41 protein-coding genes, 1 tRNA gene and 1 rRNA gene are annotated in these 40,418 nt (G+C 39.0%); all 43 read left to right on the plus strand.

What is annotated here, in order from left to right:
- The first annotated feature begins 492 nt into the window (after positions 1–492).
- Positions 493–759, plus strand: coding sequence for a biofilm formation stimulator Veg (gene veg, locus AC1FXZ_RS20260; protein WP_480057042.1), 267 nt, complete (start codon positions 493–495; stop codon positions 757–759).
- Positions 760–895: 136 nt separating this feature from the next.
- Positions 896–1,078 (plus strand): small, acid-soluble spore protein, alpha/beta type, encoded by a 183-nt coding sequence (locus AC1FXZ_RS20265; RefSeq protein ID WP_480057044.1) that lies wholly within the window; start codon positions 896–898, stop codon positions 1,076–1,078.
- 255 nt (positions 1,079–1,333) lie between these two features.
- A complete protein-coding gene (ispE, locus tag AC1FXZ_RS20270) occupies positions 1,334–2,197 on the plus strand; it encodes a 4-(cytidine 5'-diphospho)-2-C-methyl-D-erythritol kinase (protein WP_480057046.1) in 864 nt (287 codons plus the stop codon).
- 58 nt (positions 2,198–2,255) lie between these two features.
- Positions 2,256–3,107 carry a pur operon repressor gene (gene purR, locus AC1FXZ_RS20275; protein ID WP_480057048.1) on the plus strand — a complete coding sequence of 284 codons (852 nt, stop codon included), beginning with the start codon at positions 2,256–2,258 and terminating at the stop codon, positions 3,105–3,107.
- Positions 3,104–3,478 (plus strand): RidA family protein, encoded by a 375-nt coding sequence (locus AC1FXZ_RS20280; protein WP_480057050.1) that lies wholly within the window; start codon positions 3,104–3,106, stop codon positions 3,476–3,478. The genes purR and AC1FXZ_RS20280 overlap by 4 nt, the downstream gene beginning before the upstream one ends.
- A 330-nt stretch (positions 3,479–3,808) precedes the next feature.
- Positions 3,809–4,102 carry a septation regulator SpoVG gene (spoVG, locus tag AC1FXZ_RS20285; protein WP_480057052.1) on the plus strand — a complete coding sequence of 98 codons (294 nt, stop codon included), beginning with the start codon at positions 3,809–3,811 and terminating at the stop codon, positions 4,100–4,102.
- A 234-nt stretch (positions 4,103–4,336) separates the two neighbouring features.
- Positions 4,337–5,698 carry a bifunctional UDP-N-acetylglucosamine diphosphorylase/glucosamine-1-phosphate N-acetyltransferase GlmU gene (gene glmU / locus AC1FXZ_RS20290; protein ID WP_480057054.1) on the plus strand — a complete coding sequence of 454 codons (1,362 nt, stop codon included), beginning with the start codon at positions 4,337–4,339 and terminating at the stop codon, positions 5,696–5,698.
- A gap of 58 nt (positions 5,699–5,756) precedes the next feature.
- A complete protein-coding gene (locus AC1FXZ_RS20295) occupies positions 5,757–6,707 on the plus strand; it encodes a ribose-phosphate diphosphokinase (protein ID WP_480057056.1) in 951 nt (316 codons plus the stop codon).
- A 111-nt stretch (positions 6,708–6,818) separates the two neighbouring features.
- The gene (locus AC1FXZ_RS20300; protein WP_480057057.1) at positions 6,819–7,451 is read left to right on the plus strand and encodes a 50S ribosomal protein L25/general stress protein Ctc; all 633 of its coding nucleotides are present in this window, start codon (positions 6,819–6,821) and stop codon (positions 7,449–7,451) included.
- A 223-nt stretch (positions 7,452–7,674) separates the two neighbouring features.
- Positions 7,675–8,232, plus strand: a complete 558-nt coding sequence (gene pth / locus AC1FXZ_RS20305; protein WP_480057059.1) for an aminoacyl-tRNA hydrolase — start codon at positions 7,675–7,677, stop codon at positions 8,230–8,232.
- A gap of 73 nt (positions 8,233–8,305) precedes the next feature.
- A complete protein-coding gene (gene fin, locus AC1FXZ_RS20310) occupies positions 8,306–8,533 on the plus strand; it encodes an anti-sigma-F factor Fin (RefSeq protein WP_480057061.1) in 228 nt (75 codons plus the stop codon).
- A 294-nt stretch (positions 8,534–8,827) separates the two neighbouring features.
- On the plus strand, positions 8,828–12,349 hold the full coding sequence (gene mfd / locus AC1FXZ_RS20315; RefSeq protein ID WP_480057062.1) for a transcription-repair coupling factor: 3,522 nt from the start codon (positions 8,828–8,830) through the stop codon (positions 12,347–12,349).
- 171 nt (positions 12,350–12,520) lie between these two features.
- On the plus strand, positions 12,521–13,060 hold the full coding sequence (gene spoVT / locus AC1FXZ_RS20320) for a stage V sporulation protein T (RefSeq protein WP_480057064.1): 540 nt from the start codon (positions 12,521–12,523) through the stop codon (positions 13,058–13,060).
- Positions 13,061–13,182: 122 nt separating this feature from the next.
- Positions 13,183–14,772, plus strand: coding sequence for a putative polysaccharide biosynthesis protein (locus tag AC1FXZ_RS20325; protein WP_480057066.1), 1,590 nt, complete (start codon positions 13,183–13,185; stop codon positions 14,770–14,772).
- Between the two features lie 4 nt (positions 14,773–14,776).
- Complete coding sequence (gene yabN / locus AC1FXZ_RS20330; RefSeq protein WP_480057068.1) at positions 14,777–16,240, plus strand: bifunctional methyltransferase/pyrophosphohydrolase YabN; 1,464 nt, start codon at positions 14,777–14,779, stop codon at positions 16,238–16,240.
- A gap of 12 nt (positions 16,241–16,252) precedes the next feature.
- Positions 16,253–16,510, plus strand: a complete 258-nt coding sequence (locus AC1FXZ_RS20335) for an RNA-binding S4 domain-containing protein (RefSeq protein WP_480057070.1) — start codon at positions 16,253–16,255, stop codon at positions 16,508–16,510.
- A gap of 82 nt (positions 16,511–16,592) precedes the next feature.
- Complete coding sequence (gene yabP / locus AC1FXZ_RS20340) at positions 16,593–16,904, plus strand: sporulation protein YabP (protein ID WP_480057072.1); 312 nt, start codon at positions 16,593–16,595, stop codon at positions 16,902–16,904.
- Complete coding sequence (yabQ, locus tag AC1FXZ_RS20345; protein ID WP_480057074.1) at positions 16,901–17,488, plus strand: spore cortex biosynthesis protein YabQ; 588 nt, start codon at positions 16,901–16,903, stop codon at positions 17,486–17,488. The genes yabP and yabQ overlap by 4 nt, the downstream gene beginning before the upstream one ends.
- 13 nt (positions 17,489–17,501) lie before the next feature.
- Positions 17,502–17,882, plus strand: a complete 381-nt coding sequence (locus tag AC1FXZ_RS20350) for an FtsB family cell division protein (protein ID WP_480057076.1) — start codon at positions 17,502–17,504, stop codon at positions 17,880–17,882.
- Positions 17,883–17,955: 73 nt separating this feature from the next.
- Positions 17,956–18,465 (plus strand): S1 domain-containing RNA-binding protein, encoded by a 510-nt coding sequence (locus AC1FXZ_RS20355; protein ID WP_480057078.1) that lies wholly within the window; start codon positions 17,956–17,958, stop codon positions 18,463–18,465.
- A gap of 201 nt (positions 18,466–18,666) precedes the next feature.
- A tRNA-Met gene (locus AC1FXZ_RS20360) sits at positions 18,667–18,743 on the plus strand.
- Between the two features lie 395 nt (positions 18,744–19,138).
- Complete coding sequence (gene spoIIE, locus AC1FXZ_RS20365) at positions 19,139–21,646, plus strand: stage II sporulation protein E (RefSeq protein ID WP_480057114.1); 2,508 nt, start codon at positions 19,139–19,141, stop codon at positions 21,644–21,646.
- Between the two features lie 69 nt (positions 21,647–21,715).
- Positions 21,716–22,456 carry a vWA domain-containing protein gene (locus AC1FXZ_RS20370; RefSeq protein ID WP_480057080.1) on the plus strand — a complete coding sequence of 247 codons (741 nt, stop codon included), beginning with the start codon at positions 21,716–21,718 and terminating at the stop codon, positions 22,454–22,456.
- Positions 22,422–23,408, plus strand: coding sequence for a serine/threonine protein kinase (locus tag AC1FXZ_RS20375; RefSeq protein WP_480057116.1), 987 nt, complete (start codon positions 22,422–22,424; stop codon positions 23,406–23,408). Before AC1FXZ_RS20370 ends, AC1FXZ_RS20375 begins: the two co-directional genes overlap by 35 nt.
- 42 nt (positions 23,409–23,450) lie before the next feature.
- Complete coding sequence (locus AC1FXZ_RS20380) at positions 23,451–24,203, plus strand: threonine/serine exporter family protein (RefSeq protein ID WP_480057082.1); 753 nt, start codon at positions 23,451–23,453, stop codon at positions 24,201–24,203.
- 9 nt (positions 24,204–24,212) lie between these two features.
- On the plus strand, positions 24,213–24,662 hold the full coding sequence (locus AC1FXZ_RS20385) for a threonine/serine exporter family protein (protein WP_480057084.1): 450 nt from the start codon (positions 24,213–24,215) through the stop codon (positions 24,660–24,662).
- Entirely contained in the window at positions 24,643–26,064 is a 1,422-nt protein-coding gene (tilS, locus tag AC1FXZ_RS20390; protein ID WP_480057086.1) for a tRNA lysidine(34) synthetase TilS, read from the plus strand. Before AC1FXZ_RS20385 ends, tilS begins: the two co-directional genes overlap by 20 nt.
- Positions 26,065–26,082: 18 nt before the next feature.
- Positions 26,083–26,622, plus strand: coding sequence for a hypoxanthine phosphoribosyltransferase (hpt, locus tag AC1FXZ_RS20395; protein WP_480057118.1), 540 nt, complete (start codon positions 26,083–26,085; stop codon positions 26,620–26,622).
- 68 nt (positions 26,623–26,690) lie between these two features.
- A complete protein-coding gene (gene ftsH, locus AC1FXZ_RS20400; protein ID WP_480057088.1) occupies positions 26,691–28,706 on the plus strand; it encodes an ATP-dependent zinc metalloprotease FtsH in 2,016 nt (671 codons plus the stop codon).
- Positions 28,707–29,007: 301 nt separating this feature from the next.
- Entirely contained in the window at positions 29,008–29,772 is a 765-nt protein-coding gene (locus tag AC1FXZ_RS20405; RefSeq protein ID WP_480057090.1) for a type III pantothenate kinase, read from the plus strand.
- A gap of 16 nt (positions 29,773–29,788) precedes the next feature.
- Positions 29,789–30,664: an Hsp33 family molecular chaperone HslO gene (hslO, locus tag AC1FXZ_RS20410; protein ID WP_480057120.1), complete on the plus strand. Its 876-nt coding sequence runs from the start codon at positions 29,789–29,791 to the stop codon at positions 30,662–30,664.
- Between the two features lie 115 nt (positions 30,665–30,779).
- Positions 30,780–31,706: a cysteine synthase A gene (gene cysK, locus AC1FXZ_RS20415; RefSeq protein ID WP_480057092.1), complete on the plus strand. Its 927-nt coding sequence runs from the start codon at positions 30,780–30,782 to the stop codon at positions 31,704–31,706.
- Between the two features lie 148 nt (positions 31,707–31,854).
- The gene (locus tag AC1FXZ_RS20420) at positions 31,855–32,523 is read left to right on the plus strand and encodes a DUF421 domain-containing protein (RefSeq protein ID WP_480057094.1); all 669 of its coding nucleotides are present in this window, start codon (positions 31,855–31,857) and stop codon (positions 32,521–32,523) included.
- A 73-nt stretch (positions 32,524–32,596) separates the two neighbouring features.
- Positions 32,597–34,030, plus strand: coding sequence for an aminodeoxychorismate synthase, component I (pabB, locus tag AC1FXZ_RS20425; protein ID WP_480057096.1), 1,434 nt, complete (start codon positions 32,597–32,599; stop codon positions 34,028–34,030).
- Positions 34,031–34,043: 13 nt separating this feature from the next.
- On the plus strand, positions 34,044–34,640 hold the full coding sequence (gene pabA / locus AC1FXZ_RS20430; protein WP_480057098.1) for an aminodeoxychorismate/anthranilate synthase component II: 597 nt from the start codon (positions 34,044–34,046) through the stop codon (positions 34,638–34,640).
- Complete coding sequence (gene pabC, locus AC1FXZ_RS20435; RefSeq protein ID WP_480057100.1) at positions 34,625–35,491, plus strand: aminodeoxychorismate lyase; 867 nt, start codon at positions 34,625–34,627, stop codon at positions 35,489–35,491. The genes pabA and pabC overlap by 16 nt, the downstream gene beginning before the upstream one ends.
- Complete coding sequence (gene folP / locus AC1FXZ_RS20440) at positions 35,491–36,297, plus strand: dihydropteroate synthase (protein ID WP_480057102.1); 807 nt, start codon at positions 35,491–35,493, stop codon at positions 36,295–36,297. The genes pabC and folP overlap by 1 nt, the downstream gene beginning before the upstream one ends.
- Complete coding sequence (folB, locus tag AC1FXZ_RS20445; protein ID WP_480057104.1) at positions 36,290–36,652, plus strand: dihydroneopterin aldolase; 363 nt, start codon at positions 36,290–36,292, stop codon at positions 36,650–36,652. Before folP ends, folB begins: the two co-directional genes overlap by 8 nt.
- The gene (gene folK / locus AC1FXZ_RS20450; protein WP_480057106.1) at positions 36,649–37,212 is read left to right on the plus strand and encodes a 2-amino-4-hydroxy-6-hydroxymethyldihydropteridine diphosphokinase; all 564 of its coding nucleotides are present in this window, start codon (positions 36,649–36,651) and stop codon (positions 37,210–37,212) included. Before folB ends, folK begins: the two co-directional genes overlap by 4 nt.
- On the plus strand, positions 37,128–37,325 hold the full coding sequence (locus AC1FXZ_RS20455; RefSeq protein ID WP_480057108.1) for a helix-turn-helix domain-containing protein: 198 nt from the start codon (positions 37,128–37,130) through the stop codon (positions 37,323–37,325). Before folK ends, AC1FXZ_RS20455 begins: the two co-directional genes overlap by 85 nt.
- A 60-nt stretch (positions 37,326–37,385) precedes the next feature.
- A complete protein-coding gene (gene dusB / locus AC1FXZ_RS20460) occupies positions 37,386–38,387 on the plus strand; it encodes a tRNA dihydrouridine synthase DusB (protein WP_480057110.1) in 1,002 nt (333 codons plus the stop codon).
- Positions 38,388–38,517: 130 nt separating this feature from the next.
- Positions 38,518–40,020: a lysine--tRNA ligase gene (gene lysS / locus AC1FXZ_RS20465; protein WP_480057112.1), complete on the plus strand. Its 1,503-nt coding sequence runs from the start codon at positions 38,518–38,520 to the stop codon at positions 40,018–40,020.
- Between the two features lie 337 nt (positions 40,021–40,357).
- Positions 40,358–40,418: ribosomal RNA gene (locus AC1FXZ_RS20470) — 16S ribosomal RNA — on the plus strand; the annotation flags it as partial.

Below are 40,418 nucleotides of genomic sequence, written 5' to 3' on the forward strand. Positions count from 1 at the left end.
TAGCAAGAAAAAGGGGAAGCGATCGCACAAGATCGAAAAGAGAGCGAACATGTAGGCAATGGCTTCGCACGGCGTGCGCATGTTGAGAAGGCCACTCAACCTGCTTAAAGGCAGACGCCGGTTGCGTTCATTGGGAAAGTAGCAAGAAAAAGGGGAAGCGATCGCACAAGATCGAAAAGAGAGCGAACATGTAGGCAATGGCTTCGCACGGCGTGCGCATGTTGAGAAGGCCACTCAACCTGCTTAAAGGCAGACGCCGGCTTCGCTCATTGCTAAAAGTACAGAAAAAAGGTAAAGATCGACCTTTTTTCTGTACTTTTACATAATTTAGTTTATTCGGGCCATACTAAGCTCGACATAGTAGTGCTCTTTTTATTGTTTTTCGTTATTTTTTGTTGACAAGAGCTTTGTCCGCTTGTTATAATTTTAAATTTGTTTGACGAAAAATGTAGAATGTGGTATACTACATATACAGTGAGGTGGGGTGTCGTAATGGCAAAAACGTTAATAGACATTAAGCGTGCGTTAGATGCTAACGTAGGAAAGAGAATTACGATTAAGGCAAATGGTGGTCGTCGAAAAACTTCTGAACGTTCTGGTCTTCTTGAAGAAACATACCCTTCAGTGTTTATCGTTAAATTAGATGAGAATCAAAATGCCTTTGAGCGAGTTTCTTATAGTTATGCTGATATTCTTACTGAAACAGTTGAACTGATGCTTTGTGAAGAAGGACTCGAATCGACTGTACTTAAAGCATAATCCTAGCCTAGATATAGACAAATATAACCCTCTGAGTTTTCTCTCAGAGGGTTATATTTGTTGAGATTAAGGCAAATACTAATTATGTCGCATTTAATGCGATGTTTTCTGACATCAGAAAAGGAGTTGTTGTGACATGAGTAGAAGAAGAGGGATCATGTCTGACCAATTCAAAGAAGAGCTAGCAAAGGAACTTGGATTTTACGAAACCGTTCAGAAAGAAGGCTGGGGTGGGATTCGTGCAAGGGATGCTGGTAATATGGTCAAAAGGGCAGTTGAAATAGCCGAACAACAACTTATTCAAAATCAGAACAAATAACACAGTGTAAAAAGGTGGCTGTCTCAAAAGCCGGAAACTAGGCGGGACTGTCTCAAAAGGTCAAATCAGATCTTTTGGGATAGTCCCTTTTTTAGAAACCAACGCTTTCGTTAAAAATAAATATGTTACGTCCTTTTTCTATCGACTGCTTTTGTTGTATGATAAAAGAACTTTACTAAAGAAAATACTACAGTGGTATGTTGGATAGACAAGTGGTAAAATAACGGAAGCATATGGATATAGAAGGTGACAAGTGTGAGATGTTCAATTAAAGCACCAGCAAAAATTAATTTGTCGCTAGATGCGCTCAGAAAACGGGATGATGGATTTCATGAAGTTGAAATGATCATGACCATGGTTGATCTAGCAGACAGAATTGATCTAACCGATACGGAAGATGGATTGATTAAAGTTGAAGTTTCTGAAGGCTTTGTTCCCAATGACCATCGTAACTTGGCTTATCAAGCAGCCAATTTATTAAAGATGCGTTATAACATTTCAAGAGGTGTTTCAATTTATATTACAAAGCGAATTCCTGTAGCTGCCGGGCTAGCTGGAGGTAGCAGTGATGCTGCAGCTACATTAAAAGGGTTAAATCAACTGTGGAATTTAGGATTGAGCCTGGATGATCTTGCTGATCTTGGGTCGGAAATTGGATCAGATGTATCGTTTTGTGTATACGGAGGAACGGCTCTTGCTACTGGACGTGGTGAAATTATTCAACCAATTGCAGCGCCACCACCATGTTGGGTGATTCTTGCAAAGCCTCCAATTGGTGTTTCAACGGCTGAAGTGTATAAGCGCTTAGACATTAATAAAGTCGAGCATGCCAATACTGAAGCAATGATTCAAGCAATTAACGAACAAAGTTTTGATGGGATTTGCAGGAATTTACATAATGTTCTCGAATCTGTAACACTTGATATGTATCCAGAAGTGAAGCATATAAAAGAACAGATGATTCGATTTGGAGCTGACGGTGTACTGATGAGTGGGAGTGGACCAACCGTTTTTGGTTTAGTTGAACACGAATCAAGGCTCCATCGCGTTTATAATGGGTTAAGAGGGTTTTGTCAGGATGTTTATGCTGTTCGATTGATTCGTTCAACTGACACTTGATAAAAACCGAACGAATGTGTTATATTAAAGGAAAATATTCGGTTTCGGTGGAGGTAGTATGAAAAAACTTAAACGTAGTGGTCGTCTAGTTGATATGACCTATTTTTTACTACAGCACCCACATGAAGTTATTTCATTGACTCATTTCTCCGAGCGCTACCAATCGGCTAAGTCATCGATCAGTGAGGACTTAGTGATCGTCAAGGAAATTTTTGAAGGAGAAGGATACGGATCGCTCCTTACGATATCAGGTGCTAGTGGTGGGGTGAAATTTATTCCACGTATTGATGCTCGACAAACTGAAGAGTTTGTAAACGAAGTGATTGAGCAATTGGCTGTACCTGAGAGAATCCTTCCGGGTGGGTACTTGTATATGATGGACTTGCTTGGTAACCCCAAGTTTATCCAACGTATGGGTCAAGTGTTTGCATCGTTATTAGCGAACCAAAAGATCGATGCTGTTTTAACAGTCGCAACAAAAGGGATACCTTTGGCCTATGCAGTAGGGCAATATTTAAATGTCCCTGTTAGTATCGTTAGACGTGATCATTTAGTAACAGAAGGTTCAATGGTTAGTATTAACTATGTATCAGGTTCTTCAAAAAGAATCCAAACGATGACCTTGGCGAGACGTAGTCTAGCACCTGGTTCACGTGTTTTCATTGTCGATGACTTTATGAAAGCTGGTGGAACGATTAGAGGAATGATGGATTTATTAGAGGAATTTCAAGCAGAGTTAGTTGGTATTGGTGTATTAGTTGAAACAGTCGGGGTTGAAGAACGCCTCGTAGATGAATACATGTCAATTACTAAATTGTCAGAAGTTGATGTAAGAAATAAAACAATTACCGTCGAACCAGGCAGCGTGTTAGATTTATTAAAAAACATGGAAGTGGAGGAGAGCAAATGAAGACAATTCATACGAACTTAGCCCCAGATGCAATAGGACCATATTCTCAAGGAGTAGTTGTAAACAATATGTTTTACAGCTCAGGTCAAATCCCATTAACGGCTGAAGGAGATTTAGTTCAAGGTACTGTTGAAGAACAAACGCATCAAGTTTTTAAAAACCTAAAGGCTGTATTAGATGAAGCCGGTGCCTCTTTGGAAACAGTTGTAAAAGCAACGGTATTTATCAAAGATATGAATGATTTTCCTCGTATTAATGATGTGTATGGCGAATATTTTAGCGCACATAAGCCAGCAAGGTCTTGTGTCGAAGTAGCTCGTCTTCCTAAAGATGTACTAGTTGAAATTGAAGTAATTGCATTAGTGAAGTAATCTAGAGGCTTTGGGGCTGGTAGGAAAGTGGATCATCACTCTATCAGCCTTTTTGGTGAAGAGTGCCTAGTTACATAATTTTCACAGTTTTTTCACTTTAAGTTTTTGTATGTAAGTGTTAAAAAGAATGCTGAATTTCAACAAAATGAAACCGCTTGCCTAGGGTGTGGCACCATTTTCCTTAAGATAAATATAGACGAGGAATGGTCCTTTTTAAATTGTCGAAAAAATTAATAAAAAATTGAAAAAACTTTTAGTGTTTTAGAAGGAATTACAGTAAAAAGAGAGAATTATGTTAGTAGAATAAACAAATATTAGGTGGTGGCCAACATGCAAGTAACAGATGTGAGATTACGACGAGTGAATACGGAAGGCCGGATGAGAGCAATAGCCTCTATTACGATTGACCATGAGTTTGTGGTACACGATATTCGCGTAATCGATGGCAATAATGGGTTATTTGTTGCAATGCCGAGCAAAAGAACCCCAGATGGCGAATTCCGTGACATTGCACACCCTATCTCTTCGCAAACAAGAGAAAAGATTCAAACAGCTGTTTTAACAGAATATGAAAAAGCAGGAGAGTACGACGAAGTTGAGTTTGAAGAAGCTGGAGCTTCCTAAGCACTAAAGAGTCCTATATAAAACAATAGGGCTCTTTTTTTGTTGAAAAAATAAGTCCTTCAAAAAGGTCATATGTAAGAGTTGTGTTCTAACCTAAGTCAAATAATGAAGGCCCTTTCACTAAGAAATGTAGGATAGAATTATTGACATTTATTGATGAATAGATATTTCCTTGAAAAGACCTCGATTTTAAGATATATTCGTAATGGAAAACGCTACACCTGGAGGGGAATTATGAGCAATCGTTATGCGGTTATTTTAGCAGCGGGTCAAGGCACAAGAATGAAGTCGAAATTATATAAAGTACTTCATCCAGTATGTGGGAAACCAATGGTTCAGCACGTTGTCGATCAAGTTTCTAGCCTAGGATTTGAAGAAAAGGTGACTGTTGTTGGATTTGGTGCTGAAGTGGTAAAAGAGCAATTAGGTGATGATGTCTCCTACGTTGTTCAAGAAGAACAGTTAGGCACTGGTCATGCTGTTATGCAAGCAGCCGACATTCTAGAAGGAAAAGAAGGTACAACGGTTGTACTTTGTGGTGATACACCGTTATTAACGTCTGAAACGATTGATCTTTTACTTACATGCCATACAAAAGAAAAGGCAAAGGCAACAATATTGACAGCTATGGCTGAAGATCCAACAGGATACGGGAGAGTGATTCGTAATAAAGAGGGTCTTGTTGAACGTATCGTCGAACATAAAGATGCTACAGAAGAAGAGCGCAACGTTCAGGAAATTAATACAGGAACCTACTGTTTTGATAACAGAGCTCTATTTGAAGCACTGAAAAAAGTTGGAAATGATAATGTTCAAGGAGAATACTATCTCCCTGACGTTATTGAGATACTAAAGAAAAGTGGAGAAATTATTTCTGCTTACCAAACACCTTCTTTTAACGAAACACTTGGTGTAAATGACAGAGTGGCATTGTCACAAGCTGAAACAATTATGAAGCGACGCACCAATGAACATTGGATGAGACAAGGAGTCACGATTATTGATCCTGATAATACTTATATTTCAGTTGATAGTAAGATTGGTCAGGATACAGTTCTTTATCCAGGAACGCATCTTCAAGGAGCCACAGTGATTGGAGATAATTGTACAATCGGTCCCAATACGGAAATAAAAGACAGTGAGATAGCAAATGATACGGTAATTCGCCAATCGGTTGTTTATAATAGTGTCGTTGGCAACAGTGTAACGATTGGTCCGTTTGCTCATATTCGCCCAGATTCTAAGATTTCGGATGATGTTCGTATTGGTAATTTTGTTGAAATTAAGAAATCTACGATGGAAAAAGGGAGCAAAGCATCCCATTTAAGTTATATTGGTGATGCAGAGGTTGGACGCAATGTCAACTTTAGCTGTGGAGCTGTAACGGTGAATTATGATGGTGTTAATAAATATAAAACAGTAATTGAAGACGGTGCTTTTATTGGTTGTAATGCAAATTTAATTGCTCCGGTAACAGTCGGGAAAGATGCGTTAGTAGCAGCTGGTTCGACGATTACTGATGATGTTCCAGGCGAATCGCTTTCAATTGCTCGAGCGAGACAAACGAATAAAAACGATTATTTAAAGAAAAAGTAAGTTTTTTACGATATGATAGTATTAAATAAGGTCAATTAGAATACCGGAGGGAAAAATTGTGGCTAAATATGGCGATCCTAGCTTAAAAGTTTTCACATTAAATTCAAATAAAGGGCTTGCTCACGAGATAACAGAACATATCGGTGTAACGATGGGGAAAAGTTCTGTTACTCGCTTTAGTGATGGAGAAGTGCAGATTAATATCGAAGAAAGTATTCGTGGTTGTGATGTTTATTTAATTCAATCTACGTCTGCACCTGCAAATGAACATATTATGGAATTGCTAATTATGATTGATGCATTGAAGCGTGCATCAGCACGTACAATTAATCTTGTTATTCCTTACTACGGCTATGCTCGTCAAGATCGTAAAGCACGCGCGCGAGAGCCAATTACGTCTAAGTTAGTTGCAAACTTATTTGAAACAGCTGGTGCAACAAGAGTTTTGACACTTGATTTACATGCTACTCAAATTCAAGGGTTTTTCGATATTCCTGTTGATCAGTTGATGGGTGTGCCGATCTTAGCAGATTATTTCGCTGAAAAACACTTAGATGATATCGTTATCGTTTCTCCTGACCATGGTGGTGTAGTACGTGCTCGTAAAATGGCTGATCGCCTAAAAGCACCAATTGCGATTATTGATAAACGCAGACCAAAGCCTAACGTTTCAGAAGTAATGAACATCGTCGGTAATATTGAAGGGAAAACAGCTATTATCATTGATGATATTATCGATACAGCAGGTACAATCACACTTGCAGCAAATGCTTTAGTAGAGCAAGGGGCAAAAGAGGTGTATGCATGCTGTACGCATCCGGTGTTATCAGGACCTGCAATGGAGCGTATTAACAACTCTAAAATTAAAGAACTTGTCGTAACCAATTCAATTGCTTTAGAAGATGAAAAGAAAAGTGAAAAGGTAACAGAGCTATCTGTTGCAGCTTTAATGGGTGAAGCAATTATTCGTGTTCACGAGCATCAATCTGTAAGTACATTGTTTGATTAAAATAAGTTGAATGCCAAGCTGAGCTTTAAAATGTAAAAATAAGGTTTAAATACTCTTATTAGGGGAACATATGATACAGAGTAGTAAAAACTAATTTTTGAGGTGATAGCTATGGCAACCGTTTTACAAGCAAATCCGAGAGATGACTTGAGAGGTTCAGCTACAAGAAAGATTCGCAAAGAAGGATATGTTCCTGCTATCTTGTACGGAAATAAAATTGATAGTCAACCTGTTGCAGTCGAGAGCGTTGAACTTCTTAAAACGGTAAGAGAAGTAGGGAAAAATGGTTTGTTTTCGCTTGAAGTCTCAGGCAAAAAGAAGCATCAAGTGTTAATTCATGATATGCAAATTGACCCTCTAAAAAATGAGTATTTACATATTGATTTCTTTGAGGTTGATATGACTTCTGAAATCGATGCTAATGTACCTGTACGTTTAACTGGTGAAGCACCAGGGGAGAAAGAAGGAGGTATGGTTTCACACTTATTGTATGAAATTAGTGTGAGATGTTTACCTGCAGATATCCCGGAAGAAATTACGGTTGACGTTTCTAACTTAACTATTGGCGACTCGATCCAAATTGCTGATATTCGTTCAACGGTTCCAGTTGAGATTACAAGTGAGGACGAGGAAACGATTGTAACGGTGCAGGTGCAAGCTGCTGAGCAAGAAAATGGTCAAGCTCCTGATGAGCAAGCTGAACAGGCAGAAGAAGCAGAAGAAGAGAAGTCTGAAGAAGAATAAGCGTAAGAGGGTGACTCAAAAATTAAGTGTCTAAGGCCTCCTTAGTAATTATAGATGAACGTAAGGTTCTATAATGGTGCTAGGGTTGGCAAGGCAACTTAGTGAGTCACTCTCTTTTTTAGAGCAATCTTAAATGCCTGACTTTCGTTGGTTGCATTCGTATGCTTGTGGGGAGCAGAACCTTTTGAGGAAGCTCTAACAATAAATTCAAGGGGATGTTCAAGTGAAATTAGTAGTAGGTCTTGGCAATCCAGGGCAAAAATATGCTGGTACCCGTCACAATGTAGGGTTTGATTGTATTGATTATTGTGCCGGCCAACTTGGAATAGAGCTAGATCAATCTAAGTTTAAAGGGGTTTATGGAAAAGGTGTGGTAAATGGAGAGAAGGTTATCCTTCTTAAACCACTTACATATATGAATTTATCAGGTGAAAGTGTTAGGCCACTAATGGACTATTTTGATATTGATGTGGAAGATATCGTAGTTATTTACGATGATATGGATTTACCGGTTGGAAAAATTCGTCTCCGTCAAAAAGGAAGTGCTGGTGGGCATAACGGAATTAAGTCACTTATTCAACATTTAGGAACTCAAGAATTTAAGAGAATACGGGTAGGGGTAGATCGGCCTCAAAATGGAGAATCAATTGTTAATTATGTTCTTAGTACATATCGTAAAGAGGAACGCGAACATGTTCAAGACTCAATTATCCAAACAGCAAAAGCAGTTGAAACGTGGATGTCTAAGTCTTTCCTTGAAGTTATGAATGAATTTAATTAAAATGATCGTATAGAGGACCTTTTTGCTGTAAATAATAATGAGTACTAACTTTAGCAAAAAGGGGGCTTCTGTCTTGGCCATTCATTATCAGTGCCGACATTGTAAGACAAGTCTTGGAGCAATTGAAAAAGAAATGAACTCAAAAGACTTAGGGTTTGATCATTTAACTAATTCAGAACGGACGGATTTGGTAACATATAGGGAGAATGGAGATGTCCATGTTCAAGCGATCTGCGAAGATTGTCACGAAGCTTTAACAAGAAACCCAGATCTTTATGAGCTAGAAAACCTTATTCAATAATTTAAGCAATAAAAGCTTTGGTTTATAACCAAAGCATTTTTCTATTAGCATGGCTTTAAGTTTCAACAACAATAAAGTGACATGAAAGAGAGACCTAAATGCATCTTTTTGATCACCCGCCTTTTTAGTGTAGAAGGTGGTTTTCCCTTTTTGAACAAACTCTCAAGCAGGAATCTAACCTTTTAGAAAGAATAGAGAAATGAGAGAGCGAATATGATTATAGAGAATATTGACGTATATAAGGGGTAAAAAGGTGAAGATGACAGAAGGTTATGAAAAAACAGGGGGAACATCATGTTAGGATTGCAACAATATTTTCGTGAAAGCGATGAGATAAAAGCGGTTTCAACTAGTTTAGATTCAAATATGAAAGAACAGCTGATTTCAGGGTTAACAGGCTCAGCTAGAACATTGTTTATGTCTTCACTCTATTTGGAGAAGAAAAGAACAATGCTTGTAGTGACACACAACCTTTATCAAGCACAAAAATTATATGATGATTTGGTTGGACTCTTAGATGAAAGCAGTGTCTTGTTATATCCTGTTAATGAGCTGATTTCAGCGGAAATAGCGATAGCAAGTCCAGAGATGAAGGCGCAACGAATTGATGTATTAAACAAACTTGTCCAGTCATTTCATGGGATCATTATTGCTCCACTAGCAGGGGTTAGACGTCAGCTTCCACCGACTCATATCTGGAAGGATTGCCAAATTGATATCGAAATAGGTAAGGATATCGGTGATATTTCGACATTTTTAGAGAAGTTAATAATGATGGGATTTCAGCGGGTCGATATGGTTTCATCACCTGGTGAAGTAAGTGTGCGTGGAGGAATTATTGATCTTTATCCATTGACTGAATCAGACCCGATTCGGATTGAATTGTTTGATACAGAAATCGATTCGATTCGAACGTTTGAGGTTGATAATCAAAGGTCAAAAGAAGAACGAAAAAAAGCTGTGATCGGTCCAGCGCAAGAAGTTCTGTTATACAAAGAGAATTATAAAAAGGCTGCAGAGCGATTACAAGAAGGATTAACAGCTTCACTTAAAAAAGTGAGAAAAAAAGAAACGAAAGAGAAATTGTCGCAAAACATTTCTTATGAAGTTAGTCAGCTAAAGCAACAAACAACCTTCCAAGGCATGTATAAATACATGTCGCTTTATTTTGAAGGTGAGCATTCCTTGTTCTCTTACTTACCAACGAACACAGTCATTGTAATGGATGAAGTTTCGAGAGTAAAAGAAATAGCCGATAACTTAGATAAGGAAGAAGCGGAGTGGAATACAGCATTATTGGAGCAAGGAGAAATCGTTCACGATGTGTCGATGTCGGTTCCAGTTTTTGAAGTTCTTAAAAGATCTGATTATCCGATTCTTTATTTATCACTTTTTTTGAAGCATGTAGCTGCGACAAATCCAGAAAATGTTGTAACGGTTGCGTGTAAATCGATGCAACAATTTCATGGACAATTAGAGTTACTTCAATCAGAAGTGAAAAGATGGGTTAAAGGCGGTCAAGCGCTTGTCTTTATTGCTGCTTCAAAGGATCGTGCAAACCGATTGTCATTAAATTTAGAAGATGAAGGAATTGATACGAGAGTCATTGAACAAGCAACGGAACTCGTTACAGGCCAAGTTCAGATTATGGTCGGCAATTTGCAATCTGGATTTGAACTTCCTTCAAGTAAGCTTGTTGTTATAACAGAGGAAGAAGTATTTGCAAAAAAACAACCGAAAAGGCCACAACGAAAGCAAGCAATTTCAAATGCAGAAAGAATTAAAAGTTATTCAGAGCTTAAAGTCGGGGACTTAATTGTTCACACGAATCATGGTGTTGGGAAATATTTAGGAGTAGAAACACTTGAGATTAATGGACTTCATAAAGACTATCTGCACCTGCGTTATGCTGGTAATGACAAGCTCTATGTCCCGGTTGAGCAAATTGATCAGGTGCAAAAGTATGTAGGATCTGAAGAAAAGGATCCGAAAATTTACGCGCTCGGTGGGAATGATTGGAAAAAGGTTAAAAAGAAGGTACAATCCTCTGTTGAGGATATTGCCGATGATTTAATCAAGCTTTATGCAGAACGTGAAGCGAGCGTTGGGTTTGCCTTTTCTGAGGACGGAAATGAGCAGAGCGAGTTTGAAGCATCATTTCCTTATGAAGAAACAGAAGATCAATTACGGGCGATTGCAGAAATTAAAGAGGATATGGAAAAGACTCGTCCAATGGACCGACTGTTGTGTGGCGATGTTGGGTATGGAAAAACAGAAGTCGCAATACGTGCTGCATTCAAAGCAATCATGGATGGGAAGCAAGTGGCGATACTCGTACCAACCACGATTTTAGCTCAGCAACATTATGAGACCATCAAAGAAAGATTTTCTGATTTTCCAATAAACATTGGAGTTTTAAGTAGATTCCGTTCTAGAAAGGAACAAAATGAAACATTAAAAGGTGTTAAGGCTGGTTCGGTTGATCTGGTTGTGGGTACCCATCGGTTGCTATCAAAAGATCTTGTTTTTAAAGACTTAGGGTTACTTATCGTCGATGAAGAGCAACGATTTGGTGTAACACATAAAGAGAAGATTAAACGTTTAAAGGCAAATATTGATGTTCTTACATTGACAGCAACGCCGATTCCAAGGACGTTGCATATGTCAATGCTTGGCGTGCGTGATTTGTCGGTTATTGAGACTCCTCCTGAAAATCGTTTTCCTGTTCAAACCTATGTGGTTGAATACAATGCAGCCTTAATTCGTGAGGCTATTGAGCGGGAGATGAGCCGTGGTGGACAAATATATTTCCTATATAATCGGGTAGAAGATATCGAACGAATGACAGAACAACTATCGATGCTTGTTCCAGATGCGCGTATTAGCTATGCACATGGTCAAATGAACGAGCGAGAGTTAGAAACAATTATGCTTGATTTCCTGGAAGGAAATAGCGATGTTTTAGTTACAACAACCATTATTGAGACTGGTGTGGACATTCCAAATGTAAATACATTAATTATTTATGGTGCCGACCGAATGGGACTTTCACAGTTATACCAAATTCGAGGCCGTGTTGGAAGGTCAAATCGTGTAGCTTATGCATATTTTACCTATCAACGCGATAAAGTATTAACGGAAGTTGCTGAAAAACGCCTGCAAGCGATAAAAGAATTTACTGAGCTTGGCTCAGGGTTTAAAATAGCGATGCGTGATTTAACAATTCGGGGTGCAGGTAATTTATTAGGCGCTCAGCAACATGGATTTATTGAGTCAGTTGGGTTTGATCTATACTCCCAAATGTTAAAAGAAGCGATTGAGGAAAGAAAAGGAGATAAGCCAAAGGAACCTCCTTTCCAAGTAGATCTAGATGTGAAAATTGATGCATATATTCCTGAGTCTTACATTGGAGATGCAAAGCAAAAGATTGAAATGTATAAAAGATTTAAAGGTTCTGAAGCTGTTAGTGATTTAACCGACCTAAGAGATGAAATGTTTGATCGTTTCGGTGAATATCCAAAACAAGTAGACTTCTTATTGCGATTAACTCATATTAAGTTAGTTGCTAATCAGGAGAAGGTTGAACAAATTACAGAAGTAAAGGATCAAATTGAAATGATCCTTTCAGAAGAGACATCCCAGAGACTAGACGGGGCAAAATTGTTTGAAGTAGCCCATAATCTTGGTCGGGAAGTGATTTTAGGAACTTCAGGCGAGAAAATTAAATTTGTCATTAAAACAAAATCATTAAGTGATGAACAAGTTTTATTATTCATTGAGAAGATCATTCATAGCCTTCAAGACGCAAAAAAATAAGTCTTTCTTCTAATTATTGGGATAGCTGGAAGTATTGTACTGCCAAACAAATTCATGGATTGGTGAATAGTTCTTTTTTTACGAAAGATACTATAGTCAAGAAAAGAAATGGTTATTTTCTTACCACTTACCATCAAGTGAATACATCATTAGAAAGTGAGGCAATACAGTATGAAAGCTACAGGAATCGTACGTCGTATTGATGATTTAGGACGGGTTGTTATCCCGAAAGAAATCAGGAGAACACTTCGCATCCGAGAAGGAGATCCTCTCGAGATTTTCGTAGATCGTGATGGCGAAGTGATTTTAAAGAAATACTCACCTATTTCTGAACTAGGTGATTTCGCTAAGGAATATGCAGAAGCACTTTATGATAGTCTAAATCATAATGTTTTGATTGCTGATCGTGATACATTTATTGCGGTTGCGGGAGCTTCAAAAAAAGAGTTCTCTAATAAAGGTATTGGTGAAATTGTTGAAAAAGTAATGGATGAGAGAAAAACGAAAGTAGAAACAAGTCCTGGCGAGTATAATCTTGTTGGTGATCATGCTGAAGACCTTAAAGGGTATGTAATCACACCTATTATTGCAAACGGTGACCCAATCGGTGCCGTAGCAATCTTCAGTAAAGAGGAAGAGTTATCAGGTACCATTGAACAAAAACTAGCTGAAACTGCTGCAAGCTTTTTAGCTAGACAAATGGAACAATAGAATAGATTGGAATAAAGCTCGTCTCCTTATTTAAGGTGGCGAGCTTTATTTTGTAACTGTGCTTGTTTCTACAACATTACAAATGGATATGATAAGATGATGGAAAGAAAGGTGAGAATCATGTGAAGAATCAAGATATCTTGAAAGGGGTAGCATTATTATCTGTTGCAGCATTGCTTGCAAAGGTACTAAGTGCAGCGTATCGTATCCCTTATCAAAACTTAGCCGGTGATCTCGGGTATTATGTGTATCAGCAAGTTTACCCTCTCTATGGAATTGTGATGGTGCTTGCGATGTATGGGTTTCCTGTTGTTTTATCTAAGCATAGAGCTGAGCTTCTAGCAGTGGGGAAAAAACAAGAAGCGAGAAAAGTAACAAGCTTGCTTTTTTATGCATTGCTAATTGTAGCTGCTCTTACTTGGGCTTTTTTGTATTTTTTGGCACCTACCATTGCAGGTATAATGGGAGATAAGCTTCTAGAAAACGTGATTCAAGCAATGAGTTTTGTCGTCTTTTTGTTGCCATTTTTAAGTCTAGGAAGAGGGCACCATCAAGGAGAAGGAGAGCTTGTTTCAACGGCTGTATCCCATATAGCAGAACAATTTGTCAGAGTGTTGCTTATTTTAGGACTCACCTATCTATTTGTAAATGCAGGATTTGACGCATATGCAGTTGGTACAGGTGCAGCCTACGGTTCCTTTTTTGGAGGCGTTATCGGAATTATCGTTTTATTGTTGTTAACAAAAGCAGCATGGATGAGGCAATTGATTCACCCTATTCACCTCCTTTCCAAAAAAATGCTCAAGCAAAACATACATATAATGAAACAAAGCTTGTTTATTTGCTTAAGTGCGCTCATGTTTGTACTACTTCAATTAGTTGATGCCTTTACGATTGTCCGACTCTTACAATCGAGTGGATTTGAATCAGTGGAAGCATTTCAAGCCAAAGGTGTCTTTGATCGTGGACAGCCTTTAATTCAATTAGGAACAGTGTTGACGACTACTTTGTCTTTAGCACTAGTACCAATGTTATCAAAGGCTGTTACAGAGAAGAATTTGCAGACTGCTAAAGACTTTCAGCAGCTTTCCTATCGTTTGACTTTTTTAATTGGAGGAGCTGCTACGGTTGGGCTTATGATTATAATTGAACCGACCAACCACATGCTGTTTACCGATACGAGCGGAACCAATGTATTGCGTATTTTAAGTTTGGCCATTTTGTTTTCAACCTTTTTTGTGACGCTATCAGCCGTGTTACAAGGTTATAACTTAGCCTATGCCCCTGCCATTGCTGTAGGAATAGGCGTCATCGTGAAACTATTGTTAAATTTTTTATTGGTTCCAATGTTCGGGACAACAGGTGCAGCTTGGTCTACAGTTATATCAATTATGATAATGGTTAGCTATTTGCTCATCATACTAAGAAGAAATCATCATTTATTTTTTGGTCGTTTCTTGTTTTTCAGTAGGATTTTCTACGTGCTAATCGCTATGGGGCTTGCTGCAGCATTATGGAAAAATGGTGTAACGTTTATTCTACCAACTGCAAGTAGAGGCATAGACGCTGTTATTGCTCTATCATCAGTAGGTATTGGTGGTTTGGTTGTAGCAAGTTGTTTGTTTTTATTTCCGATTTTTACAGAAGAAGAATGGAGCAAAATACCGAAAATAAATAAAATAAGACTACGCTTGGTTAAAAGGAGAAGGTAACCATATGAAAATAAATGTAATCGGATTAGGTGCAGGAGATCTAGAGCAGATGCCTCTTGGGGTTTATCGTCATCTTATCAATCAAAAGAGATTGTATGTTCGAACGAGCGACCACCCTGCATTGTTGGAACTTCAACAAGAAGGTGTACAATATCAATCCTTTGATCCTATTTATGAACAATATGATGAGTTTGAAGCAGTGTATTTGGCGATTGTTGACCAACTAATTCAGTTTGCAAAAGAGGAAACAGAACTTACCTATGCAGTACCTGGTCACCCTTTTGTTGCAGAAAGAACGATCCAACTTCTTTTAGAAAGAAGCAAAACAGAAACGTTTGAATTAAACTTTTTAGGTGGACAAAGTTTTCTCGATGGAATGTATACAGCTTTACAAATTGACCCCATTGAAGGATGCCAAATTGTTGATGGAACCTCACTTAAAAGGGATGAATTAGAATTAACTCATCACATGATTATCGTTCAAGTGTATGATGCAATGATTGCCTCTGAAGTGAAGTTAACATTAATGGAACGCCTTCCTGATGATTATGAAGTGATGATTGCTACAGCGGTTGGTTCCAAAGAAGAACAACTTATCAAAGTTCCATTGTATGAATTAGATCGTGTAACAACGCTTAATAATTTAACAGCTGTATATGTGCCACCTGTAGAAGAAGAAAAAGATCTTTACGGTGAATTTTCGAAGCTGCGCGAAGTGATTGCGACATTAAGAGGTCCAAATGGGTGTCCATGGGATCAAAAACAAACACATGAATCGCTAAAAAAGTATTTTGTTGAAGAAGTATATGAAGTACTTGAGGCAATTGATAATGAAGATGATGAACATTTAATTGAAGAACTTGGAGATGTTCTGCTTCAAATTATGCTGCACTCACAAATTGGTGAAGATGAAGGCTTTTTCTCAGTACGGGATGTTATTTATGGAGTGACGGAAAAAATGGTTCGGAGACATCCACATGTCTTTGGTGAAGTAACCGTAAATGACGCCGATGAAGTGGTGACTAACTGGGATGAAATTAAGAAGCAAGAAAAAGGAAAAGTTGATGATCAGTCGATTTTAGCTGGTATACCTAAAGGATTACCTGCTTTAATGGAGGCAACAAAGCTTCAAAAGAAAGCGGCAAAAGTAGGATTTGATTGGGATGACGCAGCACCAATGTGGATGAAATTGCAAGAAGAACTCGGAGAATTTATGGTGGAAATGAAGATTGGCAACCGTGACAAAATGCAAAAGGAATTAGGTGATATTCTTTTTGTTATTGTGAATTTAGCTAGGTATTATAAAATTGATGCAGAAGATGCCTTGCAAACAACAAATCGCAAATTCAAAAGCCGATTTCATCATATAGAGTCTTCTGTACAAGCCGAAGGGAAAGCACTTAGAGACATGTCATTAAAAGAACTTGATGACAAATGGGACGAAGCAAAAAAACTCGAACGACGATAAGGGGGATTGGAAATGCGTTTAGATAAGTTTTTAAAAGTATCACGTTTAATTAAACGACGTACGTTGGCTAAAGAAGTGTGTGATCAAGGACGTATCACAATTAACGGCCAAGTTGCAAAAGCTGGTTCTGTGGTTAAGGCAGGAGATGAATTAGTAATTCGTTTTGGTCAGAAGCTTGTAACCGTTCAGATTGATAACATTCGTGAGGTTGTCAGAAAAGATGAAGCTGCGTCAATGTACACGATAGTTAGCGAAACCCCAGTTTCATAAGTGACAAAAACAATAGGCTTGTTCTATTTCGAAGCCCTTCTTCATAAACTGCTATGAAAGCATATGGAGGAGGGATTTTTCGATGGATCAGCATTATGAATTTGGCACACCGATGGGTCGTGACAGAAAGAATAACGATCACGATGTTATCTTAAAAGCAAGAAGACAATTAGATATCACAGGGGTAAAACAAGTAGAGAGTTTTGATAATGAAGAATTTCTTTTAGAGACAGTAATGGGCTTTCTATCCGTACGTGGTCAAAACTTGCATATGAAGAACTTGAACGTAGAGCAAGGAATTGTATCAATTGAAGGAAAGGTTTATGACTTAATTTATCTAGATCAAAATCAAGAAGGTAACTCAAAAGGTTTCTTCGGGAAGTTGTTTAAGTGACGTTAACAGTGCAATTCTATACGATGCTATCAATGGCTGCGATGGGTATATATATCGGTGCAGCTATTGATACGTATGGGAGGTTCATTCGTAATCGTAGCAAACATTCTTTCAATTGGCTTCTTGCATGCAACGATCTTTTATTCTGGCTCGTACAGGCTCTTATTGTATTTTATGTATTGTTTCAAACAAATCACGGTGAGATACGGGTATATATCTTTTTAGCTTTGCTTTGTGGGTTTGCAGCCTATCAATCATTATTTCGCTCATTTTATCAAAGGCTACTAGAACGTATCATTTTAAAATCCATCCAATTATATCGTCTAACAATTAGGCTGGTCACAATATTCTTTATCAACCCAGTTAAGTACTTATTGAAACTACTCTATTCCTTATGTATTATGGTATTATCAGCTTGTTTAACTGTTCTGTTATTCTTACTTCGCCTAATTTGGAAACCTTTAAGATGGATGTTGTTCCTTTTGTATAAATGGACAGGGCTGAACAAGCAAGTGAATAAAATTAAGCCCATTTTACAAAAAATAAAGGGTTTTTTCCAATCCATGAGGAAGAAGAAAGAATAAGGGGTGATTAATGATGGCAGCAAAACGAACGTCTAGAGTGCGAGAGATAGATAAATCCTATATCAAACAACGTGAGCAAGAATTGGAACTCGAAGCAAAAAAGCGTCGAGGGCTTGTTCGTAGGTTAAGTGTTCTAGGGATTGTAATCTTAACTTTAGCGAGTGTCAGTTTTGTGTCAATCTTTGCCCAGGCAAACTCCATCGAAGAGAAGCGGCAAGAAAAAGCCATGCTCGAAGAGGAGCTTGAACAGTTGAAGCTTGAGGAACAACACTTGCTGGAGGATATTGAGAATTATAATAATCTTGATTATATTGCTGAAATTGCTAGGCGAGATTATTTCTTATCAAAACCAGGAGAAACTTTGTTTAAATTACCTGAATCACCGTCAAATTGACACGCTTTTTTCCATTCGGGTATAATATAAAAAATGAACATTTTCAGATTTCTTAAGGAGGATCTATTTTTTCATGTCAATCGAAGTAGGCAGCAAGTTACAGGGTAAGGTTACAGGAATCACTCATTTTGGTGCATTTGTAGAGCTGCCGGGTGGTTCTACAGGCCTTGTACACATTAGCGAAGTCGCTGATAATTATGTTAAGGACATCAATGAGTTTTTAAGTGTCGGGGACGAAGTAACAGTCAAGGTAGTAAATGTTGAATCAGATGGTAAAATTGGACTTTCAATTCGTAAAGCAGTTGATCGCCCTGAGCGTCCAGCAGCTCCTGAACGACCAGCTCGTTCGGATCGTCCAGATCGTCCTAGTCGTCCTTATAACAATTCTCGTCCAAATCGTCCTCAAGGCGGAGGTCGCCCTCAAGGTGGGGGCAATCGAGGACCAAGACCTAACCAAGCACGTCCGTCTTTATCTTTTGAAGACAAAATGAGTCGTTTCTTAAAGGATAGCGAGGAGCGCATCTCAACATTGAAGCGTCAAACAGAATCGAAGCGTGGAGGTCGAGGCGCCCGTCGAGGATAACTTGCTGCTCTCATGAGAGGACATATAGAAGAGAAGGTGGCGTACTGGAGTCTGGCCTTGTTAGGTTACTAACGGGTTAGAAACCAGCACGTCACTTTTTTTATTTTTGTAGAAATAGCCTTAAGAGAAATAACTCGAAAATAGTAATTGACTTTTAAACGTCATGTTAGTATACTAATAAATGTCGCAATTGACGTATTTGGCGGTGTAGCTCAGCTGGCTAGAGCGTACGGTTCATACCCGTGAGGTCGGGGGTTCGATCCCCTCCGCCGCTACCAAATAATACATATTCTAACCTGTACTCTTTTGAGTGCAGGTTTTTTTAGTGAGATCATCCAAAAGACGAACTACCCTTTTGGATGATCTCACTAAGCAATGAGCGAAACTGCCATGCTAAAAAGAAAGCCCCGGCGAAACCCATTGCTTCAAGAGATACATTCCAAAGGGAAGCCTACCCTTTGGAATGTATCTCTTTTTTTCTCCATAGAGTGCAATTATTTACCATAATAATGGTTTCTGTGATGAGTCTAGTAGCGTTCTGTAGCTTTTACTATATTATTGAGACGAAAGAAGTCGAACGTTTTTTGGTATTCGCCCTGCGATTTTGACAAAAAATGAAAGTCTATCTGCTTATAATGAAGTTACGAATAAAACTAGGGTGGTGGATGTTGTGATTCAGAAATTAACAAAGGAATGGACGGAACCCGCTGAAGGTGGAAATAGCATTCGTAACAAGTGGACAAATGTTGCTAAGGGGACTACGGATAAGGTTGGCTCTTTAATGAAGGTTGCTTTTTATCAATATGGGTTATTGATTGCTATAGTTGGTTTTCTGCTTGGACGTGCAATGATTTTATCTGAACTTACACCATTTGTTTTACCTTTCTTAGCAGCAATCTATTTGCTGAAAAGGGAGCGTGCTCCAATTGCAGCGTTGTCGTTAGTTGCAGGGGCTCTGACTGGCTATCATGGACAAGTGATATTTGTGATTTTAGCTATTATTGCCTATGTACTCTTACAAAAGGTAGTAGCAAAATATGTCTACGATATGACAAAGGCTCTTCCGTATACCGTTTTTGCTGCTAGTATCGTGACACGCTTAGCAATTGTCTTTTTCTTAGAAGGTACGATCACAAACTATGCTTTAATGATGGCAACGGTTGAGGCAGGATTAAGTTTTATTTTGACGATGATTTTCGTGCAAAGTGTCCCAATTGTGACTTCGCGAAAGATTAAGCATCCATTACGGAATGAAGAAATTGTATGTTTAATCATTCTACTTGCTTCTGTCATGACTGGTACGGTAGGTTGGATCATTTATGATATGACAGTAGAGCATGTACTTGCTAGGTACTTAGTGCTTGCTTTTGCCTTTGTAGGTGGTGCGGCAATTGGATCAACCGTTGGTGTTGTAACAGGGCTTATCCTAAGTTTGGCCAGTGTTGCCAGCCTCTATCAAATGAGTTTACTAGCTTTTGCCGGGTTATTAGGTGGTCTTCTGAAAGAAGGAAAAAAAGTCGGTGTTGGGATTGGTTTGCTTGTTGGAACTCTATTAATAGGTTTATACGGAGAAGGAGCTACTCAAGTATCGATTACATTAATGGAATCAATGGTAGCGATTCTCATATTCTTTTTAACACCGAAAAGCGTATTTTCACATCTGGCCAGATACATTCCGGGTACGGTGGAACACTCAAAAGAACAGCAGCAATATTTACGGAAGATCCGTGATGTAACAGCTGGCAGAGTAGAGCAATTTTCTACTCTATTTCAAACACTCTCAAATAGTTTTCAAACGCCGGCCCAGATATCTAACAATGAAGATGAAGAAAGAGAAATTGACTTCTTTTTAAGTAATGTGACTGAAAAAACATGTCAAACATGTTTTAAAAAGGAACGGTGTTGGGTTCAGAACTTTACTAAAACATATGATTCCATGCAAAGAATTATGACTGAAACCGAAGAATATGGTGAAATTAGAGACCAAGTATTCTTGGCTGACTGGAAGAAATCATGCATTAAACCAGAGAAAGTGATCCAGGCCATTCGCAATGAACATGGACAATATCAAGCTAACCAAAAGCTAAAACGTCAAGTAATGGAGAGTCGTAAATTAGTGGCTGATCAACTATTAGGTGTTTCTCGGGTTATGGGTGACTTTGCAAAAGAAATTCAAAAAGAAAAGGAGTCCCACCATTATCAAGAAGAACAAATGCTAGACGCATTAAGAGAAATGGGATTTGAAGTTGGTCACATTGATATATATAGCTTAGAAAAAGGGAATTTAGAAATTGAAATGAGTATATCAGCCGATAATGGTCACGGCCAATGTGAAAAGGTGATTGCTCCTATTCTATCTGACTTATTAGGTGAGAATGTTATTGTAAAAAATGAAGATTATGGTTTTTATCCTAATGGATATAGTCATGTATCATTTGGGTCAGCAAAAAAATTCATCATTGATACAGGTGTGGCCCATGTTGCAAAAGGAGGGGCTTGGGTTTCCGGTGACTGCTACTCGACGATTGAACTCGGTTCTGGAAAATATGCAATAGCGATTAGTGACGGAATGGGTAATGGTGAGAGAGCTCATCTTGAAAGCAATGAAACTCTGCAATTGTTGCAAAAGGTTCTACAATCAGGAATTGAGGAAACAGTAGCTATTAAATCAGTAAATTCTATCCTTTCATTACGGACAACAGATGAGGTCTTTTCTACACTTGATCTAGCGATGGTTGACCTTCAAGATGCAACAACTAGATTTTTAAAAATTGGATCAATCCCAAGCTTTATTAGACGAGGAAATCAAGTATTAAAAGTGGAAGCTAGTAACCTACCTATGGGAATGATTCAAGAGTTTGATGTCGATGTTGTCAGCGAACAGCTTAAGGCTGGGGATATTCTCGTCATGATGAGCGATGGCATTTACGATGCACCACGTCACGTTGAGAACAAAGAGATGTGGATGAAACGTATGTTAAGCGAAATACAAACAGATGACCCACAAGAAATAGCAGACGTTATTTTAGAAAAGATTATTCGTGATGAACAAGGGAGCATAGACGATGACATGACTGTGATCGTTGCAAAAGTTAAACGAAATACACCGAAATGGTCTGCAATACCATTATACAAGTCTCCTAAATTAGTGAAAAAAAGAGGGAAGAAGAAATCTTCATAATGTGAATGTATAAAACCTCCGAGGCTAGTGAATGATGGTAACATTCAGACTACTTGGAGGGGATACAATATGAGTAAAGGTACGTTGAAGCAAATTTTATTGTTAACAGACGGTCATTCCAATCAAGGCGAAGATCCGGTAGCGATTGCTGCATTAGCTAGAGAACAAGGGATTACAGTTAATGTTATTGGAGTTGTTGATGGCAACCACTTAAATGAGCAAGGAATTGAGGAAGTTGAGGCAATTGCAATGTCAGGTGGAGGCGTTAGCCAAGTTGTCTATGCAAAGCAATTAGCGCAAACCGTTCAAATGGTCACTAGGAAAGCAATGACACAAACAATTCATGGAGTAGTCAACAAAGAGTTAACACAAATCCTAGGGCAGAATCAGGAAATGGAAGACTTGTCGCCAGCTAAAAGAGGCCAGGTAATGGAAGTAGTAGATGAACTAGGCGAGACAATGAATTTAGATGTGTTAATACTAGTCGATACAAGTGCTAGTATGAAAAACAAGTTGCCGATGGTCCAAGAAGCGTTAACAGATTTGTCTATCAGTCTTACTTCTAGAATGGGAGCAAATCGCTTTGCCCTTTATTCATTTCCCGGGAAGAGAAAAGAAATTGATAAGCTGCTTGACTGGTCACCACAACTAAAATCGCTTTCGGGTATTTTTCAAAAGCTTTCTTCAGGTGGGATTACGCCAACAGGGCCGGCACTCCAAGTTGCCCTACAGAAATTTTCAAAGTCAGGCTCAAGAAGGAGTTTGATGGCTGGTGATGAAGAACAGCTACTCGAAGAATCAGGTATGTAACCTACAGCCTGGAGCGAAGATCGTTGGTAAATGGCATAGCCATCCGTATAAAGTAATACGGACGCTTGGAGCAGGAGCGACAGGCACCGTCTATTTAGCTGACTCAGCAAATGGCCTTGTTGCACTAAAAGTTGGTATGGATAGTATGTCCATTACATCAGAAGTTAATGTATTGAAACATTTCTCGAAGGTTCAAGGACAAACACTTGGACCTTCTTTGCTAGATGTTGATGATTTGGTAACATCTCAAGGAACATTTCCTTTTTATGCTATGGAATATTTAAAAGGAACAGAGTTAATTGAATATATGCAAAAAAAAGGCGTTGAATGGTTAGGGATTTTAATGATTCAACTGCTTGGCGATTTAGATCGTTTGCATAGAGCTGGGTGGGTATTCGGTGACCTTAAGCCTGACAATGTTATCATAGTGGGACCTCCTGCAAGGATTAGATTAATTGATGTAGGTGGGACAACGTTAATTGGACGCTCTATTAAAGAGTATACAGAGTTTTTCGACCGTGGTTATTGGGCTTTAGGATCAAGGAAAGCAGAACCTACCTATGACTTGTTTGCCGTTGCAATGATGATGATCAATTGCGCATATCCGAAACGATTTGAAAAGCAAGGAGAAAAGACGATTCATTTGTTAAAGCAGCGAATAGAAGAGAAATCTTTACTCCTACCGTACCGAGAAATCATCTTAAAAGCATTGCAAGGAAAATATCAAGAGGCGACTGAGATGAGAAAAGATATGGTACAAGCTATTTCAAAAAGTACTAGTTATAAACATAAACCAGTAAAAGTGAAAACGAAGCAAAAGAACCCAAAAGTTAGTAAGAGTCAAAACAAGCCGGAGAGGAAAAAGAAATCTTCCTATTTTGTTGAAATCTTCCTACTTTCCTCTTTTCTTCTATTAGCATATATCCTATACTTATTTGGACAAATGATGTAGGCATTAAAGAAAGATTTGCCATGTAGTTATGGAGGAATTGATATGAACGCGGATCGTATGATGGATATATGTTTGCTTGCTGGTGAAATAATGCTCACATACGGCGCTGAAACATATCGAGTTGAAGAAACGATTGAGCGAATGGCTAAGTCAGCACAATTTAAAAATGTCCATAGCTTTGTAACACCAACCGGAATCTTTTTATCATTTGAAGACGATGGAAAAGGAGATACAATGCAAATGGTACGTGTTGATGACAGGCTTCAAGATTTAAATAAAGTAACGCTTGTTAACCAAGTTTCAAGAGAGTTTGTAAGTCGGGCAATTACAGCTGATGAAGCAATGCACAGACTTGAACAAATAGCGAAAGCGCCAATGAATTATTCTTCGCTTCTCCTCCACCTTTCCTCAGGTGTTGCTGGTGGTGCTTTTTCCTATTTATTCGGTGGCAATCTATTTGATACAATACCGGCATTTATCGCTGGCTTTACTGCAAGTTGGTGCATTACAACCATTCAAGAATATACAAAAGTGAAATTTTTTGCTGAACTTATGTCAGCCTTTATTGGTGGAACCATAGCGATTTTCCTCGTTCTCTTAGGTCTTGGAGAGAATCTAGACCAAGTAATTATAGGTACATTAATGCCACTTGTGCCAGGAATTCCTCTTACAAATGCTGTTAGGGATTTAATGTCGGGTGATTTAATTGCTGGTGTTAGTAGAGGAGCTGAAGCCGTCATAACAGCTCTTTCAATTGCAACAGGTATAGCAATTGCCATTGCGCTATTCTTATAGGAGGCTATCATGATTATTGAGTTACTTTTTTGTTTTCTGGCTACGGTTGCCTTTGGTGTCATCTTTAATGTTCCAAAACGTGCCTTATGGGTTGGAGGAGCAATAGGATCATTAGCGTGGTTTATCTATTCTATGTTGCCGACACTAGGCATGTCGGACGTGTTTGCTACCGTAATTGCCTCCTTTATATGTGCAACAGTTGCTCATATTCTTGCAAAGAAATTTCGTATACCTGTTACTGCATTTAGTATTCCAGCAATTATCCCTCTGGTCCCAGGAAGTAGAGCGTATTTTACGATGTTGGCGCTCGTTGATGGTGATTATTTACACGGCATTCAATTAGGGGTCGAGACGATGCTTCGAGCAGGAGGCATTGCAGCCGGACTTGTGATTGCTTTATCAATTTTCTCAATTGGTAAAGGAGGCATCGGACAACGATATGAAATTAAACGTTCATAATTTTATTAAACGACATAATCTTTTGCATAACTGTGATACTGTTATTGTAGCAGTATCTGGAGGCCCAGATTCAATGGCTCTGCTCGATTACCTTTGGAAAACAAAAAGGCATTATAACGTGGCTGTGTTGGCTTGTCATATTCATCACCAGCTTAGAGGTGAGGAAGCCGAGGAAGATTTTAGGTATGTTGAAGAGTTCTGCAATGACCAAGGGATTCCCTTTGTGGGACAACGTGTAGACGTGAAGAAATATGCAATAGAATATAAGCTAGGAACACAAGTAGCGGCAAGAGAATTAAGGTACCAGTTTTTTGAAAAGCTCCTTTCTGATTATCCCAAAAGTAAACTAGCAACAGGGCATCATGGTGATGACCAAGTTGAAACGATGCTAATGAAAATGGCTAGAGGAAGTCTCCCACTATATTCATATGGAATCCCAGTTGAGAGACGGCTTGGTCTAGGTTCAATTATTCGTCCACTTTTAGGAATAACAAAGAAGGAAATTGAGCAATATTGTATTGAAGCATCACTTGAACCTAGACGTGATTCGAGCAATCAATCTTATGCATATACACGTAATCGTTTCCGTAAAGAGTTACTACCATTTTTAAAAAACGAAAATAAAAATATTCACCTTCATATGCAAAGGAAAATGGAATGGGAACGTGATGATCACGATTTTTTAATGTCTTTGGCTGAGGAAATGAAGTCTTCTGTTATTATGAAACAAAGTGACGAAGGCGTTACAATTTCAAGAACAGCCCTTCTTAAGACAGGACTAGCTTTACAAAGAAGAGTGATTCATCTAATATTAAAATATCTTTATGGGAAAAATTCACCATTGATTACGTCTATACATATTGAGCAAGTACTCGACATGCTTCATCGTGAAAACCCTTCAGCTGAACTGCATTTCTCTCAATCCCTGATCGTCAGAAGAAATTATGATGTTTGTGTTTTTTTTAAGGGACAGGAGGATAAGGTGGAAGAACATTCATATGTTCTTTTAGTCCCGGGAGTAATTACAACACAAAAATGGACAATTGAGACATATGTAACAGAGGATCTTAATATGGTTGAAAAGGACAACCAAATATTTTTGGATTATGATGTAATTTCTCAGCCATTAATTGTGAGGAGCAAGCGACCAAAGGATCGTATGACGTGTCGTGGGATGAATGGAACAAAAAAGGTCGGAAGGTTATTCATTGACCGGAAGATCCCGAAGCTAGACAGAAATCATTGGCCTATTATTGTTGATGGTGAAGGAGAAGTCGTATGGGTGCCATTATTACACAGGTCTAAAGTGGCTACTGTTGGACAACATACGAAAAAGATAGTAGTTTTACGTTGTAGCCGTCAAAATGAAAATGAACTAGGTGAGGAACCTGAAGAATACTAGGAGGTTTGTTTGACATTGATGAAGGATGAAATAAAAGAGGTTCTATTTTCTGAGGAAGAAATACAAGAAAAGTGTCGAGAATTAGGGAAGAAGATCACTGAAGAATATGATGGGAAGTTTCCTTTGGTTATCGGTGTACTAAAGGGTGCAATGCCATTTATGGGGGATCTAACGAAACGAATTGACACGCATATTGAAATGGATTTTATGGATGTGTCTAGCTATGGTGCTGGTATGGTATCTTCAGGGGAGGTCAAAATAGTCAAAGATTTGGACACATCTGTTGAAGGACGGGATGTATTAATCCTTGAAGATATTATTGATAGTGGGCTTACATTAAGCTATCTCGTCAAGCTTTTCCATTATCGTAAAGCTAAGTCAGTGAAAGTGGTAACACTTCTAGATAAGCCAGATGGTCGTAAAGTTGACTTGGCTCCTGATCTAGCAGGATTTACAGTTCCTGATGCGTTTGTAGTAGGTTACGGTCTCGACTATGCAGAAAAGTATCGAAATTTGCCGTATATCGGGGTTTTAAAACCGGAAATTTATGAGAGTTAATGTTTGTGATAAAAAGTGCAGTTGTGGTACTATAAACGAAGCTGTATTGTCGTGGGAGGAGGTCAAGAATGAATCGAATATTCCGTAATACCATTTTTTACTTACTTATCTTTCTCGTCATCATTGGAATTGTAAATGTCTTTAGTACTGATCAAACACAAACAGAAAGTGTGACGTTCACTGAGTTTACAGATAGACTTGACCAAGGTGAGGTTACTGAACTTTCAGTAAAGCCAGTAAGGCAGGTTTACTTAATAAGAGGACAATTTACTGACCAAGAAGAGGGAGAATTTTTTGAAACATATGTACTGCAGAGTGAGCAATCTGCTGAGCTGTTAGCAAACGCTCAGGGTGTAGGTGGGACTCCTCTTGATGTAGATGTTCAACCAGCAGATGAAACAAGTGGCTGGGTGACGTTCTTTACATCAATCATACCGTTTATTATCATCTTTATCTTATTCTTCTTCCTGTTAAGTCAAGCTCAAGGCGGCGGTGGCCGTGTAATGAACTTCGGTAAGAGTAAAGCGAAGCTCGTGAGTGATGATAAGAAGAAAGCGAAATTTAAAGATGTGGCTGGGGCAGATGAAGAAAAGCAAGAGCTTGTTGAAGTTGTTGAATTCTTAAAAGATCCACGTAAGTTCTCAGCAATTGGTGCACGCATTCCTAAAGGTGTTTTGCTTGTGGGACCTCCGGGTACTGGTAAGACATTGCTAGCACGTGCTGTTGCCGGTGAAGCTGGCGTTCCATTCTTCTCAATTAGTGGTTCTGACTTTGTTGAGATGTTTGTTGGTGTCGGTGCATCCCGTGTACGTGATTTGTTTGAAAATGCAAAAAAGAACGCACCATGTATTATCTTCATTGACGAAATTGATGCTGTTGGTCGTCAACGTGGAGCTGGTCTTGGTGGGGGCCACGATGAACGTGAGCAAACTTTGAACCAATTACTTGTTGAAATGGATGGTTTTAGTGCCAATGAAGGGATTATTATTATCGCAGCGACGAACCGTGCCGATATCCTTGACCCTGCATTATTACGTCCAGGACGTTTTGACCGTCAAATTCAGGTAAATCGACCTGATGTTAAAGGCCGTGAACAAGTGCTGAGAGTGCATGCTCGGAATAAGCCGTTAAATGATGATGTTAACCTTGATGCGATTGCAGCAAGAACTCCTGGTTTCTCTGGTGCCGATCTTGAGAACTTGTTAAATGAGGCTGCATTAGTAGCTGCAAGACATAATAAAACAAAAGTAAGCATGATTCATATTGAAGAAGCAATCGACCGAGTGATTGCCGGTCCTGCTAAAAAGAGCCGTGTTATTTCCAAAAAAGAGAAAAACATTGTCGCTTGGCATGAGGCGGGTCATACAGTTGTTGGTGTGAAGTTAGAAAATGCTGATATGGTCCATAAAGTAACAATTGTTCCTAGAGGGATGGCTGGTGGTTATGCAGTTATGCTTCCTAAGGAAGATCGCTACTTTATGACAAAGCCTGAGTTGCTTGATAAGATCATTGGCTTACTAGGAGGCCGTGTTGCTGAAGAAGTTCAATTTGGTGAAGTGAGCACGGGGGCTCATAATGACTTCCAACGTGCGACTGGGATTGCTCGTAAAATGGTAACGGAATATGGAATGAGTGATAAGCTTGGCCCGATGCAATTTGGATCAAACTCTGGTGGGCAAGTTTTCCTAGGTCGTGATATTCAAAATGAACAAAACTACAGTGATGCGTTTGCGCACGAAATTGATTTAGAAGTTCAACGCATCATCAAGGAATGTTACGAGCGTTGTAAACAAATCTTGACAGAAAACAAAGCAAGTTTAGATTTAGTTGCCGAAACATTGCTTGATTTAGAAACACTTGATGCTGAACAAATTAAATCACTTATCAATGAGGGTAAGCTTCCGGATGATCACCATGCTAATAAATATTTAAATGGTGGCAGTGAAAGTGACTCTGATATGAAGGTAACCATTAACTCAAAAAAGGATGAAGAAGTGATTCCTGAAGAGAATAATGATACAGAAGAGAACCAACCTTCTACAGATGATAAGGAAAACAAAGAAGACAAGAAAAAAGAAGATTAATGATTTTTCCGGGGGATGTCGATGATCGACATCCCCTTTTGATGTGATCGTTAAGACTAAAAGTTCAATTACAAGCATAAAAAGAAGGGTTGCTTTATAATAGATCTGAACTGTTGTCAGACGTTAAACACTAAGTGGTTAGTAACGGGATAAGCCGTTGAAAAGAATAGATAAAAGTAGGTAGTTCTATACCTCTGAATACATTTTTTAGGCAACAAAAAAAGCTCGTCTGTTTTGCTAATTTGTTGCCCAAAATAATAGAAGGCCTCATAGTTTAGAGAGGATTTGGTGGTGGATACATATGATATTAGTAATCGATGTAGGTAACACCAATGTTGCATTAGGTGTTTATCAAGGGAGACAATTACAATACAATTGGAAAATTGCAACGAGTCGCGAGAAAACGGAAGATGAATGGGCCATGTCATTAAAAAACTTATTCGAGTATGAACAACTCTCTTTCAGTTCTATTGAGGGAATTATTATTTCTTCAGTCGTTCCTCCGATCATGTATACAATTGAATATATGTGTAAAAAGTACTTCGGAATTAAACCGTTAATAATTGGGCCTGGAATTAAGACAGGTCTTAATGTGAAGTACGACAACCCTAGAGAAGTTGGTGCTGATCGAATTGTAAATGCAGTTGCTGCCATTCAGTTATATGGAAGTCCTCTTATTATCGTTGATTTTGGTACAGCGACTACCTACTGTTACATTAATGAGAACCGTCAATATATGGGAGGTGCAATATCACCTGGTATTTCGATCTCAACGGAAGCACTCTATACAAGAGCATCGAAGCTGCCAAGGATTGAGCTTGCGAAACCTAAAAGTGTACTTGGGACAAATACGATTCACGCTATGCAGGCAGGTATCTTTTATGGCTATGTCGGCCAAGTAGATGGAATTGTTAAACGTATGAAAGCGAACTCGAAACAAGTGCCGACTGTGATTGCAACAGGTGGGATGGCATCGTTAATCGCCGATGAAACGGAAACGATTGATGTGGTAGAGCCGTTTTTAACTTTAAAAGGTTTACAAATGATTTACGAAAAAAATGAGTAAGGAAGGAAAGATGAAGATGGGAGATTATTTAGTAAAAGCAACAGGGTTTGAAGGAAAAGTACGAGCATATTCTTTGGTAGCAACTGATATGGTAAATGAGGCCGTTCGCAGACAAGGAACTTGGCCAACAGCATCGGCTGCTTTAGGTCGTGCGATGATGGCTAGTACAATGATGGCGACAATGTTAAAAGGTGATTCGAAGTTGACTGTTAAAATTGAAGGGCAAGGCCCGATCGGTTCAATTATCATTGATGCAAATACAAAAGGAGAGACGAGAGGGTATGTAACCAATCCTCAAACTCATTTCGATTTGAACAGCCAAGGGAAGTTAGATGTAGCTAGAGCTGTCGGGACAAATGGATTTCTATCTGTTGTAAAAGATTTAGGGTTAAAGGAACATTTTACAGGTAGTGTACCCCTAGTGTCTGGGGAATTGGGGGAGGACTTTACTTATTACTTTGCTTCATCGGAACAAACGCCTTCTTCAGTTGGGGTAGGAGTGCTTGTAAATCCAGATAATACAATAATGGCTGCCGGAGGGTTTATTATTCAACTGATGCCAGGTGCTGATGATGACGTAATAAGTGAAATTGAGAAACGATTATCGACTATACCCGCTATTTCAAAGCTAGTAGAAGCAGGAATGCCTCCGGAGGAAATGCTTGAAGCTCTTTTAGGTGATGGCAATGTAAAAGTTCTTGATAAGCAACCAATTATGTTTGCGTGTCATTGTTCTAAAGAACGCGTTGAGAATGCAATTATTAGCTTAGGGAAAAAAGAAATTCAAGACATGATCGATGAAGATGGTGGAGCTGAGACAGTCTGTCATTTTTGTAATGAGACATACAAATTAAATGCAGAAGAGTTAAAAGGACTATTAGAGCAAGTTTAAAAGGTTTATAAAGAAAGTAGGGAAATTGTTACATTATAATTGACTTATCTGAAAACGTCTGATAGTATAATCTTAACAAAACCAATAAAGTTACTAGGGATTAGGAGGCGTTATCGTGAGTGCAGTTGTAAATTCAGTTGTTGATCTTATTGGACAAACACCGTTAGTGAAGTTAAATCGTCTTGTTTCTGATAAACATGCAGATGTTTATTTGAAGTTAGAGTATATGAATCCTGGAAGTAGTGTAAAGGATCGTATTGCTCTTGCTATGATTGAAGCTGCTGAAAAGGCAGGTAAATTAAAGCCAGGTGTAACAATTGTTGAGCCTACAAGTGGAAATACAGGTATTGGTCTTGCGATGGTAGCAGCGGCTAAAGGCTACAAAGCAAAGCTTGTTATGCCTGAAACAATGAGTATGGAGCGCCGTAACTTATTGCGTGCATACGGAGCAGAGCTAGTCCTAACACCTGGACCAGAAGGTATGGGTGGAGCAATTCGTAAAGCTACAGAGCTCGCTAAAGAAGATGGTTACTTTATGCCACAACAGTTTGAAAATGAAGCAAATCCAGAAATACACCGTAACACAACAGGTAAAGAACTTCTTGAACAAGTTGACGGCCAAATTGACGGCTTTGTATCAGGGATCGGTACAGGCGGAACGATTACAGGTGCAGGTGGTTTATTAAAGGAAAACTTCCCGAATCTTCACATTGCAGCTGTTGAGCCAACTGACTCCCCTGTTCTATCAGGAGGAAATCCAGGGCCTCACAAAATCCAAGGGATTGGTGCTGGTTTCGTACCGAGTATCTTAAATACAGAAATTTACGATTCGGTGATTCAGGTTTCGAACGAACAAGCATTTGAATATGCGCGTCGTGCAGCGCGCGAAGAGGGAATTTTAGGTGGGATTTCTTCTGGAGCAGCAATCTATGCAGCATTAGAGCTTGCTGAAAAGCTTGGAGCAGGTAAAAAAGTAGTAGCGATCATTCCTTCAAATGGTGAACGTTATTTAAGCACACCACTTTATCAATTTGAAGACTAATTGCAAAAAAGCTATGGGGTCTATGACTTCATAGCTTTTTTTATTGTATGAACTTTTGAAATCATTGATAAAGAGCGTTCGTTGCATGTAATTATATTTGCAGGGGAAAATAAGAAAATGATTAGAAGATGAAAGGGGCATGTTTAAAGTGAGTGAAATAGTTATTATTTTGCTTCGGACAATAATAGTGTTTATCATCATTCTAACATTTTTTCGGTTTATGGGAAAAAAGGAATTAGGAGAATTGAGTTTACTAGATATTATTGTATCGCTCATGATTGCTGAATTAGCAGTCATTGCAATTGAAGACCCGGAAGTATCAATGGCAAGGGGACTTGCCCCTATTTTCTTGCTTATTTTTATTCAAGCTATTTTAACTACAATCAGTTTAAAAAATCAGAAGTTCAGGGATCTTATCGAAGGCCGTCCGGTATTGCTTATCGAAAACGGAAAAATCAATCAGGCAAATATGAGGAAACAGCGCTATAATCTTGACGATGTTTTATTCCAACTAAGAGAGAAAGGGATTTCAGATGTTCGAGAAGTGGAATTCGCTGTTTTGGAGAGGTCCGGAAATTTGTCGCTATTTAGAAAAGAAGAAAATAGTTCAATTTTTACGCTGCCATTAATTCAGGATGGAGTCATTCAAGATGACCATCTAAAAGTAATTAAAAAAACAAAAGAGTGGTTACTTCTCGAGTTGCATAAAAGAGGCTATGATCAAATTAAGGACATCTTTTATTGTAGTTATATGAAAGGTCAGTTCTTTATTGAAGAGAAGGAACATAAACGACTTATGAAAATGAACCGGTCGTGAAGAAAATTATTTTTACCTCTTTTCTATTCTCATGTAGAATAGAAAAAAAGAGTGTGGAACGGGAGTGAAAGTAGTGCAATTGAGCCGTACTAGCAGAGTGAAGTCTTTTCCTCTTCAAGAACAAAAGTGGTTCGCGAGCTATCGTTATTTAGCTGCAAACGAGCCCAAACATGTTCTTTTAGAAAGTGGAAGAGGTGGAAGATATAGCATCATAGGATTATCACCTTTTGCAACGATTTCAGGGAAACATCAGACATTAACGGTCGAAATAGATGGACAGGTGGAAACGAAGAATGGACCTTTGCTAGAGAGTTTAAAAGAAGTTCTAGCTCCGTATTATCAAAAAACTATTCCGGAATTGCCACCGTTTCAAGGTGGGGCGATTGGGTATTTTTCATATGACATTGTCCGGGAAATTGAGAATTTACCAATGATTGCAGAAGATGATTTACAATTACCAGATTTGTATTTCATGGTTTTTAATGATGTGTTTGTATATGATCATGAACAAGCGATGATGTGGGTTATTGTTCATGGGGAAAAAGAAGATGGCAGCTTGCTAGAAAAAAGAGTCGAGCAATATGTTAAGCGGTGGCAAGAAGAAAGGGAAAGCAGCTTAAAGAAAAGTTCGATTAAGAATGATGAAACATCTGAAACAAACGCTTCGTTTTCAGAAGAGGCATTTTGTGAAGCTGTTGAGAAGGTGAAGGAATACATTGCAAGTGGAGATGTGTTTCAAGTTAATTTATCGGTAAGGCAAACCAAGGACTTAGTAACAGAGCCTTTCCATGTGTATGAAGTGTTACGAAAACTAAATCCATCCCCGTATATGGGGTATTTACAAACACCCGAGTTTCAGTTTGTCAGTGCTTCGCCTGAATTATTAGTGAAGAAGGATGGCTTAGAACTAAGTACAAGACCAATCGCTGGAACGCGCTCACGCGGAAAAGACGAGCAGGAAGACCAAGAACTAGCCAATACATTAATTAACAATGAAAAAGAACGAGCTGAACACGTAATGCTTGTTGATTTAGAAAGAAACGACTTAGGACGGGTATCAGAGTATGGATCGGTTGAAGTCGATGAATTGATGGTGATCGAAAAGTACTCACATGTGATGCACATTGTATCGAATGTGAAGGGAACATTGGCCGATGGTTATGACCTTTACGATGTGATTCGTGCAACATTTCCAGGAGGAACTATTACGGGTGCACCTAAAGTAAGGACGATGGAAATTATTGAAGAGCTTGAACCTGTTAAGAGAGGCATTTATACTGGATCTATAGGATGGATTGGGTTTGATGAGAATATGGAATTAAATATTGCGATCCGCACAATGGTCTGTAAGGATGGGAAGGCTCATGTACAGGCCGGTGCAGGAGTGGTCATCGACTCGAATCCTACAAATGAATACAAAGAATCATTAAAGAAGGCTAGAGCACTTTGGCATGCGCTGGAGACTAGTGAAGAAGAGATGAGAAGAAAAACGGTCAGTATGAGCTGAGGAGGAGAAAAGAATGATTTTAATGATTGATAATTATGATTCATTTACGTACAACCTTGTCCAGTACTTAGGGGAAATGGGGCATGAATTAGTCGTTCGCCGCAATGACCAAATTACATTAGAAGAAATAGAAGAGTTAAATCCGAATTACCTTATGATATCACCTGGACCAAAAAGTCCAAATGAAGCAGGGATCAGCCTCGAGGCGATTAAGTACTTTGCTGGTAAAATACCCGTATTTGGTGTTTGTTTAGGCCATCAGTCAATAGCACAAGTATTTGGTGGCGATGTTGTCCGTGCAGAGCGCCTTATGCACGGGAAAACTTCCGATATTCGCCATGATGGAGAGACGATTTTTAAGGGGTTGCCGTCCCCTCTTACGACAACGAGATATCATTCTTTAATTGTAAAAAAAGAAACATTGCCTGAATGTTTTATTGTATCAGCTGAAACTGATGAAGGAGAAATAATGGCAATCCGTCATCGTGAGCTTGCAGTAGAAGGAGTGCAGTTTCATCCAGAATCAATTATGACAGATTTTGGTAAACAGCTTTTGCGTAATTTTATAGAAACGTATGGCAAGGAGAAATCAACGTGTTCGTCTATGTAAATGGCCATATTATTAGCAAAGAACAAGCTACTATTTCTGCTTTTGATCATGGATATATGTACGGTCTAGGTTTATTTGAGACGTTTCGTGTTGATGATGGTCATCCATTTTTGCTGGATGACCATTTTCAGCGTTTACAAGAAAGTCTAGAGAGTATAGGAATCAAGTGGGAGATGCAGAAGGAAGAGGTTAACCAAGTTATAAAGGATCTGCTAAAGGCAAATCAATTAACGAGTGCTTATGTGAGGTGGAATGTTTCAGCGGGCCCAGAAGACGTCGGTTTATATACTGGTGAATACAATGAACCGACAACTATTGTATATATGAAACCATTACCGAGTCAGGTTGTAAGTGCTAAAGATGCCAAACTCCTCTCTGTTAAACGGAATACACCAGAGGGGACTTATCGTTTGAAGTCCCACCATTATTTAAATAGTGTCTTGGCAAAACGAGAAGTAGGCGATCATAGAAATATAGAAGGAATTTTTCTCACAAATGACCGTTTTGTGGCAGAAGGGGTTGTTTCTAATCTATTTTGGGTTAAAAACGGGACGGTCTATACGCCTTCAACGGAGACAGGTATTTTAAATGGCATTACTAGGCAGTTTGTTCTTGCGCTATTGGACAAACTAGAAGTGCCTTATGAAGTCGGTTTCTATCGTGCTAATGATGTGATGAACGCAGACGAAGCATTTATCACAAACTCGATCCAAGAAATCGTGCCCCTCCAGTCGTTTGGTGGTCAAGCATACAAGGGATCACATAAAGTAACAGATTTAGTAAAACAACAATACACGTTGCATCGCAAAAACCGGTTATGGAGCAGATCGGAAATAATGGGAGGCTTATAATGAATCAGCTAGAAACAAATCGTACACTGATTATGGGGATTTTAAATGTCACGCCGGACTCTTTTTCTGACGGTGGTAAGTTTAATGAGTGGCAGCTTGCAATTGAACGTGCCAAACAGCTTGTTCAAGACGGAGCGGATATCATCGACATTGGGGGAGAGTCAACAAGACCGGGATTCACTTTTGTTGAAGAAGAAGAGGAAATTAGAAGGGTAGTCCCTATTATAGAAAAGTTGGCAAGTGAACTTACCGTTCCAATTTCAATTGATACGTATAAACCGGAAGTGGCTAAGCGTGCACTTGAGGCAGGCGCTACGATTATTAATGATATTTGGGGCGCAAAATGGGACAAGCGTATGGCTGATGTTGCAGCCCGTTACAATGTGCCGATCATTCTCATGCATAACCGGGAAGACGTAACGTATAAGGAATTAATTCCTGAAGTAATCAGTGATTTAGAAGAGAGTATTTCCATCTGTCTTGAAGCTGGTGTGACAAAAGATAAGATTATTCTAGATCCAGGTATCGGTTTTGCAAAAAGTTATGAAGAGAATATGGAGGTAATGAGAAACTTAGATAAGATCGTGGAAATGGGCTATCCCGTATTGCTTGGTACTTCACGGAAGTCAATTATTGCCGAAACGCTCAATCTGCCAGTTGATGAGCGTGTAGAAGGGACAGGGGCAACTGTTTGCCACGGAATTATGAAAGGCTGTGGTATTATGCGCGTCCATGATGTAAAAGAAATGTCGCGAATGGCCGTGATGATGGATGCTCTTGTTAGAAAAGGAGAAGAACATGGATAAAATCTATATGAATCAGCTAGCCTTTTATGGATATCATGGCGTATTTACAGAGGAAAAAAAGCTAGGTCAGCGTTTTATCGTTGATATAATATTAGAGCTGGATTTAAGTGAAGCGGGCTCATCAGATAATTTAGAAGCGACGATCAATTACGGTGATGTGTATAAAAGAGTTGAGGCAATTGTTGAAGGAAAGCCTTATAAATTGGTTGAGTCAGTTGCTGAGAAAATTGCTAGTGAGCTATTAAATACCTACGATCGCTTACAAATGTGTACGGTGAAATTGATAAAGCCAGATCCTCCGATTCCTGGTCATTATCAATCTGTAGCGATTGAGATTACGAGGAAACGGACATGAAACATGACGTATATATTGCTTTAGGGTCCAATATTGGAGAACGATCTAGTTATTTAGATAAAGCGATTGTGCTTCTTGAGCAAGATGAGAACATAGATCTTGAAAAGTGTTCCTCGATCTATGAGACAGAACCGATTGGCTATGTCGATCAGCAATCATTTTTAAATATGGTTATCAATGTAAAAACTTCCTACAGCGCTAGGGAATTATTGGCTGTGACTCAGTCGGTCGAACGTCGCTGTGGACGTGAGCGCGATGTTAGGTGGGGACCACGGACATTAGACCTTGACATTTTGCTGTTTGACAAAGAGAATATGATGATGGAGCAGCTAATCATTCCCCATCCAAGGATGTGGGAACGTGCGTTTGTGGTTGTTCCGCTCATGGAAATCCATCCAAATCTTTATGCTGATCATCTCAAGCAGTCGATTCAACAAATATATGAATCATTACCGGATAAAGAAGGAGTAAGGGTATGGAATCCACAAACAACGGAAGAAAAATCCGAGCGTTCAGAAAGCTCAAAGGTTATACGCAAGAAGAATTTGCAAAAAAAGTAGGCGTGTCGGTTTCTCTATTAGGAGCAATTGAGCGAGGAACTAAACTTGCGAATGATACTATGCTAGAGAAAATGGCCTCCGTTTTAAATATATCAAAATATGAGTTGCTATAAGAATTCGACGAAAGAGACAGTTCTCTTTTGTACAAACGCAAACTTTTGGAGGTGAAAGGTATGTTAAAGATCGGTAATATTGAAATGAAAAATCAAGTTGTTCTAGCACCAATGGCCGGGGTTTGTAATCCTGCTTTCCGTTTAATCGCAAAAGAATTCGGTACAGGATTAGTGTGCGCTGAGATGGTCAGTGATAAAGCAATTTTGCACGGGAATGAAAAATCTCTTAGCATGTTATATGTAGATGATCGAGAAAAACCGTTAAGCTTACAGATTTTTGGTGGAGAAAGAGAAACGCTAGTTAAAGCGGCTAAATTCGTAGATAAAAATACGAATGCAGATATTATTGATATTAATATGGGATGCCCAGTCCCGAAAATCACAAAATGTGATGCCGGTGCAAAGTGGTTACTTGATCCGAATAAAATCTATGAAATGGTTGCAGCAACGGTTGATGCTGTTGATAAACCTGTAACCGTAAAAATGCGTATAGGTTGGGACTCAGATCATGTCTATGCTGTAGAAAATGCCCGCGCTGTTGAACGTGCAGGGGGGAGTGCAGTTGCTGTACATGGTCGGACGCGTGTGCAAATGTATGAAGGCACAGCAGACTGGAATATCATTAAAGAAGTAAAAGAAGCTGTCAATATTCCTGTTATCGGTAATGGGGATGTGAAAACGCCACAAGACGCGCGCCGTATGTTAGACGAGATTGGTGTAGATGGTGTCATGATTGGGCGAGCAGCATTGGGTAACCCTTGGATGCTTTACCAAACGATCCAATACCTAGAGAATGGTACGTTAGCTGATGAGCCAACGCCACGTGAAAAAATTGATGTTTGCATGCTGCACCTAGATCGACTTATTAAGATAAAGGGTGAGCATGTTGCGGTTCGTGAAATGCGCAAACATGCAGCCTGGTATTTAAAAGGAATGCGTGGAAATGGTCCTGTTCGCGATAAGATAAATAGCTTCGAGACAAGAGATGATGTAGCAAACAGTTTGTATACATTTGTTGAAGAGTTAGAAGTGCAAATGACTGAAAAGGCAAACGCTGTTTGACTTTTCTGATAGACTTCACTATAATTCGTGTGTAATTATAAAACTGCCAGTGTGATACGCTGGCAGTTTTTCTACATATAAGAACTACTAAAATGGGCTATAATGATAGAGAATAGAGGAGATGATGTACATGGCTCAAGAACTTGAGTTAAATGATCAGTTAGCCGTGCGCAGAGACAAGCTAACGAATTTGCAGGGAGAAGGGAAAGATCCATTCGGAGGGCGCTTTGAACGCTCGCATACTGCTAAATCTATGGAAGAAGCATATGGTGCGGAAACAAAAGAAGGCCTTGAAGAAGCAGGCTATGAAGTAACTCTTGCTGGCCGTATTATGACTAAGCGAGGTAAAGGGAAGGCTGGGTTTGCACATATTCAAGATTTAACAGGACAAGTTCAAATCTATGTTCGCCAAGATGCAGTAGGCGAGGAGCAATATGAGTTATTCAAAACGATTGATATTGGAGATATCGTTGGAGTAACAGGAACGGCTTTTAAAACGAAAGTAGGAGAGTTGTCAATTAAAGTAACCAACTTTGAACTTCTCTCTAAGTCACTTCGTCCACTGCCGGATAAATTCCATGGCTTAAAAGATATTGAGCAGCGCTATCGCCAGCGTTATGTGGATCTAATCGTGAACCCAGAGGTTCGTGATACATTTGTGATGCGCAGTAAAATCCTGCGATCAATGCGTAATTATTTGGATTCGCAAGGGTACTTAGAGGTTGAAACACCGACGATGCATTCTATCCCAGGGGGAGCTTCAGCTCGTCCATTTGTTACGCATCATAATGCGCTTGATATGACACTTTATATGCGTATTGCAATTGAGCTGCACTTGAAACGTTTAATTGTAGGTGGTCTAGAAAAGGTTTATGAAATCGGTCGTGTTTTTCGTAATGAAGGTGTATCAACTCGCCATAATCCAGAATTTACAATGATCGAGCTATATGAAGCATATGCTGACTATCAGGATATTATGACGTTAACAGAGGAGTTAGTGGCACATATTGCAAAGGAAGTACTCGGTACAACAACTGTAGCGTACGGTGAATATGAATTAGATCTAGAGCCGAAGTGGAAAAGAGTCCATATGGTTGATGCTATTAAAGAAAAGACCGGTGTAGACTTTTGGAAAGAGATGACAGATGAGGAAGCTCGCGCGATTGCCAAAGAACACAATGTTCCTGTAAAAGAAACGATGTCTTATGGTCATGTTGTTAATGAATTCTTTGAGCACTTTGTGGAAGAAGAACTTATTCAACCTACATTTGTGTATGGGCACCCATTAGCGATTTCTCCACTTGCAAAGAAAAATCCAGAAGATCCACGTTTTACAGATCGCTTTGAATTATTCATTGTTGGTCGTGAACACGCGAATGCTTTTACGGAGTTAAATGATCCTATTGACCAACGTCAGCGTTTTGAACAGCAGCTTGTCGAACGTGAACAAGGTGATGACGAGGCTCATATGATGGATGAAGATTTCGTTGAGGCGTTAGAGTATGGAATGCCTCCAACTGGCGGTTTAGGGATTGGAATTGATCGTTTAGTTATGTTGTTAACTAATTCACCGTCGATTCGAGATGTTTTGTTATTCCCACAAATGAGAAGTCGTGAACAAGGTGAAGCTTAGTTAGCATTGTTATCTTATCGAAAGGTCAGCGAGGAGGTCGTTGGCCTTTTATTTTAAAGTATTTTAAAAAAGGTGTTGCATTTAAAAAGTAATGATGGTATATTATTTCTTGTCGCCAAGAGCGATAAAAAAACAATAAAACGTTATTGACAAATTAATTTCGTTTTGTTACGATACAAAGGTCGCTATAAAACGACAAATAATGAGTTCTTTGAAAACTGAACAAAAGCCAAGCGAAATAAAGATACATGGTATCTCAGGGATTTTCAAGAAAATCCCAACGTAATTATTATTGCATTGCTAGCGTGATGCAAATTGAGCTAATCAGCTTACCATTTTCATGGAGAGTTTGATCCTGGCTCAGGACGAACGCTGGCGGCGTGCCTAATACATGCAAG

This window comes from Halalkalibacter sp. HAAS-P014 (assembly GCF_056619965.1).

What these genes read in the sequence shown, in the direction of transcription:
- veg (WP_480057042.1), top strand. Translation starts at nt 493, where the DNA reads ATGGCAAAAACGTTAATAGACATTAAGCGTGCGTTAGATGCTAACGTA.
- AC1FXZ_RS20265 (WP_480057044.1), top strand. Translation starts at nt 896, where the DNA reads ATGAGTAGAAGAAGAGGGATCATGTCTGACCAATTCAAAGAAGAGCTA.
- purR (WP_480057048.1), top strand. Translation starts at nt 2,256, where the DNA reads ATGAAAAAACTTAAACGTAGTGGTCGTCTAGTTGATATGACCTATTTT.
- AC1FXZ_RS20280 (WP_480057050.1), top strand. Translation starts at nt 3,104, where the DNA reads ATGAAGACAATTCATACGAACTTAGCCCCAGATGCAATAGGACCATAT.
- spoVG (WP_480057052.1), top strand. Translation starts at nt 3,809, where the DNA reads ATGCAAGTAACAGATGTGAGATTACGACGAGTGAATACGGAAGGCCGG.
- glmU (WP_480057054.1), top strand. Translation starts at nt 4,337, where the DNA reads ATGAGCAATCGTTATGCGGTTATTTTAGCAGCGGGTCAAGGCACAAGA.
- AC1FXZ_RS20300 (WP_480057057.1), top strand. Translation starts at nt 6,819, where the DNA reads ATGGCAACCGTTTTACAAGCAAATCCGAGAGATGACTTGAGAGGTTCA.
- mfd (WP_480057062.1), top strand. Translation starts at nt 8,828, where the DNA reads ATGTTAGGATTGCAACAATATTTTCGTGAAAGCGATGAGATAAAAGCG.
- spoVT (WP_480057064.1), top strand. Translation starts at nt 12,521, where the DNA reads ATGAAAGCTACAGGAATCGTACGTCGTATTGATGATTTAGGACGGGTT.
- yabN (WP_480057068.1), top strand. Translation starts at nt 14,777, where the DNA reads ATGAAAATAAATGTAATCGGATTAGGTGCAGGAGATCTAGAGCAGATG.
- AC1FXZ_RS20335 (WP_480057070.1), top strand. Translation starts at nt 16,253, where the DNA reads ATGCGTTTAGATAAGTTTTTAAAAGTATCACGTTTAATTAAACGACGT.
- yabP (WP_480057072.1), top strand. Translation starts at nt 16,593, where the DNA reads ATGGATCAGCATTATGAATTTGGCACACCGATGGGTCGTGACAGAAAG.
- AC1FXZ_RS20350 (WP_480057076.1), top strand. Translation starts at nt 17,502, where the DNA reads ATGGCAGCAAAACGAACGTCTAGAGTGCGAGAGATAGATAAATCCTAT.
- AC1FXZ_RS20355 (WP_480057078.1), top strand. Translation starts at nt 17,956, where the DNA reads ATGTCAATCGAAGTAGGCAGCAAGTTACAGGGTAAGGTTACAGGAATC.
- AC1FXZ_RS20370 (WP_480057080.1), top strand. Translation starts at nt 21,716, where the DNA reads ATGAGTAAAGGTACGTTGAAGCAAATTTTATTGTTAACAGACGGTCAT.
- AC1FXZ_RS20375 (WP_480057116.1), top strand. Translation starts at nt 22,422, where the DNA reads ATGAAGAACAGCTACTCGAAGAATCAGGTATGTAACCTACAGCCTGGA.
- AC1FXZ_RS20380 (WP_480057082.1), top strand. Translation starts at nt 23,451, where the DNA reads ATGAACGCGGATCGTATGATGGATATATGTTTGCTTGCTGGTGAAATA.
- AC1FXZ_RS20385 (WP_480057084.1), top strand. Translation starts at nt 24,213, where the DNA reads ATGATTATTGAGTTACTTTTTTGTTTTCTGGCTACGGTTGCCTTTGGT.
- tilS (WP_480057086.1), top strand. Translation starts at nt 24,643, where the DNA reads ATGAAATTAAACGTTCATAATTTTATTAAACGACATAATCTTTTGCAT.
- hpt (WP_480057118.1), top strand. Translation starts at nt 26,083, where the DNA reads ATGAAGGATGAAATAAAAGAGGTTCTATTTTCTGAGGAAGAAATACAA.
- ftsH (WP_480057088.1), top strand. Translation starts at nt 26,691, where the DNA reads ATGAATCGAATATTCCGTAATACCATTTTTTACTTACTTATCTTTCTC.
- AC1FXZ_RS20405 (WP_480057090.1), top strand. Translation starts at nt 29,008, where the DNA reads ATGATATTAGTAATCGATGTAGGTAACACCAATGTTGCATTAGGTGTT.
- hslO (WP_480057120.1), top strand. Translation starts at nt 29,789, where the DNA reads ATGGGAGATTATTTAGTAAAAGCAACAGGGTTTGAAGGAAAAGTACGA.
- pabA (WP_480057098.1), top strand. Translation starts at nt 34,044, where the DNA reads ATGATTTTAATGATTGATAATTATGATTCATTTACGTACAACCTTGTC.
- folP (WP_480057102.1), top strand. Translation starts at nt 35,491, where the DNA reads ATGAATCAGCTAGAAACAAATCGTACACTGATTATGGGGATTTTAAAT.
- folB (WP_480057104.1), top strand. Translation starts at nt 36,290, where the DNA reads ATGGATAAAATCTATATGAATCAGCTAGCCTTTTATGGATATCATGGC.
- folK (WP_480057106.1), top strand. Translation starts at nt 36,649, where the DNA reads ATGAAACATGACGTATATATTGCTTTAGGGTCCAATATTGGAGAACGA.
- AC1FXZ_RS20455 (WP_480057108.1), top strand. Translation starts at nt 37,128, where the DNA reads ATGGAATCCACAAACAACGGAAGAAAAATCCGAGCGTTCAGAAAGCTC.
- dusB (WP_480057110.1), top strand. Translation starts at nt 37,386, where the DNA reads ATGTTAAAGATCGGTAATATTGAAATGAAAAATCAAGTTGTTCTAGCA.
- lysS (WP_480057112.1), top strand. Translation starts at nt 38,518, where the DNA reads ATGGCTCAAGAACTTGAGTTAAATGATCAGTTAGCCGTGCGCAGAGAC.